Source organism: Gordonia sp. IITR100 (genome assembly GCF_002009645.1).
Lineage (GTDB): Bacteria > Actinomycetota > Actinomycetes > Mycobacteriales > Mycobacteriaceae > Gordonia > Gordonia hongkongensis.
The window spans coordinates 115344-173014 of the sequence record NZ_MVKV01000005.1 but is presented as its reverse complement, the minus strand read 5'-3'; the positions used below and the strand labels follow the sequence as shown (position 1 = coordinate 173014).

Annotated in this window: 47 protein-coding genes, 1 tRNA gene and 2 pseudogenes (2 of these 50 cut by a window edge); 28 read left to right on the top strand and 22 right to left on the bottom strand. The window is 67.6% G+C overall.

Translation table 11 applies throughout. The features are described 5' to 3' along the window. Window positions 1–17: the 3' end of a Mur ligase family protein gene (locus B1818_RS24420; protein ID WP_254859639.1), read on the top strand. It extends 772 nt beyond the left edge of the window; only the last 17 of its 789 coding nucleotides appear in the window; its start codon lies beyond the left edge, outside the window; it ends in the stop codon at window positions 15–17. Next, window positions 7–138 (top strand): hypothetical protein, encoded by a 132-nt coding sequence (locus B1818_RS24670; RefSeq protein WP_265966928.1) that lies wholly within the window; start codon window positions 7–9, stop codon window positions 136–138. Before B1818_RS24420 ends, B1818_RS24670 begins: the two co-directional genes overlap by 11 nt. 8 nt (window positions 139–146) lie before the next feature. Here the strand turns inward: B1818_RS24670 and B1818_RS10695 are convergent, their stop codons facing one another. From B1818_RS10695 to B1818_RS10685, 3 genes and pseudogenes are all read right to left on the bottom strand, one after another. Then, a complete protein-coding gene (locus B1818_RS10695; protein ID WP_254859637.1) occupies window positions 147–1583 on the bottom strand; it encodes a CHAD domain-containing protein in 1437 nt (478 codons plus the stop codon). An 89-nt stretch (window positions 1584–1672) separates the two neighbouring features. Further along, window positions 1673–2569 carry an MBL fold metallo-hydrolase gene (locus B1818_RS10690; RefSeq protein WP_078112759.1) on the bottom strand — a complete coding sequence of 299 codons (897 nt, stop codon included), beginning with the start codon at window positions 2567–2569 and terminating at the stop codon, window positions 1673–1675. Window positions 2570–2600: 31 nt separating this feature from the next. Continuing rightward, window positions 2601–3154: pseudogene (locus B1818_RS10685) on the bottom strand (DUF6328 family protein). Window positions 3155–3289: 135 nt separating this feature from the next. Between B1818_RS10685 and B1818_RS10680 the strand changes: the two are divergent. Further along, entirely contained in the window at window positions 3290–4066 is a 777-nt protein-coding gene (locus B1818_RS10680; protein ID WP_078112705.1) for a DUF427 domain-containing protein, read from the top strand. 31 nt (window positions 4067–4097) lie between these two features. On the opposite strand, the gene B1818_RS10675 is transcribed toward B1818_RS10680, so the two are convergent. Further along, a complete protein-coding gene (locus B1818_RS10675) occupies window positions 4098–5399 on the bottom strand; it encodes a TerD family protein (RefSeq protein ID WP_078112704.1) in 1302 nt (433 codons plus the stop codon). Between the two features lie 151 nt (window positions 5400–5550). Beyond that, the gene (locus tag B1818_RS10670) at window positions 5551–6789 is read right to left on the bottom strand and encodes a cytochrome P450 (protein WP_078112758.1); all 1239 of its coding nucleotides are present in this window, start codon (window positions 6787–6789) and stop codon (window positions 5551–5553) included. Window positions 6790–6925: 136 nt separating this feature from the next. On the opposite strand from B1818_RS10670, the gene B1818_RS10665 reads away from it, so the two are divergent. After that, window positions 6926–8821 carry a glycoside hydrolase family 15 protein gene (locus B1818_RS10665; protein WP_058249791.1) on the top strand — a complete coding sequence of 632 codons (1896 nt, stop codon included), beginning with the start codon at window positions 6926–6928 and terminating at the stop codon, window positions 8819–8821. A 75-nt stretch (window positions 8822–8896) separates the two neighbouring features. Here the strand turns inward: B1818_RS10665 and B1818_RS10660 are convergent, their stop codons facing one another. Together B1818_RS10660 and B1818_RS10655 are read right to left on the bottom strand one after the other, a co-directional pair. Further along, window positions 8897–10297 carry a glucose-6-phosphate dehydrogenase (NADP(+)) gene (locus B1818_RS10660; RefSeq protein ID WP_078112703.1) on the bottom strand — a complete coding sequence of 467 codons (1401 nt, stop codon included), beginning with the start codon at window positions 10295–10297 and terminating at the stop codon, window positions 8897–8899. A gap of 107 nt (window positions 10298–10404) precedes the next feature. Next, window positions 10405–11508, bottom strand: coding sequence for a hypothetical protein (locus B1818_RS10655; protein ID WP_078112702.1), 1104 nt, complete (start codon window positions 11506–11508; stop codon window positions 10405–10407). A 258-nt stretch (window positions 11509–11766) separates the two neighbouring features. Here B1818_RS10655 and clpB point away from each other — a divergent pair, with 258 nt between their 5' ends. Continuing rightward, window positions 11767–14319, top strand: a complete 2553-nt coding sequence (gene clpB, locus B1818_RS10650; RefSeq protein ID WP_078112701.1) for an ATP-dependent chaperone ClpB — start codon at window positions 11767–11769, stop codon at window positions 14317–14319. A 55-nt stretch (window positions 14320–14374) separates the two neighbouring features. Here the strand turns inward: clpB and B1818_RS10645 are convergent, their stop codons facing one another. After that, window positions 14375–14665 carry a helix-turn-helix domain-containing protein gene (locus B1818_RS10645; protein WP_078112700.1) on the bottom strand — a complete coding sequence of 97 codons (291 nt, stop codon included), beginning with the start codon at window positions 14663–14665 and terminating at the stop codon, window positions 14375–14377. Window positions 14666–14799: 134 nt separating this feature from the next. Here B1818_RS10645 and B1818_RS10640 point away from each other — a divergent pair, with 134 nt between their 5' ends. After that, window positions 14800–15801: a zinc-binding alcohol dehydrogenase family protein gene (locus B1818_RS10640; RefSeq protein ID WP_242697043.1), complete on the top strand. Its 1002-nt coding sequence runs from the start codon at window positions 14800–14802 to the stop codon at window positions 15799–15801. A 25-nt stretch (window positions 15802–15826) separates the two neighbouring features. Here the strand turns inward: B1818_RS10640 and B1818_RS10635 are convergent, their stop codons facing one another. From B1818_RS10635 to B1818_RS10615, 5 genes are all read right to left on the bottom strand, one after another. Next, a complete protein-coding gene (locus tag B1818_RS10635; RefSeq protein WP_078112757.1) occupies window positions 15827–17446 on the bottom strand; it encodes an HNH endonuclease signature motif containing protein in 1620 nt (539 codons plus the stop codon). Window positions 17447–17648: 202 nt separating this feature from the next. Continuing rightward, window positions 17649–19442 (bottom strand): selenocysteine-specific translation elongation factor, encoded by a 1794-nt coding sequence (gene selB, locus B1818_RS10630; protein ID WP_078112698.1) that lies wholly within the window; start codon window positions 19440–19442, stop codon window positions 17649–17651. 10 nt (window positions 19443–19452) lie between these two features. Next, window positions 19453–20769 carry an L-seryl-tRNA(Sec) selenium transferase gene (gene selA, locus B1818_RS10625; RefSeq protein WP_078112697.1) on the bottom strand — a complete coding sequence of 439 codons (1317 nt, stop codon included), beginning with the start codon at window positions 20767–20769 and terminating at the stop codon, window positions 19453–19455. Window positions 20770–20867: 98 nt separating this feature from the next. Next, a tRNA-Sec gene (locus B1818_RS10620) sits at window positions 20868–20962 on the bottom strand. Window positions 20963–20995: 33 nt separating this feature from the next. After that, entirely contained in the window at window positions 20996–21286 is a 291-nt protein-coding gene (locus tag B1818_RS10615) for a hypothetical protein (RefSeq protein ID WP_078112696.1), read from the bottom strand. A gap of 65 nt (window positions 21287–21351) precedes the next feature. Between B1818_RS10615 and selD the strand changes: the two genes are divergently transcribed. Next, on the top strand, window positions 21352–22347 hold the full coding sequence (gene selD / locus B1818_RS10610) for a selenide, water dikinase SelD (protein ID WP_078112695.1): 996 nt from the start codon (window positions 21352–21354) through the stop codon (window positions 22345–22347). A gap of 337 nt (window positions 22348–22684) precedes the next feature. Here selD and nrfD read toward each other — a convergent pair whose 3' ends face one another. The 4 genes from nrfD to B1818_RS10585 are packed head-to-tail and all read right to left on the bottom strand — an operon-like array spanning window position 22685 to window position 28947. After that, window positions 22685–23797, bottom strand: a complete 1113-nt coding sequence (gene nrfD / locus B1818_RS10605) for an NrfD/PsrC family molybdoenzyme membrane anchor subunit (protein WP_078112694.1) — start codon at window positions 23795–23797, stop codon at window positions 22685–22687. Then, the gene (locus B1818_RS10600; RefSeq protein WP_078112693.1) at window positions 23794–24843 is read right to left on the bottom strand and encodes a 4Fe-4S dicluster domain-containing protein; all 1050 of its coding nucleotides are present in this window, start codon (window positions 24841–24843) and stop codon (window positions 23794–23796) included. The genes nrfD and B1818_RS10600 overlap by 4 nt, the downstream gene beginning before the upstream one ends. Beyond that, complete coding sequence (gene fdh, locus B1818_RS10595; protein ID WP_254859635.1) at window positions 24844–28173, bottom strand: formate dehydrogenase; 3330 nt, start codon at window positions 28171–28173, stop codon at window positions 24844–24846. Window positions 28174–28197: 24 nt separating this feature from the next. Then, complete coding sequence (locus tag B1818_RS10585; protein ID WP_078112691.1) at window positions 28198–28947, bottom strand: IclR family transcriptional regulator; 750 nt, start codon at window positions 28945–28947, stop codon at window positions 28198–28200. Between the two features lie 163 nt (window positions 28948–29110). Here B1818_RS10585 and B1818_RS10580 point away from each other — a divergent pair, with 163 nt between their 5' ends. The 9 genes and pseudogenes from B1818_RS10580 to B1818_RS10540 all read left to right on the top strand — a co-directional run bounded on the left by B1818_RS10580 (window position 29111) and on the right by B1818_RS10540 (window position 40820). Continuing rightward, the gene (locus B1818_RS10580) at window positions 29111–32875 is read left to right on the top strand and encodes an ABC transporter ATP-binding protein (protein WP_078112690.1); all 3765 of its coding nucleotides are present in this window, start codon (window positions 29111–29113) and stop codon (window positions 32873–32875) included. Between the two features lie 107 nt (window positions 32876–32982). Further along, the gene (locus tag B1818_RS10575) at window positions 32983–34017 is read left to right on the top strand and encodes an NrtA/SsuA/CpmA family ABC transporter substrate-binding protein (protein ID WP_058249809.1); all 1035 of its coding nucleotides are present in this window, start codon (window positions 32983–32985) and stop codon (window positions 34015–34017) included. After that, entirely contained in the window at window positions 34014–34883 is an 870-nt protein-coding gene (locus B1818_RS10570; RefSeq protein WP_078112689.1) for an ABC transporter permease, read from the top strand. Before B1818_RS10575 ends, B1818_RS10570 begins: the two co-directional genes overlap by 4 nt. Then, window positions 34880–35692, top strand: coding sequence for an ABC transporter ATP-binding protein (locus tag B1818_RS10565; protein WP_078112756.1), 813 nt, complete (start codon window positions 34880–34882; stop codon window positions 35690–35692). Before B1818_RS10570 ends, B1818_RS10565 begins: the two co-directional genes overlap by 4 nt. Next, window positions 35692–36786, top strand: coding sequence for an ABC transporter substrate-binding protein (locus B1818_RS10560; RefSeq protein WP_078112688.1), 1095 nt, complete (start codon window positions 35692–35694; stop codon window positions 36784–36786). The genes B1818_RS10565 and B1818_RS10560 overlap by 1 nt, the downstream gene beginning before the upstream one ends. Beyond that, entirely contained in the window at window positions 36786–37877 is a 1092-nt protein-coding gene (locus B1818_RS10555; RefSeq protein ID WP_078112687.1) for an LLM class flavin-dependent oxidoreductase, read from the top strand. Before B1818_RS10560 ends, B1818_RS10555 begins: the two co-directional genes overlap by 1 nt. Window positions 37878–37908: 31 nt before the next feature. Then, a pseudogene (locus B1818_RS10550) lies at window positions 37909–39082 on the top strand (LLM class flavin-dependent oxidoreductase). Window positions 39083–39148: 66 nt separating this feature from the next. Then, window positions 39149–39865: a class II aldolase/adducin family protein gene (locus tag B1818_RS10545; protein ID WP_078112686.1), complete on the top strand. Its 717-nt coding sequence runs from the start codon at window positions 39149–39151 to the stop codon at window positions 39863–39865. A gap of 28 nt (window positions 39866–39893) precedes the next feature. Further along, the gene (locus B1818_RS10540) at window positions 39894–40820 is read left to right on the top strand and encodes an ABC transporter substrate-binding protein (protein WP_078112685.1); all 927 of its coding nucleotides are present in this window, start codon (window positions 39894–39896) and stop codon (window positions 40818–40820) included. A gap of 6 nt (window positions 40821–40826) precedes the next feature. Here B1818_RS10540 and B1818_RS10535 read toward each other — a convergent pair whose 3' ends face one another. Together B1818_RS10535 and B1818_RS10530 are read right to left on the bottom strand one after the other, a co-directional pair. Beyond that, window positions 40827–42374: an MFS transporter gene (locus tag B1818_RS10535; protein ID WP_078112684.1), complete on the bottom strand. Its 1548-nt coding sequence runs from the start codon at window positions 42372–42374 to the stop codon at window positions 40827–40829. Next, window positions 42371–42955 (bottom strand): TetR/AcrR family transcriptional regulator, encoded by a 585-nt coding sequence (locus B1818_RS10530; RefSeq protein ID WP_058249817.1) that lies wholly within the window; start codon window positions 42953–42955, stop codon window positions 42371–42373. Before B1818_RS10530 ends, B1818_RS10535 begins: the two co-directional genes overlap by 4 nt. 108 nt (window positions 42956–43063) lie before the next feature. Between B1818_RS10530 and B1818_RS10525 the strand changes: the two genes are divergently transcribed. Then, complete coding sequence (locus B1818_RS10525; protein WP_078112755.1) at window positions 43064–44161, top strand: GIY-YIG nuclease family protein; 1098 nt, start codon at window positions 43064–43066, stop codon at window positions 44159–44161. A gap of 95 nt (window positions 44162–44256) precedes the next feature. Further along, on the top strand, window positions 44257–45072 hold the full coding sequence (locus tag B1818_RS10520; RefSeq protein ID WP_078112683.1) for an SDR family oxidoreductase: 816 nt from the start codon (window positions 44257–44259) through the stop codon (window positions 45070–45072). 13 nt (window positions 45073–45085) lie between these two features. On the opposite strand, the gene B1818_RS10515 is transcribed toward B1818_RS10520, so the two are convergent. Then, complete coding sequence (locus B1818_RS10515; RefSeq protein ID WP_078112754.1) at window positions 45086–45760, bottom strand: hypothetical protein; 675 nt, start codon at window positions 45758–45760, stop codon at window positions 45086–45088. Window positions 45761–46191: 431 nt separating this feature from the next. Between B1818_RS10515 and B1818_RS10510 the strand changes: the two genes are divergently transcribed. The 5 genes from B1818_RS10510 to B1818_RS23950 all read left to right on the top strand — a co-directional run bounded on the left by B1818_RS10510 (window position 46192) and on the right by B1818_RS23950 (window position 51359). Next, a complete protein-coding gene (locus B1818_RS10510) occupies window positions 46192–46725 on the top strand; it encodes a hypothetical protein (RefSeq protein ID WP_139363014.1) in 534 nt (177 codons plus the stop codon). An 18-nt stretch (window positions 46726–46743) separates the two neighbouring features. Next, window positions 46744–47280 (top strand): hypothetical protein, encoded by a 537-nt coding sequence (locus tag B1818_RS10505; protein ID WP_231742207.1) that lies wholly within the window; start codon window positions 46744–46746, stop codon window positions 47278–47280. A 92-nt stretch (window positions 47281–47372) separates the two neighbouring features. Then, complete coding sequence (locus B1818_RS10500; protein WP_139114175.1) at window positions 47373–49295, top strand: hypothetical protein; 1923 nt, start codon at window positions 47373–47375, stop codon at window positions 49293–49295. A 261-nt stretch (window positions 49296–49556) separates the two neighbouring features. Beyond that, a complete protein-coding gene (locus B1818_RS10495) occupies window positions 49557–50510 on the top strand; it encodes an adenylate/guanylate cyclase domain-containing protein (protein WP_058249821.1) in 954 nt (317 codons plus the stop codon). Between the two features lie 270 nt (window positions 50511–50780). Beyond that, window positions 50781–51359, top strand: a complete 579-nt coding sequence (locus B1818_RS23950) for a hypothetical protein (RefSeq protein ID WP_058249822.1) — start codon at window positions 50781–50783, stop codon at window positions 51357–51359. Between the two features lie 184 nt (window positions 51360–51543). Here the strand turns inward: B1818_RS23950 and B1818_RS10485 are convergent, their stop codons facing one another. Both B1818_RS10485 and sigK read right to left on the bottom strand, forming a co-directional pair. Beyond that, on the bottom strand, window positions 51544–53781 hold the full coding sequence (locus B1818_RS10485; RefSeq protein ID WP_058249823.1) for an NADP-dependent isocitrate dehydrogenase: 2238 nt from the start codon (window positions 53779–53781) through the stop codon (window positions 51544–51546). A gap of 327 nt (window positions 53782–54108) precedes the next feature. Beyond that, window positions 54109–54663 (bottom strand): ECF RNA polymerase sigma factor SigK, encoded by a 555-nt coding sequence (sigK, locus tag B1818_RS10480; RefSeq protein WP_058249824.1) that lies wholly within the window; start codon window positions 54661–54663, stop codon window positions 54109–54111. A 255-nt stretch (window positions 54664–54918) separates the two neighbouring features. On the opposite strand from sigK, the gene B1818_RS10475 reads away from it, so the two are divergent. The 5 genes from B1818_RS10475 to kdpA form a co-directional block, all read left to right on the top strand. After that, complete coding sequence (locus B1818_RS10475; RefSeq protein ID WP_058249825.1) at window positions 54919–55524, top strand: DNA-3-methyladenine glycosylase I; 606 nt, start codon at window positions 54919–54921, stop codon at window positions 55522–55524. 29 nt (window positions 55525–55553) lie between these two features. Next, window positions 55554–56300: an Asp/Glu/hydantoin racemase gene (locus B1818_RS10470; protein WP_058249826.1), complete on the top strand. Its 747-nt coding sequence runs from the start codon at window positions 55554–55556 to the stop codon at window positions 56298–56300. Then, window positions 56297–56692 carry a PPOX class F420-dependent oxidoreductase gene (locus tag B1818_RS10465; protein WP_058249827.1) on the top strand — a complete coding sequence of 132 codons (396 nt, stop codon included), beginning with the start codon at window positions 56297–56299 and terminating at the stop codon, window positions 56690–56692. The genes B1818_RS10470 and B1818_RS10465 overlap by 4 nt, the downstream gene beginning before the upstream one ends. A 241-nt stretch (window positions 56693–56933) precedes the next feature. After that, on the top strand, window positions 56934–57032 hold the full coding sequence (locus B1818_RS10460; RefSeq protein WP_058249828.1) for a potassium-transporting ATPase subunit F: 99 nt from the start codon (window positions 56934–56936) through the stop codon (window positions 57030–57032). Between the two features lie 4 nt (window positions 57033–57036). Then, a protein-coding gene (gene kdpA, locus B1818_RS10455) for a potassium-transporting ATPase subunit KdpA (protein WP_058249829.1) crosses the window boundary here: on the top strand, window positions 57037–57671 show its beginning. 1171 nt of this gene lie beyond the right edge of the window; only the first 635 of its 1806 coding nucleotides appear in the window; the start codon lies at window positions 57037–57039; its stop codon lies off the right edge, out of view.

Genomic DNA, 57671 nt, shown 5'->3' with positions numbered 1-57671 from the left:
ACGTCCATGGCCGGTGACCGCGACGTGGTCGTGATCACCGGCCGGGGCAGCGACACCTTCCGCAGGTACGGGACCGAGACGTCGTTCTTCGACAATCACACCGAGTTACGGCGCGCGGTCCTCGACACGTCGAACTGAACGGGCGATCACTTCTTGCCGGACAGAACGGCGTCGCGGGCCGCGGCGGCCGCATGGAGCTCGCGCTGATACAGGATTCCGTAGGTGAAACCGTTCTCGCCCTTGCGGATTCCCGCGGCAGCGCCCAGTTCCCGCAGGGCGCGGGCGGCAACGGCGGCATCCTGGTGTTCCCCCAGGACGGTCTGGATCTTCTTGTAGCGCTTGGCCTGCGCACGACCGATCGACCCGACGACGGGCGTGGCCAGCTCACCGGCGTAACGGGCCCGCTTGGCCGCCTTGCGCGCCCGATGCAGATCTTCTCCGTGCCCGGAGGCGAGGGCTTGCTCCAACCGCTTGTCCGCCTTGCGCGCCGCGCGGGTGGCGATCTGACGGACCTGCTTCTTCGAGATCTGGTCGTCGACGAGCGGGACTGCCTCGTTCCAGGTCGTGAGGGTCGACAGCAGCCGACGATACCGGTCCGATGTCATCTCGGCGGCGACGTTCTCTCGATGGTGATGCTGCTGAGCGGAGAGTTCCTCCTCGATCCGGGCCGCCACCGGTCCGAGCACCAGCTCGTCGGGCAGTTCGGCGAGGGCAGTGGCGAATCGTGCGCGCAGGACCTCCCGGTCGCGCACCTCGCCGAGAACCCCTGCGAACCACCGCAGTTCGTCGTCGAGTCCCACGAGGTCGCTCGGCTCGAACAGCGGTGCCGCGGTCCGCAGCGTGCTCCGGAGACGGCGGATGGCGACGCGAACGCCGTGCACCGGGTTCTCACCGCGACGCAGCGCGACATCGCCGGCGAAGATGGTCGCGATCTGCTCGTGTACGTAGTCCAGTGCGGCAGCAGCGGCCGGCGACGCCGAGCCGGCTCGGTGCGGTGCCTCGTGACCGATGGCGCGCTCGTACGTCGACGACGCCGACGCCGGACGCGCGCCGGCCCCGACCACCCGTTTGCGTACACCCTTGGGCACCGCATCCGACGACGCGGAGCGCACCGCGACCTCGCGCCAGGACGTGGCGGTGGCGACCGGGCCGGCGGAGGTGGCGGAGACGGTGTCGTCGATCACCTCGTAATCCGTCTCACCGTTCGCGTCGAGATGGCGGTGGCGGGTTCGGTGCGTGTGGACGATCGCCGCGACGCGAAGCGGTTTGCCGCCGCTCAGCCCCCAGAGGGCATCGGCGATCGTCGGCGGAACGGCCGTCGAGGGGGCGTCGATTCGTTCGGTGATGACCTCACCGGGGGAGGGGGTGACGACCCGCCAGCCGGCCGGACGCTCGTCCCCGTCGTCCCCGTCGACGTAGACGACCGTGGTGCCGTGCGCGAGCAGGTCCCGGTCCTCGGTGTCGTAGTACGTGTCGCTGAAATCCGTCGACGTGATCTCGACGTCGCCGGGGTCTCCGAGGTCGGGGATGGCGCTGTCCAGACCGAAATCCCAAGTGTCCGCGCGGGTGGTGTCGGTGTGCACTCCTCGCTCCTCACTCTCGCTGTGTCGCTGACACACCGAGGGTGTCCGAACCGGACATTCGGTAAACGTCGCGGAGCGGAACGATCGCCCTACGAGCGGTGGTAGACGCCGTCCTCGGAACGCGTGACCTGGCCGTGGCGCAGGAGCCGTTCGAGGTGGAGTTCGGCTGTCCGTTTCTCCACCGCGTCGACGAAGGGCAGCTGGACATGCGAGCGATACACCAGCCGCTCGGTGGCGATCCCCTCGACCGTGAGCGGGCGGCGCAGCAACTCCAGGAGGCGCTCCTCGCGTCGATGGATGACGGCCTCGTAGTCGGCGAGACGGGAGCGGAATTCGTCGGCGCCGGTGACCACGCCCTTCTGGTGGAAGGTGCCGTACCAGCGGGCGTCGATGTCGCGCACTCGCGCGATCGACGCGAGGTAGTCGTCGACGCTGCTCCCCAGGTCGCCGTACATGGGCCCGAACGAGGTGAGGTCGATGTCGGCGAGATACAGGAAGCCGGTGGGCTCGACGAGTACACCCGAGTGTCCGGCGGTGTGCCCGGGCAGGTGCACGACCGTCGCGGTGACATCGCCCAGTTCGAAGACGTGCCCGTCATCGACTCCGATGGCGTCGGGAAAGCCGGGTGGCAGGTCGAATGTGTCCCCGATCTGCGCGTCGACGCCGGCCCGCTGCTCGTCGGTCAAGCCGTAGTTGTCGAGCAGGACCTGCAGGGACCGGACACCGCCGACGTCGGAGGTATGCGCGAACTTGTCCGCGACGAAGTGCCGGAGACCGGCGATGTGGTCTTCATGTGCGTGGCTGACCATCACCGCGTCGGGCTGCACCGGGTCGTGGTCGACCTCGAGGGAGGGATCGACCACCAGGGTCGCGGCGGAGCCGCGGACCACGACCGTGTTCCCATAGGGAAACGCACCGCCATGCGCCGACGCGAGCACGGTCACCTCGTCGTAGCGGTTCTCGATGAAACTCGGTGCGAGGGTCACGTCGTCTGCGTACCCCGGCGTGGGAATGCTGTCAACGGCGGGGTTCGTCGACGGAGTCATCCCGCGCGCCGGTCACCGCGCGGAGCCACAGCGGCACGATCAGCCACGCGAGGGAGAACGTCACGAGGGTGACGATGCCCGCGATCGCCGACGGAACCGGTCCGGCGGTCGCCCCGAAGACGACGGTGACCGCACCGGACAGCGCCAGGCCGAGCAGGGTGAGGCCGGCGAAAGCCAGGTAATGCGCGTAGGTGACGATCAGCGCGAGCTGGTGCTGACGGAACAGGGCCCGGTGCAGCGCCACGGGCGCCGCCAGGAGGATCGCGGCGCCCACCGCGCACGACACCGTGATAGGTAGATCACTCGCAACGTGCCGCCGAGCTCTTCGAAACCGTCATGGAAGGGCAGCGTGAGTAGGAATCCGGTGAGGATCTGCACGCCGGTCTGCACGACCCGCAATTCCTGCAGCAGCGAATTCCAGTTGCGATCCAGGCGTTGGGTTTCCGTTTCGTCGCGTTGGGCGCGATTCCACTCGGCGTCGTCGGCGCCGGGTTCGGTGCGGCCGGTGTCCGGCGGACTGGTCACCTGTTCATCGTCGCACCGATTGATCTCGTCGAGCCGTGCGGTGGAGTCTCGAAGCGGTCACTGGTCGTCGTGTGCGTGCCCCGTGGGAACAGTGCGCCCTGGCGCATGACGCGGTATCGGAGGACCATCGGTCACATGGCCACAGCGATGGATGAGTTCACGATGTCCCGGCTGGGATCACTGCGCTGGGCGGACATGCGGCGACGGGTGCGCGCGCTGGTCGACGGAGAAGTCGTCGTCGACTCGACGAGGGCCATCCAGGTCTGGGAGCCCTACCGGGTCGTCGGATGCTATGCGGTGCCCGTCTCCGATGTCGTTGCGCCGCTGAGCGATGCACAGACAGTCGACGCCGCCGACGACCACGGACCGATCCTGACACCGGTCGACCCCTTCGCAGTGCACACTACGCCCGGTACGACCTTCGACCTCGTGGCCGGCGGACGGACGCTGGCCGGCGCCGCGTTCCGTCCGGACGATGCCGATCTCGCCGGCCACGTCCTGCTGGACTGGTCGTCCTTCGACGAGTGGCGCGAGGAGGACCAGAAGGCGATCGGCCACCCGCATGATCCGTTCCAGCGCATCGACTGCCTCGACACCGGCAGACATGTCGTGGTGACGGTGGGAGGTTCGGTCCTGGCGGACAGCCGACGCCCGACCCTGCTGCTCGAAACCCATCTGCCGCCCCGACACTATCTGCCGCGCGAGGACGTCCGGATGGATCTGCTCGTGCCGTCGGACACGGTCACGGTGTGCGCGTACAAGGGCGAGGCGACCTACTGGTCGGCCGTCGTCGGCGACGAGGTCATCCCCGACGTGGCATGGACCTACACCGATCCGCTCACCGACGCCGAGCCCGTCCGGGACCTCATCTGCTTCTACGACGAGCGTGTCGATCTGGCCGTCGAAAGGTGAACAGCCGAAACCGAATCGGACCTCTCGACGGTCAGAGTTCACCGTCGTAGCGGTCCAGCCCGGAACCGCTCGCCTTCTTGCTGCGTCCGGTCGGCGCCTCCTTGGCGCTGCGCACCCACTTCCCGGTGCGGTCGAGAGTGGGCATCCGCTCGGAGAAGAATTTGCTGTAGCGCGTTGTCCCGTCGACCTTCAGCACACCGTCCTGGACGTCGATGTGTGCGACCGTCGCCCAGAACGAGTTCTTGCCGTTGCCGACATGGATGAGGATCTCGTCGCTGTCCCGCCCGGGCAGACCGTCCTTGCCCGGTCTGCCGTATCGGATCGCCACTCTGGGCCTGCCGAACTTGTCGATGGCGCCGGCCCCGTTGTCGACGGATTGGTAGACGTTGACGAGGAGATCGCCGTTCTCCTTCGGCAGGACCGTGACCTGCTCGACGGCGGGCTTGTTGCCTCGCCCTGGACCGCGGCTGTCACCATGGTGCTCGATGAAGGGCCAACTGCGCAGGTCGCCCCGGTGCCCCTTCTCGCCGCTGATGACCACGTACTGATGCGCGACTTCGTCGCGGCAGAAGAAGTACACGTCGAGGTCGCCCTTCCCGTACTTCGTCACCCGACCGTCGGCCGCGTACTCCGCGCCCCGCCCGTCCCATTCGAGGCCCACGGTCAGAACCCAGTCCGACGCTCCCTTGCGCAGGTCGATCGACGCGGTCTTGTCGCGGGAGTCCTTCGTGATGGAGACCTTGACCTTGGTCATGTTGACCGGCGGTGACCCCGAAACCTGTTGGGGCCCAGTGTTTACTGGGGCGGCGCCTGCCGACGAAGCGACGCGCTCGGGCTGTTGCTCCGGCTCGTCGTCGACGGTGATCCCGAAGTCGGTGGCGAATGCCGCCAGCCCCTGGCTGTAGCCCTGCCCGATGGCGTCGAGCTTCCACTGTCCGTTCCGGCGGTAGAACCCCACCAGCTGCAGGACGGTCTCGGTTCCGGGATCCGGTGGCGTGAACGTCCACGTGCCCGAACCAGAGATGGTCACCGTCAGCGAACCGATCTGTTCGAATGTCTTGTGCTGCGCCTCGGTACTCGCCGCGACGACGATCCGCTCGACGTCGGCGGGCACCGACGTCAGGTCGACTGCACACGAAGTCGACCCTCGGAGCCGAACGCCAGAGGAAGCCGGGTTGTTGAAGAAGATCAGGTCGTCGTCGGTGCGGACCCGGTCGCCGGCCGTCAGGAGCACGGCGATGAGGTCGACGTCGTCGGGCGACGCGCTCGCGAACTCGACGAGGTGCGCGGTCGTGCTCAGGGTGGTCTTGGAGCCCTTGGTGAGCTCGTGCACAACTACTCCTCGGGGTAGTGGCCGGACAGCAACGATGGTAAGCGAGGTGCCGCCACCGGGCGCGCCGTCGACCGACGTGGACCGCGGTCTGTCGGCTGTCGGAATGACGCACCGGCACAACGCTTGTCCGGTGCGAAGGCCGGAGCGCAGCTCAGCGCAGTGAATACCGGATCGGCAGGTGTTTGAGACCGCCGACGAACACTGTTGCGGCCAGTTCTGGCGTCCCGCCCAGTTCGATGGAGTCGAGCCGCGGGATCAGTTCGGCGAAGAAGCTCCGCATCTCCATCCGGGCCAGAGCGGCGCCGAGACAGAAGTGGACGCCGTAGCCGAACGACAGATGCTTGTTGGGGAACCGGCCGATGTCGAAGGTGAACGGGTCGTCGAAGACCTCCTCGTCCCGATTGCCCGAAGTGTAGGCGAGATAGACGGATTCGCCCTTGGCGATGGGCACACCTCGCACCGAGGTGTCCTCGGCAGCGGTGCGCATGAACTCCTTGACCGGTGTGGTCCACCGGATCATCTCCTCGACCGCGGTCCCCACGAGTTCGGGCTCGCGTCGAAGTCGTTCGAGTTCACCGGGGTTCTCGATGAGCGCCCGGAGGCCGCCGGAGATGGCGTCCTTGGTGGTGTCGTGCCCGGCGCTGGCCACGATCACGTAGTACGACGCGGTGTCGACGTCGGACAGCGGTTCGCCGTCGACGAGGCCGTTGGCGATGGCGGACGCCAGGTCGTCGGTGGGGTGCGCGCGGCGTGATGCGGTGAGTTCGCTGAAGTACGCGAAGAAGTCGAGCAGCGTCGTCATCCGCTCCTCGAGCGTCGCGCCGCGCCGGTACTCGACGTCGTCGGCGCCGAACAGTTCCTGCGTGAGCTGGTGCATTCGCGGGAAGTCCTCCTCGGGGAGGCCCAGCAGCGACAGGATCACGTACAGCGGGAAGCCGACCGCGATCTCCTCGACGAAGTCGCACTCGGGTCCGATGTCGCGCATCCGGTCGACGTAGCGTTTCGCAAGCTCGTCGACGCGGGTCTGTAGGTCGCGCAGAGCTTTCGGACGGAACCAGTCGGCGCCGATGGCGCGGACCTTGCGGTGGTGCGGGTCGTCCATGTGGATAAGGGTGCGCAGTCCGGCACCGGACTCCAGCTGAGCACGTGCCACATCGTCGGCGGCGGCGGTGGTCAACACCGGACGCGGTTCGCTCAGCCACAGGTTGTTGTCGCGCTCGATGTCCATGATGTCGGCGTGCTTGGTGATCGCGAAGAACGGCCGGTAGGGGCCGTGGTCGACACGCGGTACCGGATTGTGTGCCCTCAGGTGGGCCATCGCGGCGTGCAGTCGCGGCTCGTCGGCGTAGGCCTTGGCGTCGGCGAAGACGTTGGCGGCGTCGTCGGTCATGCTCGTGTCCACGCTGCTTGTCGGCACCGTTGTCCTTCCGTCGAGGGTCGATCGCTGTCGAGTGTCCGGTATCGGCGGGTTTCAGACCGGCGTATTGGGGAACCCGGTCGCCCATCCGAGATGAGGCAGGCACCGAATGGCCGGCATGAGCACCCCTTCCGAGTCAGGCGAGGACGCGGCTGCGACGGCTCGATGCGACGGCGCGACGACGGCCGACGCCACCGGTGACTATCTGCCGATCGCCGACCACGGTGTCATCGGGGACCTGCGTACCGCGGCCGTCGTGGGAGTCGACGGGCGGATCGACTGGTTCTGTTGTCCGCGGTTCGACTCGCCGAGTGTGTTCGGTTCGTTGCTCGACGCCCGCCGCGGCGGTGCCTGGACCGTGGAACCCATCGACGGAGAGGTCACCACGCGGCAGTTCTACCTCCCCGACTCCAACGTGCTCGTCACCCGCTTCCTGAGCGAGGACGGTGTCGCCGAGGTCCAGGACCTCATGCCGATCGCGCGCCCGCACGATCCCGACCATCGCACGCGGATCATCCGTCGGGTCTCCTGCGTGCGCGGCTCCGTGGAGTTCCGCGTGACGGTTGCGCCGCGGTTCGATTACGGGCGCCAGGCGCACACCGTCGTCGTCGAGGACGAACGCCGACTCCGTTTCGAGACCGACGATCTGGTGTTGCATCTCGCGTCGACGGTCGATGTCGACACCGTCGACGACCGGGATGCACAGGCCCACTTCACCGTCGAGACCGGTCAGTGCGTGACCTTCGTCCTCGCCCCCGACCCCATCGGGTCCGACATGCTCGACCACGACAGTTCTCCCGCGGTCGTCGCCGCGACGGTCGCATTCTGGCAGGACTGGGTCTCGCGCTCCTCCTACACGGGCCGGTGGCGGGAGATGGTGCACCGGTCGGCGCTCACGCTCAAACTACTGACGCACGAACCGTCGGGGGCGGTGGTGTCCGCGGTGACCGCCGCGCTTCCCGAAGAGATCGGCGGCGAACGGAACTGGGACTACCGCTACGTGTGGATCCGCGATGCCGCCTTCACGCTCTACGCGCTACTGCGGCTGGGTTTCACCGACGAGGCGGGCGCCTTCATGGACTGGCTGACCTGCCGGTTCGACGATGGCGCCGACGAAGCGGGGGATCTGGGACCGCTGCGGTTGATGTACACCGTCGACGGGGATCCGCCGCCGAAGGAGACCGAACTCGACCACTGGGAGGGTTACCGGCAGACCTCGCCGGTGTTGGTCGGAAACGCCGCCGCCGACCAGCTCCAGCTGGACATCTACGGCGAGCTCATCGACTCGGTGTACCTGTACAACAAGTACGGACCGGGGATCTCCTACGGGTCCTGGACGCATCTGTGCACGGTGGCGGGATGGCTCGTCGACAACTGGGATCGTCCGGACCAGAGCATCTGGGAGGTGCGGAGCAAGCCGCAGGACTACGTCTACTCGCGAGTGATGTCGTGGGTGGCCCTCGAGCGGATGATCCGGATGAGTCGTCAGCGCGGTCTACCGGGCGACGTCGCCGGTTGGATGAAGGCCCGCGACGACATCTTCCTGCAGATCATGGAGCGGGGCTGGAACGACGACGTGGGGGCCTTCGTCCAGACGCTCGACTCCGATCGGCTCGACGCCGCGCTGTTGCTCATCCCCGCCGTGAAGTTGTTGTCGCCCACCGATGATCGGTTCCTCCGCACGCTCGAGCGGATCGAGGAAGAGCTCGTGAGCGACTCCCTGGTGTTCCGGTACGACACCGACGGCGGGCACGACGGCCTCGACGGCGCCGAGGGAACGTTCTCCCTGTGCTCGTTCTGGTACGTCGAAGCACTCACCCGGGTCGGCCGCCTGGCCGACGCCCGGCTGGCGCTGGAGAAGATGTTCACCCACGCCAATCACCTCGGACTCTATGCCGAACAGGTCGGACTCACCGGCGAACAACTGGGCAACATGCCGCAGGCGTTCACTCACCTCGCGCTGATCAGCGCGGCCATCAATCTCGACCGGCGCCTGGGCGATTGAACTGAGCGCTGCGGAATCTGGTTGTGGTTTGTGCCGGAAGCCGGGACAAACCACAACCGGATCTCATGTCCGCGTTCAGATCCAGCCGGACCCGCCGCACAGGTCGTCGGCGGCCGCAGGGCCGGTCGATCCGGCCGCATACGGTTGCGGTGCAGGCGGATTCGCCAGCACCGGTGCGGCCACCTCCCACACGTGGGCGAGACCGTCGGGCCGGGTGAACAGCGACCGATCGCCGCGCAGCACGTCGACGATGAGTCGGGCATAGGGCGACAGGCCGTCGGCCACCTCGTCGAGCTGTTCGGTCATGTGGGCGACGGAGAGGTCGGTGCCCGAACCCGGTTCCTTGACGGTGACCGCCAGATCGATGGCACCGTCGCCGGCCAGATCGAAGGTCAGCACGGTGCCGTCCTTCGGGGTATCGGTCAGCGGACCGTCGGCGGGGGAGCGGAACACGAGGCTGAGTCGTTGGGAGCTGTGGTCGAGCATCTTGCCGGTCCGCAGCAGGAACGGGACGCCGTGCCAGCGGTCGGTGTCGACCCACAGACGCACGGCCGCGAACGTCTCGGTGGTGGAGTCCGCGGGGATGCCGTCGGTGTCGCGGTACCCCTCGTACTGGCCGAAGACCACCTCGGTGGGGTCCAGCGGCCGGAACGCCGCGATGACCGACTCCCGCGCGTCGAGCAGGTCGTCGGCGCCGAGCGACACCGGGGGTTCCATCGCGACTTCGGCCGCCACCTGGAACAGGTGGGTGACGATCATGTCCAGGAATGCGCCGGTGGCGTCGTAGAACTCGGCGCGGTCGGCGATGTCGAGGGTTTCCGGGACGTCGATCTGGACTTCCGCCACGTGCTCGCGGTTCCACACTCCCGAGAACAACCCGTTGGCAAACCGGAGGACGTGCAGGTTCTGGGTGCTCTCCTTTCCCAGGAAGTGGTCGATCCGGTAGATCTGCTTCTCGTCCAGGGATTCGTGAACCGCCTCGTCGAGAGTCCGGAAGCCGTCGGGGGACGTTCCGAACGGCTTCTCGTAGACGACTCGGGATCCCTTCGCAAGATCGTGCGCGGCAATGGCTTTCGTGTAGTGGACGAAGGTGGTCGGTGGGAGGGCCAGATAGTGGACCAGTTGAGCACCGTCGCCGACGGCGTCACGGGCCGCGTCGATCACCTCTGGCAGACGGCCGGGGTCGTCGACGGTGAACCCGCCGCCGGCGAATCGGATGGTCTCGGCGAACGCTTCCCATTCGTCCGATGACACCGACCCGTCCGGACCGAACTCCTCGATGGCGTCCTTCACGTGCTGCCGGAACTCGTCGTCGGTCCGGTCGCCACGGCCGTTGCCGATCAGCTGCCAGCCGTCGGGGAGCAGGTCTCGGCGGTGGAGCTCGTACAGCGACGGCAGGACCATCCGCTTGGCGAGGTCGCCCGTCGACCCGAAGAGGATGAAGATCACCGGCCCGGTGGAGTTGTCTGTGGTCACTCAATCCATATTGCGCGAACAGATGTGCAGAGTGCGGGATGTGTGCTGGATTCCGTTACCGATCCCGCACTGCGGATGTCAGCGGATCCCTGCGCCGCCGGCCACTTCTAGTCCTGCGGAGGTCCGGGCAGGGGGAGCGCAGACACCACGGCAGGGCGTAACGCGACGGGAACGACGTACCTGTCGCCCTCGAGCGTCAGCCAGCCTTCGTCGATGTACAACTCGAGCCGACGATGGATTGCTTCGACGAAGAACTCGCTGAGTCCGAGCTTGGGGACCCAGGCGTCGATCTCGGCGATACTCAGCGGTGAATCGCCGAGTCCGCTGACGACCACGCCGATCACCGACGACGAGAAGTCGATGTCGGGGTTGTATTCCCGAGGAAAGCCGGACCGAACCCATGCGATGAGTCCCACCCGCAGCACGTCGATCCGGGGCTCTTCCCGCCACAGATGGGCGGCTCGCCCGGGACGTGCGCTCGAGGTGTTGGCTTCGACGATATCGAGGGCCTGGGCAAACTCCCACAGGTCATGCAACGACGCGACGTTGCTCATGCTCTTGACGTGAGCGGGGAAGTCGATGTCGAGCCGGCGGGCGAGGTCGCGGGCATCGGCCGGTTTGAGCCACCGACTCTGCGTGGTGGGGCGGTGCGGACCCAGCCAGTCCAACAGCTCGGTGACCCGCCGGAGGGGCCGCGTTTCCAGGAGGGCACCGCGCTCGGTGGCCTCGTCGACTTCCTCGATGGTTGTGGTCTGGAACTCGAGCCCGGCGGCAAGTGCGAACTGCTCGGCGGCGTAGGCCGATACGGATTCGGTGCCGAGCCACATGCCGGTCTCCATCAGGTAACGGCGCATCGTCTCGATCGCGATGGCGAGCGGTTTGGCGTCCTGCCCTTGATTCGAATCGATGTGGTTGAGCATCGACACCATGGCATCGACGTCGTCGGCAGTCCAGGAGAGCGGATCGAAACCGGGGTTCACCTGCTCAATGGCGTCGAGCACGATGAACGCGTACGCCCCGATGTGGGTGACCGCCTCCTCGTCGTCCGGGAAGACTTCGGCGCGGAGCCACGACTCGAATGCTTTGGGAGCTAGGTGTCGCGTTGCTGAACCGAAGAGCGGTACCACGTTTGAGTGGTTGCCGTTGCCGGACTCGTTTTTGCGCTTACGTTGGGCGCGGCGCTTCTTCTTGTCGCGTGAAAGCTGTGACATCAGGCTCAAGAATAGGCGCCCGACTTGTGCGTCGTTCAATACTGCGGATCGGTTTGTCGCGTTCCGGAGAGTCTGTGGCGTCGGGTTCCGAGCCTGGACGGCTGGAGGGCGGCGAATCGCCAGCCCGACATCCTGGAGCAAGTGGGCTATGTCACAAAAACTTCCGCCTTGAGCGGAATGCACTCAACTCTGTTGGCGTTGTAGACCGCGTATGGCTCATACTTGAGCCTGTTGGACTTAAGAGAAAGGTGCACGCGAGTGGACAGCTTCACCCCCACCACCAAGACGCAGCAAGCATTGAGTTCTGCTGTGCAGGCGGCGGCCAGTGCTGGCAACCCCGACGTGCGACCGGCCCACATCCTCGTGGCACTGCTCGATCAGTCCGACGGCATAGCGTCGCCGCTGCTCAAAGCGGTGGGCGTGGACCCGTCGAGCGTTCGTGCGCAGGCCCAGGCTCTGGTCGATCGCATGCCGACGGTGTCCGGCGCCAGCTCGACGCCTCAACTATCCCGCGAATCGATCGCGGCCGTCACCGCAGCTCAGCAGCTGGCCGGTGAACTCGACGACGAGTACGTCTCGACCGAGCACGTCGTCGTCGGCCTGGCGACCGGTGATTCCGACGTCGCCAAACTGCTGCACAACCTCGGTGCGACTCCGCAGGCCCTGCGCGAGGCGTTCGTCGCCGTGCGCGGCAGCGCACGGGTCACCTCCGAGGATCCCGAATCGACCTACCAGGCTCTCGAGAAGTACTCGACCGACCTGACCGCGGCCGCCCGGGAGGGCAAGCTCGACCCGGTCATCGGCCGCGACACCGAGATCCGGCGCGTCGTGCAGGTGCTCAGCCGGCGGACCAAGAACAACCCGGTCCTCATCGGTGAGCCCGGCGTCGGCAAGACCGCCATCGTCGAAGGTCTCGCGCAGCGCATCGTCGCCGGCGACGTGCCGGAGTCGTTGCGCAACAAGACCGTCATCTCCCTCGACATGGGTTCGATGGTCGCCGGTGCGAAGTACCGCGGCGAGTTCGAGGAGCGACTCAAGGCCGTGCTCGACGAGATCAAGGGTTCGGCCGGACAGGTCATCACCTTCATCGACGAGCTGCACACGATCGTCGGAGCCGGTGCGACAGGCGATTCCGCGATGGACGCCGGCAACATGATCAAGCCGATGCTCGCCCGTGGCGAGCTGCGGCTGGTCGGTGCCACCACCCTCGAGGAGTACCGCAAGTACATCGAGAAGGACGCCGCACTCGAGCGACGCTTCCAGCAGGTGTACGTCGGCGAGCCGTCGGTCGAAGACGCCATCGGCATCCTCCGCGGCCTGAAGGACCGGTACGAGGTGCACCACGGCGTGCGCATCACCGACTCCGCATTGGTCGCTGCCGCATCGCTTTCCGATCGCTACATCACCTCGCGGTTCCTGCCCGACAAGGCCATCGACCTCGTCGACGAGGCCGCGTCGCGGTTGCGGATGGAGATCGACTCGCGCCCCGTCGAGATCGACGAGGTCGAGCGGATCGTCCGCCGTCTCGAGGTCGAAGAGGTCGCCTTGCAGAAGGAGACCGACGCGGCGTCGAAGGAGCGGCTCGAGAAGCTGCGCGCCGAACTGGCCGACCAGAAGGAGAAGCTCAACGAGCTCTCCGCCCGGTGGCAGTCGGAGAAGACCGCGATCGACGCGGTCCGAGACCTCAAGGAGGAGCTGGAAAGGCTTCGCGGCGAGGCTGATCGCGCCGAGCGCGACGGTGATCTCGGACGCGCCGCCGAGCTGCGGTACGGCCGTGTCCCCGGACTGGAGAAGGAGCTCGAGGCCGCGATCGAGAAGACCGGCACGGATCCGTCGCAGGACGTGATGCTGCAGGAGGAGGTCGGACCCGACGACGTGGCCCAGGTCGTGTCGGCGTGGACCGGAATCCCGGCCGGACGCATGCTCGAAGGCGAGACCGCCAAGCTGCTGCGCATGGAAGAGGAACTGGGACATCGGGTCATCGGTCAGAAGGATGCGGTGCAGGCGGTGTCCGACGCGGTGCGTCGTGCCCGCGCGGGCGTCGCGGATCCGAACCGGCCGCTCGGCTCGTTCATGTTCCTCGGCCCCACCGGTGTCGGTAAGACCGAGCTCGCCAAGGCGCTCGCCGAGTTCCTGTTCGACGACGAGCGGGCAATGGTCCGCATCGACATGAGCGAGTACGGCGAGAAGCACAGCGTGGCACGGCTCGTCGGTGCTCCGCCCGGCTACGTCGGGTACGAGGCCGGCGGCCAGCTGACCGAGGCGGTGCGGCGTCGTCCGTACACGGTGGTCCTGTTCGACGAGATCGAGAAGGCCCACCCGGACGTGTTCGACGTGCTGCTGCAGGTGCTGGACGAAGGTCGCCTGACCGACGGCCAGGGCCGGACGGTGGACTTCCGCAACACCATCCTGATCCTCACCTCGAACCTCGGTGCGGGTGGCGACAAGGATCACGTCATGATGGCGGTGCGGTCGGCGTTCAAGCCGGAGTTCATCAACCGTCTCGACGACGTGGTGATCTTCGACGCCCTGAGCCCGGAGGAACTGGTGTCGATCGTCGACATCCAGCTCGGCCAGCTCAAGAAGCGCCTCGCACAGCGTCGCCTCGACCTCGAGGTGTCGCTCAAGGCCAAGGAATGGCTGGGCGCTCGCGGATTCGACCCGCTGTACGGTGCCCGCCCGCTGCGCCGCCTGGTGCAGCAAGCCATCGGTGACCAGCTCGCCAAGCAGCTGCTCGCCGGGGACATCCGGGACGGCGACGTGGTGCCGGTCAACGTCAGTGCCGACGGAGAATCGTTGGTACTCGGCTGAGTTCGTGAATGACAAGGGACCCATCCTTCGGGATGGGTCCCTTTGTCTGCGCCGGCTACGGATGTGGGAAGCGGTCGAGGTTGTCCTCTACCCACAGGCGCAATGCGTCCAGCGGCCCGGCGGCGTCCACCCCGAGTTCCGTCAGTTGGTATTCGACGTGCAGCGGGACCGCCGGATAGACGGTACGGGTCAGCATCCCGGCTGTCTCCAACCGACGCAGAGTCGCCGTGAGGACTTTGGGGCTGATCCCGTCCAGCCGCACGCGGAGCTCTCCGAAACGCATCGGTCGATCGCGTAGGGCACCGATGACCAGGGCGCTCCACTTGTCGGCGAGGAGGTCGAGCATCCCTCGGCAGGGACACGACGCAGAGTAGGCGTCTCCGCGAGGGGACGGCAGTGACATGGCGCTGGCCTCGATGCTTTCTATTGGATACTAGGAGCCCTTGCGGGTAACTGGGGTCGCAGGGATACCTTAGCGCCATGGCGAGAAACATGACAGCACTGGTCGCGGTCGCCGCGAACTCCGTCGAGGACCCGAGCGCGTTCGCCGAGACGACGATGCCGGTGCCGGCCCCCCGTCCGCACGATCTCCTCGTCGAGGTCCGCGCGGTCTCGGTCAACCCGGTGGACACCAAAGTGCGTGCGGGATTGCGTGACTCCGATCCGCCGCGTGTTCTGGGATTCGACGCGGCGGGAACCGTCGTCGGGATCGGCGACGAGGTGTCGAGGTTTGCGGTCGGGGACGAGGTCTACTACGCCGGTTCGATCGGTCGGCCGGGAACGAATGCCGAGTTCCATCTGGTCGATGAGCGGATCGTCGGACGCAAACCGTCGTCCCTCGACTTCGGCGCGGCTGCCGCACTGCCGTTGACCACGATCACTGCCTGGGAGTCGTTGTTCGAGAAGCTGCGGGTCGATTCCGCGGACTCGGGAACGATCGTCGTGGTGGCGGGTGCCGGGGGCGTCGGCTCGATGGTCATACAGTTGGCCCGGAGCCTGACTGATCTCACCGTGATCGCAACCGCCTCACGGCCTGAGTCGCAGGAATGGGCGCGAGGGCTCGGGGCCCACCACGTCGTCGACCCGAGACGCCTGCGCGAGGACGTGCGGTCGTGCGCCCCGGGCGGCGTGGATTACATCTTCTCGCCCCACTCGGACGGGAATGTCGAGTCCTATGCCGACATCATGGGTGTACACGGTCAGGTCGTCGCCATTGACGAGCCGGAAGGTCTCGATACCCTCCCGCTGAAGCAGAGGAGCCAGAGTTGGCATTGGGAGTTGATGTTCTCCAAGCCGTTGTTCGCACCGGAAGACGACTCGCAACACCGGATCCTCGGCCGGGTCGCCGAACTCGTCGACGCCGGCAAGATCCGCAGCACTGTCAATCGTGAACTCTTGGGTTTCACGATCGACAATCTCCGTACAGCACACCAGGTCTCCGAATCCGGAGGGGCGATCGGCAAGGTGGTCCTCACACGCTGACCACTGCGGATGAGCAGGCGGACCTTCACCAGGTCGCGAGTAACTCCATGAGGTGTGCTTCGACGAGGGACGGCCGGGGTGTGCGAGGTCCGGGTCGTGGTGGCCGGTAGTCGATGACGTGGCTGGTTTTCAACCATGATCGGCGCGCGTCATGTGGGCGTGGCTCATCGCCGGACGTGGTGCGTCCGTGGATCTCTCGCCGCACCTGTGCCAGGTGGGCGTGCAACCGCCTGGGTATGTCGGGTCGGCGGTTGAGGTGTTCGGGGTTGGGCGGTGCGCCGGGTTCGGCGTTCAACCGCCACAGGCAGCGGCCTTCGTCGGGTCCGGATCGGGCGATGCGGGTGGTGTATTGGCCGGGCTGGTCGCCGACCATGCGGTTGTGACGGGGACAGGCCGGGGCGAGGTCGTCGATGTCGGTGAGACCGCCCTTGGCCCAGTCTCGTTCGGCGTGATGAAGCTCGATGTGGGTCGCGGGTTGATCGCACCCGGGTGCCGAACACACTTCCCCGTCGGGACGGGCGAAGGAGACCAGGCGTTGTTCGCGGGTGGCGAGTCGTTTCCCGCGCCCGAAGTGCAGGGGGACGGTGGTGGCGTCTTTGAAGATCGCGAGCCAGGGTTGCATGTCGGCGGCCATCGCGATCAGGTCCCGGATGGGCAGCAGGGTTCCGGTGGCGGTGGTGGCGAGTCCGGCTTCGCGGATCAGGTCGGAGAGGTCGGCTTTGATGATCAGTTGCACGGGCAGGCCGCGGTGCGACGTGCCGAGTGTTCCGTCGGCGAAACCTGCGGCGAGTGCAGCGTCGAGGGCATCGTGATTGGACTGGGCGAGGGTGCGGCCGTCGCGGTCGGCTGCGGTGGCCAGGGCGTCGGGGTCGGCGGTGCCGGCCGGTCCGCTGGGTGAGGCGGGGTCGTCGGGGTTGTTGAGTCCGGGTTTGCCCCACACGGCGAACATCATGGTGAGTCGGGCGGCGAGTGCGGGTGTCAGGGTGCCCGATATTTTGGCGGTGCCATCGGCGCGTTGCCGACCGATCCACAGGCCGCGGCGTCGTTTCTGGTCGGTGTCGTCTGACAGGGTGCCGTCGGGGTCGAGGTGGGCAAGCAGCCGCGCGCCGAGTTGGGTGATGTCGGCGGGCGTGTGGTCGGCGGCGATCTCGGCCATCTGTCGCTCGGCGGCGACCTTGATGTCGTGGTCGATGGTGCCCGGGATGCGGTCGAGGACGTCGAGGGTGGCCTGCACGTGCGCGGTGCCGACCGCGCCTTGTGCGAAAGCCTCGGCGAGGCAGGGGTATTCGGGTGGGAGGACCTCGCCGCCGAGGCTGGTGCGGTGGGCGGTAGCGTCCATCTGCTTGCGACGCCGCATCGGGTTCGACACTCGTAGCCGGTGTGTCATGAATTGCATGAGGGTCCGGCAGCCGGCCTTGCGGGGCAGATCACGAGCCTCGACCTGATCGATCTGCCGGTCACCGGCAACGGTCAGACGTGCGATGGCGCGTTCGGTGGCAGAGGCGACTTCAATCAGTTCTTCGTCGGTGCACGACGACAAGTCGACGGTCTGTAGTTCGTCGAGGTTCGCGTGTAGTTCGGCGACGAGTTCGGCCGCGCGGGACACGGGCGCGCCGTGGTCGGCGAGTGGTGCGGTGCTGGGCATGACGGTCACCTCCCCCGAGAACCGTTGCTGCGAATGTAGGTTCGAGTGTACACCAATCCAGACGTGTGGCAAGGCCAAACATACTGCTGTGCAATGCTATTCGTTGATGTCGACTTGTCGGTGTCGTGTGGTAGGGGCCTCGGACGGAAGCTCTTCCCGCGATGCACGCGGCGACCTGTCCGACAGGAACACCGCCCGCGGCTCAGCGCACGACCTCGCGGTGCCCGGCGTCGAGCCGGCGGGTCCAACCACGGGCATCCAGGTACTCCAGTAGCGGAATCACCACGCGCCGAGTGGTTTCGAGCGCCTGACGAGCGGCGCTGGTGGTGAACGGCTGATCGAGCGAGGCGAGGGTGCGCATCGCCAGGGCGGGGGCGGTCGGCAACAGCACGACGCCGTCGCGCAAACGGAGAATTCGGCCCGTGCGCTCGGCGGCGGCGAGTTCTCGGGCGCCCAGGCCGAGTGCGGCGAGGTCATCGGCCTCGGGTGCACGGAACGGATGGTCGGCGAGCCGGCGCTCCAGTGCGCGGATCGCGTCCTCGGCATCGCCCAGGGAGGGCACGTGACCCGGGACCGCCAGGTGCCCGTCGGACGACGACAGCTCGGCTTCCGAGATGACCGTCGCCAGCAGCGTCGTGTCCGGGAGCCCGAGCAGTGCGGGTGCGCCGGCCGCAGAGAGCCCGGCCGACAACGGGTCCCGTTGATGTAGTTCGCGGACGGCGGCGTGAAGCCGTTCCGCCCAGGCGGTGAGGGAGGTTTCGGCGACCCACCACTCGCCGATCACCCGTATGCCATGGGGAGCGGGCTCGGCGTCGTCGACCAGGCCGAGTCGCGTCAGATCGGTGACGCGCATCGCGCCACGCCGATGCACTTCTTCGGCGGCCCCGGCGTCGTCGGACATGGCCGCCAGCGAGGCCGCGCGTCGCGTCGCGTCGCCCCGTCGGGTCAGCGCCGGGGGATCGGGGTGCAGCACGACGCCGCCGCCGACGATACGTTGGCCGGGATCGCGCAGGACCAGCCGATCGCCCCGCGACATCGGCACGGCGCGCGCGAGGGTCACACGCGCGTGGTCGCCGTCGAAGGGGCGCAACCGGACCGGTAGCGCCGCTGTGCCGATGTGCGCGACGAGGTGTTCCGGTGCCTCCTCGAAGGACATTCCGCTCACGCGCCGGACATCAGCGACAGCAGAGGTGTGCCAGGCTCCGGGCGTCACGAGTGCGTCGCCACGCGAGACGTCGTCGACGCCGACGCCGCGCAGATTGATCGCGACTCGGCTGACCGGGGCCGCGGTGGTGAGAGTTGCACCCTCGCTCTGCAATCCACGGACATCGAGTCGTCGGCGGTCGTCAACGGTGAGCAGGTCCAGGGTGTCGCCGACCGCGATCGTCCCGGCGGCCAGGGTGCCGGTGACGACGGTGCCGGCGCCGGTGCGGGTGAAGACCCGGTCGATCCAGAACCGGACACGCCCCGAGGTCGACGGCGCTGATGTCCCGGCCAAGACGGCGTCGAGCCGTGTGCGCAGTTCGTCGATTCCGACGCGATCGGGCGCCGACACCACGACCGCCGGCGCATCGGAAAGGCCGGTGCGGCTGAGGCGATCACGCGACAGATCGATCACTTCACGAACGCGGTCGGGCGAGGCCCGGTCGGCTCGGGTGATGACCAGCAGCCCGTACTCGATGCCGAGGGCGGCGACGGCATCACGGTGGTCGTCGGACTGGGCGCTCCATCCCTCGTCCGCGGCGACGACGAACAGGACGACGGGCGCCGGGCCCAGGCCGGCCAGCATGTTCGGGATGAACCGCTCGTGGCCGGGGACGTCGACGAAGGCCACGTCGGCACCGGAAGGCAGTGTGGTCCAGGCGAAACCGAGGTCGATCGTCAGCCCGCGGCGTCGTTCCTCCTCCCATCGGTCCGGCTCGATCCCGGTCAGAGCACGCACCAGTGTGGACTTCCCGTGGTCCACGTGTCCGGCGGTGGCCACCACGTACTTCACGAGCGCGACTTCACGACGCGCCCAGAGCCTGTCGGATCGCGGCGAGTACCCGCACGTCGTCGGCTTCGGGAACGCAGCGCAGGTCCACCAGACACGCGTCGTCGTGAACGCGGGGTAGGACGGCCGGATCCCCGACGCGTAGGCGGGCGGCCGTTGCGACCGGAAGCCGCACCGCCCACCCCGGCAGCGGCACGCCGGGTGCGCCACCGCCACCCACCCGTCCGTCATGGGCGACGATCGGGAATCCGACTGCCGTGCCCAGGGATTCGGTACGCACGCGAAGTCTGTCGGGATCGGCGTGGAGGTACTCCCAGACGGGGGGTCGTGGGCCGCCGACGGTCGCCTCCATCGCGGCCAGTGCCAGCTTGTCCGCGCGAACGGCCCGTGCGAGTGGGTGTTTCGCGAGACGCTGAACGAGCGCTCCATCGCCGAGGAGGAGTCCGGCCTGTGGTCCGCCCAGGAGTTTGTCGCCGCTGGCGATGACGAGGTCGGCGCCGGATTCGAGTGTCGTGGTGGCGTCGGGTTCGTCGGGCAGCAGCGGGTCGGGTTGCAGGAGTCCGCTGCCGATGTCGGCGACGACGGGCACGCCGTGCGCCCGGGCGAGGCCGCGCAGCTCGGAGAGCGATGTCTCGCTGGTGAAGCCCTCGACCCGGAAGTTGCTCGGATGCACCTTGAGAATTGCTCCGACGTCGTCGTCGGTGAGGGCGTCGGCGTAGTCGCGTGCGTGGGTGCGGTTGGTGGTGCCGACCTCGTGTAACCGGGCGCCTGTCGACGCGATCAGCTCGGTGAGCCGGAAGCCTGCGCCGATCTCGATCATCTCGCCACGACTGATGACGACTGCACGCCCGGCCGCCAGGGCGGTCGTCGCCAGTACCAGTGCGGCCGCACCGTTGTTGACCATCAGCGCGTCTTCCGCTGCGGGACAGGCTCGTAGGAGAGCGGCGCGGGTGGCCGCCCCGCGCTTCGACCGGGTGCCGGACTCGAGATCGAGTTCCACGTCGACGTAACCCGACGCCGCGCCGACGGCGTCGAGCGCCGCGGGTGACAGCGGTGCCCGCCCGAGGTTCGTGTGCACGACGACCCCGGTGGCGTTGAGTACGGGGCGGACCGACGACGCATACGACGCGCTGACCGACTCGACGACGATCCGCTCGACGTCATCCGGCGGCGTCTCGCCGCGGCGGGCCGCGTCCTGGGCCTGGCGAATGATGTCGCGAATCGCGGTGTCGCCCAAACGTGCTCGCGCCGCGGACACCGCGGGCAGGGCCAACAGTGCGTCGGTCCGCGGGATCCGGCGGCGCGGATCGGTGACGGGGGGCTTCGACACGGCTCCTCGCTTCGCTCGTCACCGGCTCAGCCGGCGGGGGGTGGGCTCTCGCTTCGCTCGTCACCGGCTCAGCCGGCGGGGGTCACGGTCGACCCCCCTGGCGGAGGCGGACGGGAATCGAACCCGCCAGGCCGAGATACTCGACCTCCTCGGTTTTGAAGACCGGGGAGCCCACCAGGACCCATACGCCTCCACGCGGTCCCAACCTATCCGACGTGCGGCCGGGTCAGTCCTGCCGGTGTGGCCAATTGCCCTCGGTGATGAGTTCCTCGAAGTGGCGGATCAACTTCGGGTTGAGATCGTCGTCGACGGCGCGCTCAAAATCGCCGTCCCACTTCGCGAACCACTCCTCGTCGCGCTTCATTAGGAAGATCGGCCAGCCGTGGGTGATGTCGAGTTCGTCGGCGTAGAGGTCGGTCGACCCGTCCTCTCGCATGTACCAGTAGTCGTGACCGGATTCCCAGAACGCCTGCAGCTCGCCGGCCGTGACGTAGTACTCGCCGTCTGCTTGCCTCATGCGCCCGATGGTAGCGATCGCCGGAGGACCGTATCGGCGATTGCCGGAGGGCTACCCTCGACACGGTGACCGTGCGAAGCGAGACACCCATCCGACTGACCGGCTACGCCCACGGTGGTGGATGCGCGTGCAAGATCCCGCCGGGCGAGCTCGAGCAGGCGGTCGCGGGACTCACCGGCCAGCTCGGAGAGAACATCATCGTCGGGCTCGATGACGGAGACGACGCCGCGGCGGTGCGCATCCGCGACGACCTCGCGGTGCTCTCCACCGCCGACTTCTTCACCCCGGTCGTCGACGATCCGTACGACTGGGGCCGCATCGCCGCGGCCAACGCGCTGTCGGACATCTACGCCATGGGCGGCACCCCCGTCGTCGCGATCAACCTGGTCGGGTGGCCGCGGGAGGTGCTGCCGATGGAGCTGATGACCGAGGTGCTGCGCGGCGGTCTCGACGTCGGGGCGCAGGCCGCCTGTCCGGTGATCGGCGGGCACACCATCGACGATCCGGAACCCAAGTACGGCATGGCGGTGACCGGAGTGGCCGAACCCGGCCGGTTGTTGCGCAACGACGCGGCCGAGCCGGGGTTGCCCATCACCCTGACCAAGCCGATCGGCGTCGGACTGTTGAACAACCGGCACAAGCAGACGGGCGAGGTGTTCGAGGAGGCGATCGCCCTGATGACGACGCTCAATCGCGATGCGTCGATTGCTGCGGTCGCGGCCGGCGTCCGTGCGGCGACCGACGTGACCGGCTTCGGTCTGCTCGGGCATCTGCACAAACTGTGCCGCGCGTCGGGCGTCGGCGCGGTAGTCGACCGCGCTTCGGTGCCGGCCGTGAGCGGCGCGGACGAGGCGCTGCGCGACGGGTTCGTGTCGGGGGGTACCCGCCGCAACCTCGACTGGGTGCAGCCGCACCTCACGGTCGATTCCGGTGTCTCCGACGACGACCTGCTGTTCCTCGCGGACGCACAGACCTCGGGCGGGCTGCTCGTGGTCGGCGAGGTCCCGGGCTACCCGGTGATCGGCGAGACGGTGGCGGGGACGGGTATCCGGGTTCGCTGACTCGGTCGCCAGGACCCTTCGTGACGCGCCCTCCGCAAGCTCCGGGCGCTCCTCAGGGAGCGGGGGGGGGTGGGCCTTTGCCCTCCGCAAGCTCCGGGCGCTCCTCAGGGAGCGGGGGCCTGGCGGCCGTTGTGGACCACGAAAGAACACTCGTGAACGTCCGAAAAACATGCTCCCTGAGGTGCGAGCGAAGCGAGCCACGAAGGGTCACGCAACGTGTCTCACCAGGCCCTTCGTGGCTCGTCGCTTGCGCTCCTCGCACCTCAGGGAGCAGGGGTTATGCGCCCTCTTTCGGGTTAGGGAGCAGCAGGGGGCGGCGCACCTCAGGGGGCAGCGCTCAGGGCGCGGGCGGTCCGGTGGTGATCGAGTCGTCGGTGATTCCGGCGGCACGACGGGCCGCGAGGCGGCGCTTCTGCGGTTCGATCGTGTAGCGGGGGTTCTTGGCCGACTCGATGCCGGCGTCGAAGACGCCGAATCGCGTGCAGGCCGACGCGGCGAGCAGTGCGATTCCCGAGACGACCGCCAGGGGGCGGGAACGCCCGCTGAGCAACGCGCCCACTCCGCCGGCGACGGCGAGTCGCTCGCTCCAGCGCAGCAGGGTGCCGGCCTTGCCGTGGTGGAGCGGTTCGGCGGCGACCGGGTCCATCCGTCGCTCCGTGAGTCGCATCGCCACGAGGTCGCCGACCACGCCCAGCGCCGCGAGCGTCCGTGCCGGCCCGGCCTGACCGACCGGCGTGGTGACCAGCGCCAGCCCGCTCGACGCCAGACTCGCGGAACTGACGAACACGAACGGCAGGTCCCGGTGCATGGCGTTCCAGGTCGGCACGGCGGTATCGGAGAGCAGGACCGCGGTGTACACCGCGAGCGGCGGACCCGCCAGCCCGGCGGCCAACCCGGCGGGGGCCTCGACGGCGCGCAACACCGCACGAAGCGGCCCGAGCGGCAGCCGCGCACCGGTCATTCGGTCGACCTCGGCGACCGCCGCGACACCGAGTGCCCCGCTGAACGCCGACAGGATCCAGGAACCGACGCTCATCGGCGACGTCACCTTGAACGTGCGCAACATGTTGTAGAACCGGTCCGGCCGTCCGAGGTCGGCGACGAGCGCGATCCCGCCCAGACCCACGGCACCCAGACCACCGAGGCGGGCGTTGCGGCGCAACGCGTCCCGCCCGGTGAGCTGGGCCCCGGCGGCCAGGACGCCGGAGCCGCCGGCGACACCGCCGAGAAACAGGTAGGCGGCCACCTTCTCGTCCCAGGGTGGTGGCTTGACGACGGGATGCCCGTAATACGAGGTGAATTCGGCATCGGGCACCATCGACATCTCGCGGTTGCCGTCGCCCTGACCGAAACCTCCACCCGGCCTTCGCTTTCCGCCGCGGCCGAAACCCCGGCCGCGCCGCCGGGCCGGCTCCGGCGGACGGAAGGAGTCGAATTCCGACGAGGTCATCGGCCGCCCCGCAGGAACGAGAGTGCGGCGGCGGCCAGCATTCCGGCCGCCGCGATCCCGGCGCGCTTGTACATGGCCGGCAGGTCCGCGGTGCACACCCGCGGGTCCGGCGGCAGCCCGTAGACCTCGGGCTCGTCGAGCAGCAGGAACACCGATCCGGTGCCGCCGACACCGTCGTTCGGGTTGGCGCCGTAGAGCCGCGCCTCGGTCATGCCCTGCTCGTGCAGCGCGCGGACGCGGGCGTGCGCGTCGTCGACGAGGTCGTCGTGGTCGCCGAACTTGATCGACGTGGTCGGGCAGGTCTTCGCGCAAGCCGGTGTCTCGTCGTCGAGCAACCGGTCGTAGCAGAGCGTGCACTTCTGCGCGACACCGCGTTTGGTCACCTCGGGCTGCTCGCCCTTGCGTTCGCCGGAGCGGGTCGTCGGCGCGGCGGTGCCGTCGGCCCGGCGCTCGACGACGCCGAACGGACATCCGGCCACGCATGTCCCGCAGCCGTTGCAGACGTCGTCCTGGATCACGACGGTGCCGAACTCGGTGCGGAACAGCGCGCCCGTCGGACAGACGTCGAGGCACCCGGCGTGCGTGCAGTGCTTGCAGACGTCCGACGACATCAGCCAGCGGAACTCGGGGGTGTCGGGGACTTCGACTCGGCTCGTCGCTTCGCTCCTCGCCGGCTCAGCCGGCAGGGGAGAGGGCCTGGTCGGCAGAGACGAACGATCTTCAGGCGAGGAGCCGGGCATCGCGGGCATGCCCAGTCCGACGAGCGCACGCCCGGACTCGCGGGCCTCGGCGATGCGGTCGGAGTTCTGCTCGATGAAGGCGACGTGGCGCCAGGTGCTCGCGCCGAGGGCGACGGTGTTGTCGTACGACATCCCGGTGAGGGCGAGGTCGCCGTCGCGCGGGTTGCCGTTCCATTCCTTGCACGCCACCTCGCAGGCCTTGCAGCCGATGCAGATCGAGGTGTCGGTGAAGAACCCCTTGCGCTCCTCGTGGGTGTGCCAGTGCGCGTCGGCGCTGGGATCGGATGGCCCGGACAGCTGTCCCATCTACTCCTCCGCCTTCCCGGTGATGTGCTGATTGTCGGTCTCGACGGTGACCCCGGCCCGCTCCTGGTAGGCACGCACCAGGTCGAGCAGTGCCCGGCCTTGCGGCCGGCGCCCGGCGATGACGTCGCACGAGCCCACCTTGGACTCCTGGATCTGCACGTTCGGATCCAGTGTGACCCCGATCAGATCGTTGGCGGCGTCGCCGCTGACCACGGCGTCGGAACCCACGCCCCAGTGATAGGGGAGACCCACCTGATGCACCTGCCGGCCGTTGATGGTCAGCGGCATCATGCGGTCGGTCACCAGCACCCGCGCCTCGATCGCGGCGCGCGGCGACACGATCGTCGCCCAGCCCTCGTTGGTCAGGCCCCGCTCTTCGGCGAGTTCGGGTGAGATCTCGCAGAACATCTCCGGCTGCAGTTCCGACAGGTACGGCGTCCAGCGGCTCATGCCACCTGCGGTGTGGTGCTCGGTGAGGCGGTACGTCGTGAACACGAACGGGTACACCTCGGAACCGGGGCTCTCGCCGCTGGGTGCGTCGAGATTGTCCGTGCGGGGGAACAGGACTCGCGATGGCGACTGCTGTTGGGGGTACAGCGCGTTGACCACCGGGGATTCCTGCGGTTCGTAGTGCGTCGGCAACGGGCCGTCGACCAGTCCGCGCGGGGCGTAGAGCCAGCCCTTCCCGTCGGCCTGCATGACGAACGGGTCGTCGCCGCACAGGGCTTCGACGCCGCCGACCGACGGGTCGGGACGGGCATCGGGTGCCAGGTCGACCGGGAAGTCGGGCACGTCGGGACCGACCCACCGCCCGGCGTCGGCGTCCCATTCCATGTACCGCTTGCGTTCGCTCCACGGCCGGCCGTCGGGGTCGGCCGACGCGCGGTTGTAGAGGATTCGACGATCCGCCGGCCACACCCAGCCCCACTCGTGCTGGGTGACGCCCCCACCGCCCTGTGGGACCCGGCGTGCGGCCAGGTTCGACGGCCCGTCGGTGTCCGCGCCGGTGTAGACCCCGGTGTAGATCCAGCATCCGCCCGCGGTCGAGCCGTCGCGTCTCATCTGGGTGTAGGACGTGAGGTTCGTGCCGGCGTCTTCGCCGGTCACGTGGTAGCCGTTGATCTCCGACAGCACCGCTTCGGGGTCGGGGTTGCCGTGGTCGTCGAGGGGATAGTCCCAGGTGACGTCGAGCAGTGGGCGGTCACGTTCGTCGGTCGACCCGGCGAGGCGTTCGCGGATGCGCCGCCCGAGTTCGTAGAAGAAGTCCATCTCGCTCTGGCACTGACCCGGTGGCTCGACCGCCTGGTGGCGCCACTGCACCATGCGCTGGGTCTGCGTGAACGAGCCGGCCTTCTCCACATGCGTGGCCGCGGGGAGGAAGAACACCTCGGTGGCGATGTCCTCGGTGCGCAGCTCGCCGGACTCGATCTCCGGGCCCTCCTTCCACCAGGTGGCCGTCTCGATCATGTTGAGGTCGCGGACGACGAGCCATTTGAGGTGCGACATCGCCATCCGCGCCTGGCGCCCGTTGGCCGATCCGACCGCCGGATTCTGGCCGAGGACGAAGTAACCGTCGACCTTGTCGGCGAGCATGTCGACCGTCGTCTGGAAGGTCCCGGCGGGCCCGGTGAGCCGGGGCAGGTAGTCGTAACACCAGTCGTTCTCGGCGGTTGCGGCGTCGCCGAACCACGCCTTGAGAAGACTCACCATGTAGTCCTCGGCGTTGGCCCAGAAACCCTTCTCGGCCTTCGACGTGATCGCGTCGATGTAGTCGGCGAAGGTGTCGTGCTTGCCCGCCGAGGGCATCGGCAGGTAGCCGGGCAGCAGGTTGAACAGCGTCGGGATGTCGGTGGACCCCTGGATGCTCGCGTGTCCGCGGAGGGCCATGATGCCGCCGCCGGGGCGCCCGACGTTGCCGAGCAGGAGTTGCAGGACCGACGCGGCGCGGATGAACTGCGCGCCGAAAGTGTGCTGGGTCCAGCCGGTCGCGTACCCGAAGCACGTGGTGCGCTCGCGGCCGGAGTTGTCGGTGACGGCCCGGGCCAGATACTCGAAGTCGCGCACCGAGATCCCGCACATGTCGCGCACCATCTCGGGTGTGTAGCGCGAGTAGTGACGCTTGACGATCTGGAACACGCTGCGCGGGTGTCCCAGGGTGTCGTCGCGCAGGGTCGCCCCGTGCTCCAGCGGCGGCCCGCCGGAGCCATGCTCGTGCCCCACCGCGCGGTCCTTCACCCGCGGCCCGTCGTCCGGGTGGCCGGGCGACTCGACCTTGCCGTCCTCGCTGTCGCGGCCACCGTCGTCGGAGTGGGCGGACGGTTCCTCGTAAGCCCAACTGGTGGTGTCGTATTCGCCGGTCTCCGGGTCGAAGCCGGAGAACAGGCCGTCCAGATCCTCGGTGTCGCGGAAGTCCGCGGCGATCAGGGTGGCGGCGTTCGTGTACGCGACGACGTACTCGCGAAAGTACTTCTCGTGCGTGATGGCGTAGTTGATCAGCGCACCGAGCAGGACGACGTCAGAGCCGGCCCGGATGGAGATGTGCCGGTCGGCCACCGCAGAGGTACGGGTGAAACGCGGATCGACGTGAATGATCGTCGCGCCCTTGGCCTTCGCCTCCGACACCCACTGGAAACCCACCGGGTGCGCCTCGGCCATGTTGCCGCCCATGAGAACGATGCAATCGGCGTTGGCCATGTCCTGCAGTGATTGCGTGGCGCCGCCGCGTCCGAACGAGGCCCCCAGACCGGGAACCGTGGCGGAGTGTCATATGCGGGCCTGGTTCTCGATCTGGATCGCGCCCGCCGCGGTGAAGAGCTTCTTGATCAGATAGTTCTCTTCGTTGTCGAGGGTGGCACCGCCGAGCGAGGCGACACCGGTGGTCCGCCGGAGCAGCCGGCCCTCGTCGTCGCGGTCCTGCCAGCCACGGCGTCGGGCCTCGAGGAAACGGTCGGCGATCATGTCGATCGCGGTGTCGCGATCCAGGTCCTGCCATTCGGTCGCGTATGGGGCCCGATAGCGGATGGAGGTCTGCCGCATCGGGTTGTTGACCAACTGCTCGCTCGACGCGCCCTTGGGACAGAGGCGCCCGCGGGAGATCGGGGAGTCCGGGTCGCCCTCGATCTGGACCACCCGCTCGTCCTTGACGTACACCTTCTGCCCGCAACCCACCGCGCAGAACGGGCACACGCTCTGGACCACACGGTCCGCGGTGGCGGTGCGCGGTTCGATGCCGCGTGTCTTCGCCGACGTGACCGCCGGTCCGCGTCCGAAGACGTCGCCCGACCGCAACTGGCGGAACACCGGCCATTCGAGGGGGCTGAAGGCTGGCACCCGTCCGAGTCTAGACCTCTTCGCTCACTGCGCCAGGGCGACGCTGATGTCCCGGGCGGTGGACCGGCCCAGGTCGACGAGGAACGGGATGCGTTCGGGACTCATGAGTTCGGTGGCACCCCGGATGCCGAGGGCGAAGCGCACGTCGGCGCCACCGTCGGCGGGGAAGATCGGGAGTCCGATGGTGCGGTGGCCGGCGGCCAGCTCCTCGTCGTTGAAGCCGTAGCCACGTTCCCGGGTGAGGGCCAGTTCTTTCGCGAGCTCGTCGGCGTTTCGGACGGCACGGTCGGTGCCGTCTCCGTAAGGGAGGCGTTCGAGCTCGTCCTGGCCGGTGTGCGAGAACGCCAGCAGCGCCTTGCCGAGCGCGGAGGCGTGCAGCGGCAGCAACACGCCCTGGAGTGCGTGCCCCTCGGCTTCGCGCCAGCGGCTCGTGCCGAGGAGGACGACTTCGTTGCCGTACCGCATCGCGACCGATGCCGACGCGCCCGTGGTCGCGGCAAGGCGTTCCAGATGTGGTTCGGTGAGGTAGATCCGATGCTGGCGATAGGCGATCTGGCCGTACTGTGCCAACGCCCCGCCGAGGCGGTATCGGCTTGCCTCGGCGGTCTTCTCGAGGAACCCGGCGTCCACCAGAGCGGTGAGCAGACGGTGAGTCGTGCTCAGCGCGAGGCCTTGCGCGCGGGCGACATCGGTGACCCCGAGTTCGTCCCCACCGCGGAAGCAGCCGAGGACGGCCAGCGCCCTCGACACGGTCTGCACACCAGAACCGGCCATCTCTCCGTGCCTCCCGACTAGAAATCGGCCTGATTCAGGGCCTGGCCACTTTCCACTATTCGGAAGATACTCCTCGGCAAGGGGGCCGTCGATATCAGGATCAGCGCGGTTCGAGCGGTGCAGTTCGGAAATCAGAGAGTCCCGAGATCGGGCGAGGAGACGTGTGACCGACGAGAATGGGCCGGGCTGGCTGCGACGGCTCTGGCAGTGGGTACGCCCGTACCGCGGCCGGGTGTCGGTGGCGCTCGTGCTGGCGGTGGTGGGCCAGGGGTTGCTGGCACTGGTGCCGCTGGTCCAGCAGATCATCGTCGACGACGTCCTGCTCGATCCGACGCAGTCCCTCGCGTTCTGGATCGCCGTCCTGTGTTCCATCGGTGTGCTGAGCTTCGCCTCTCACGCACTGCGCCGGTACATCGGCAGCCGGTGCGCGGTCGACGTGCAGCACGATCTGCGCGTCGCGGTTCACCGGCACCTGCATGCGCTCGACGCACGGCGTCGGGCGGAACTCGCTGCGGGCGACGTCATCTCGCGTGGGACGTCGGATCTGAACCTGATCCAGATGTTCATCTCGCAGGTGCCGTTGTTCGTCGCCAACCTGACACTGCTCGCGGTCGGTCTGGTCGTCATGTTCGTCCTGTCGCCGCCGCTGTTCGTGGTCGTGGCGGCGAGCGTTCCGGTCCTGTTCTGGGTCACGCGCCGGCTCCGCCGCGAACTCTACCCCGCCTCGTTCGGCGACCAGGTGCTGCTGGGCCAGGTCGCCGCCGCGGTCGACGAGGAGATCGCCGGGGTCGAACTGATCCGCGCGTTCGGCCAGGAAGATGTGCGACGCAACCGTTTCCGCGACCGCGCGACCCGGCTGTTCGCCTCGCGGTTGCGCAGTGCGCGGATCTCGGCTCGCTGGAGCGCGGCGATGGTCGCGATCCCGGTCTTCACCCAGCTCGGCGTGCTGGTCGTCGGCGGGTGGCTGGCCATGAACGAGCACGTCTCGGTGGGTGTCTTCCTCGCCTTCGCCTCGTACGTGCTGCAGTTCGCGCCTCCGGCAAGGCTGCTCGCGGCCATGGTGACGACGATGCAGCTCGCGCGATCGGGGGCGCGCCGGGTGTTCGCGCTGCTGGACACGGTGCCGGCGATGGACCCCACCGGTCCGGATCTCCCGTCGCCGCGCGGGACGATCGAGGTGGCCGACGTCGACCTCGCGCTCGGCGGCCACCCCGTCCTGCAGGGCGTGACCACATCGATCACTCCCGGTAGCCGGGTTGCGATCATCGGTCCGTCCGGGGCGGGCAAGACGACCCTGGGGTCGCTCATCGCCCGACAGTTCGACCCCGACCGGGGATCGGTGCGCATCGGCGGCACCGACCTCCGCGCCGTGTCGCCCCGGTCGGTCCGGTCGGCGGTGATGATGGTGTTCGACGAGAGTCTGCTGTTCTCCGGCACTCTCCGCGAGAACATCGCGATGGGTTCCCCGGTCGACGACGCCGGAATCGTCGCCGCCGCGCGCGCCGCCGCGGCCGACGAGTTCATCGAGAAGCTGCCCGCGGGATACGACACCGTGGTGGGGCCCGGCGGGATCTCGCTGTCGGGCGGACAGCGTCAGCGGATAGCGCTCGCCCGAGCCTTCGCCGCCGACCCGGCCGTGCTGATCCTCGACGACACGACGTCGGCGCTCGACCCGACGACCGAACGGGCCGTTTTGGCGAGCCTGGAGGGGTTGATGGTCGGCCGGACCACGATCCTGATCGCCCGGCGGCCCGCGACGACCGAACTGGCCGATCAGGTCATCGTCCTCGAGGCGGGTCGTGTCACGCACGACGGTCCGCCGTCGGAGGTGCTGGCCGATCCCCGCGTCGTGTCGCTACTGGCCGGCGGTCCCGGGCGCGGGTCGCTAGGAACGATGGAAACCGCTGTCGCGGATGCGATGTCAGGGGACGACCCGATCCCGAGTCCGGACAGCTGGCCCGAGGTCGACGAGGCGGGCGCCGATCCGGTGGTCCGGGCACGATTGGGCCTCGACGCGGACGAGAGTGGCAAACAGGTACAGCAGGTGGACTCGCACCTGCGCGAGGCACTGCTTTCGCTTCCGCCGCTGACCGAACTGCCCGCGCCGGGCGACGACCGGCCGTTGCCGGCGTCGGCGCGCACGAAGGTCTTCGGCCTGACCGGTTCCCTGCGGCCGTTCTGGTGGCCCGTCGCGCTGTGCGTCGTGCTCGTCATCGTCGACGCGGCGACGACCCTGGCCATCCCGGCGCTCTTCCGGCACGGCATCGACAACGGCGTCGGCGTGGACGCGGCGTCCGTGTTCTGGGCGACCTGCGCACTGGTCCTGGTGATCGCGCTGGTGTCCTGGCTGAACTCGTGGGTGCTGGCGCTGCGCGCTGCGCGTGTCTTCGAGCGGGTGCTCTTCGCGTTGCGGCTCAGGCTGTTCGGGCATCTGCAGCGACTACGGATCGACTACTTCGACGGACGGCAGTCGGGCCGCATCGTCACCCGACTCACCAGCGACGTGGACGCGGTCGGTCAGCTGATGACGCAGGGCATGGTCAACGCGATCGTGAATGTGTGCACGTGCGCTGGCATCCTCGTGGTCCTGGCGCTGCTCGACATCCGGCTGGCCGCCGCGGTGCTCGTCACCATCCCGTTGCTCGCGGCGGCGTCGTGGATCTTCGTCCGGGGTTCGAATCGGGCCTACCTGCAGGCGCGTTCGCGTATCGCGACCGTCACTGCGCTCCTCTCCGAACATCTGGGGCGGGTGCGGATCACCCAGGCGCACAACGCCGAGGAGTGGACGACGGGTGCTTTCGACGGGCACTCGCGACGCTACCGAGATGCGCGCCGTCGTTCGATGTTGTACATCTCGGTGTTCTTTCCCTTCCTGAATCTGCTTGCGGTGGTGGCCAAGGCGCTCATCCTGATCGTCGGCGCACAGCTTATGGACGCGGGCTCCCTCGCCACCGGTGTGCTGGTCGCGGCGCTCCTCTACGTCGATCTGTTCTTCACCCCGCTCCAGCAGTTGTCGATCGTGCTCGACCTCTGGATTCAGGCTCGGGTCGGCACCCAGCGGATGCGCGGCTTCCTCGACACCCCCGTCGACACCCCCGTCGACGAGAACGTGCGGCCGGCGACGACCGGTACCGCCGCCGGACCACTCGGCGCGGCAGTCGAATTCGACGGGGTGGTGTTCGGCTACTCGGCAGCGACGCGGACGCGTGGTCGGCCCGCGCTCGACGGGCTCGACCTGGTCATCCCCGACGGTGAGACCGCGGCCGTCGTCGGCACGACCGGGGCGGGCAAGAGCACCGTGATGAAGCTGCTGCTGCGGTTCCACTCGCCCGACCGCGGTGTCGTGCGGGTCGGCGGCGTCGACCTGCGCCACGTGGGCCCGGGGGACCGCGGTCCCCGGATCGCCTACGTGCCACAGGATCCCTATCTGTTCGCCGGCACGGTGGCGTCGAACATCGCGTTCGGCCGGCCCGACGCCGGGCAGGCCGAGATCGAACGGGCGGCGAGGTCGGTCGGCGCTCACGGCAGCATCGCGTCGCTGCCGCTGGGCTATCAGACGCCGGTGGGGCCGGGTCGGGCGACGCTGTCCGCGGGCCAGCAGCAATTGATCTGCCTGGCCCGCGCCGAGCTCGTCGAACCGGATCTGCTGATCCTCGACGAGGCGACCTCGGACATCGATCCGGGAACCGAAACCGAGGTGCTGGCCGCGTTGCAGGCCGTAGCACGCAAGCGCACAACGGTTCTCGTGGCACATCGCCTCACCACCGCCGCTTGGGCGGACCGGGTCGTCGTGATGGCCGACGGTCGGGCCGTCCAGTCCGGACGGCACGCGGATCTGGTGTCGGCGCCCGGGCCCTACCGCGACTTGTGGCAGAGCTACGCGCCGACCGACCCAGCTCTGAGCGGAGTTGTCAAGCTTTCCAACTGATGGAAACGCAGAGGTGTGCGGACTGTCTCCGTCCACCTAACGTCTGCGGTATCCGAATCCTCGTGTTCGTCCGAACACGGCCTCCACCTGTCGAACAGGAGCCCGTCATGCCCGCAACCCCACGATTCCGCCTCGCCGCCGCCGCGGTTGCGGCGGCAGCGCTGTTCACCGTCGCCACCGGGTGCGCGTCGGGTGACTCGGACGGTGGCAGTGCAGGCGGCGAACAGTATGTGCTCAAGGTGACCGACCCAGGCAACGCCGGACCGCTGGCGGTCGGCAAGCGCGACGGGACCTTCGACGAGGCGCTGGCCCCGCTGGGCGCGAAGATCGAATGGGTCAATTCGACACCGGGGTTCTCCTCGAACCTCAAACTGTTCAACACCGGCCAGCTCGATGTGTCCGGTGGTGCCTACAGCCCGGTCGTCGGCGCACTGTCGAAGAACGTCGGCGTCAAGATCATCGCGGTGGCCGACCCGGCCGGCAAGGACCAGAACGGAATCCTCGTCACCAAGGACTCCGGCGTCACCGATGTCGCCGGCCTCGTCGGCAAGCGGGTCGCGGTCAACCCCGCGGGCAAGGGCGAGTACATCACGCTGAAGGCGTTGCAGCAGGCGGGGATTCCGTTCGACAAGGTCGAGCGGGTGCCCCTCCAGCAGGCGGAGGCCGGTTCGGCGTTCTCCACCGGTCAGGTCGATGGGTGGGCATCGTTCAACCAGCCGTATCAGGAGGCAAAGGCCGCCGGGGGTGTCGAGATCGCCACCGAGGAGAGCATCGGCTCGGTCGACAACACCATCGTCGCCTTCCGGACCGAGGTGCTCGAGGAGCGGCCCGACGTCGCCGACGCGTACCTGAAGGCGTTGCAGCAGTTGACCGACAAGCAGCGCGAGAATCCGGCCGACTACGAGAACGTCTTCGAGAAGGCGGGGCCCCGCGCGCTCAGCGGCGACCGGCTCACCCGCGCCCTCGCGCTCGGCGCCGACGCGTCGACCCCGCGTTACCCCACGGCGGAAGACGGTGAGGACCTCGAGTCGGTGTCGGCGCTGTTCGTCGAAGCCGGCGTGATCCAGAAGCCGGTCACCGCCGAGGACATCTTCTTCGATCTGCCCGCACAGTTGCAGAAGTACGAGAGCGGACAGAAATGACCTCGTCGACGATCGCCCAGACCGCATCCGGAGGGACTGCGTCGCAACCGGTCTCACCGATCGGTCTGGAGACCCCACGTACGCGCAGACAGCGCGCCCGTCCGGTGTGGCTCTCGCTGCCGCTGCGGTTCCTGGTTCCGGGCGTCATCGTGGCGGTCTGGTGGATCGGCACCGCCACCGGCGCGATCTCGCCGGCGGTCCTCGCCTCGCCCGGGGCCGTGTTCGACGCGTTCGTCGAGCTCTACCGCACCGGGCAACTCGTCGACTTCGCCCTGGCGTCGCTGGAGCGTGCCGCGCTCGGTGTCGGTCTCGGCGTCGGCGTCGGGCTGATCCTCGGCGTGCTCGCGGGCCTGTACACGCTCGGCGAGGAACTCATCGACTCGACGATGCAGATCAACCGGGCCATCCCGTTCCTCGCGCTGGTGCCCCTGTTCATCGCCTGGTTCGGCATCGACAACACCTTCAAGGTGCTGCTGATCGCCATCGCGACCGTGTCGCCCATGTACGCCTACAGCTACCTCGGGGTCCGCAACGTCGATCGCAAGATGATCGAGGCGGCACAGGGTTTCGGGCTCACCGGGGGACGCCTCATCCTCGGCGTGATCATTCCGGCGGCGCTGCCCGGAATCCTGATGGCACTGCGCATCTGTCTGTCCATCTCGATCACCGGGCTGATCGCCGCCGAGCAGGTCGGCACCCGTGAGGGCATCGGCTACCTGGTGAGTCTGGCGCAGGAGTACAACCGCACCGACTACAAGATCCTGTGTGTCGTGCTGTACGCCGTCCTGGGCCTGATCTTCGACCTCGTCGTCCGCATCCTGGAGAAGTACTCGATGCCGTGGCGGGCGGGGGTGACCGTCCGATGAGCCCCGAAGCCCCGTTGCCCCCACTCCTCGAGCGGCAGCCGACGCAGGTCACCGCACGCGAACGCCGTGCGGGCCGGCCGGTCGCGGTCTCGCTGACCGGGGTGACCAAGACCTTCGGTCCGAAGACGGTCCTGCAGTCGGTCGACCTGACCATCCGGCGAGGCGAGTTCGTGGTGCTGCTCGGTCCATCGGGTACCGGGAAGACGACGCTGCTGCGCCTGCTGACCGGGCTCGAAGAGCCCGACTCCGGTGAGATCCTCGTCCCCGCTGCACGCACGACCGTGTATCAGGAGCCGCGACTGGTGCCCTCCAAGCGGACGCTGGCCAACGTGACGATCGGCCAACGAGGCGGCAAGACCACGAAGGACCGCGGACGGGCGGCATTGGCGGAGGTCAACCTCGCGGACAAGGCAGACGCCTGGCCGGCCACCCTGTCCGGCGGTGAGGCGCAACGGGTCGCACTGGCCCGAGCCCTCGTCCGCGAACCGGAACTGCTGTTGCTCGACGAGCCGTTCGCCGCGCTGGACGCCCTGACGCGACTCCAGATGCAGGATCTGGTCGGCGATCTCGTGGCGCGGCACCAACCCGCGGTGCTGCTCGTGACCCACGACGTCGACGAGGCGGTCCGGCTGGCCGACCGCGTGATCATCCTGTCGGACGGCACCTTCGGCGTCGACAAGGACATCGACCTGCCCCGCCCGCGTGACCGCTCCGACCCCGAATCGCTGCGCTACCGGGCCGAGTTCCTCCGCGAGCTCGGCGTCAGCCGCATACATCCCGACACCACCGAGTTGAGGACGAATCCCTGATGACGACCATCGACAGCGCGACCACCACCCCCGCCCCGACGACCTCCACCGACGCCGACACCGTCTGGTACACCCGATGCCCGGTCCCCACCGCGAGCGGGCTCGCCAACAGCCTGGGCTGGCTCGGTGAGCCGGCATCAGCAGCGGGACTGAACTTCTCGATCCTCCAGGACGCCGGCCCCGAACTCGCCCCGCGCCACTTCGACCACCAGCTGTCGGGACTGATCCGCGAAGGCGGCAACGTGCCGGCGATCGTCGCCCGCGCGTCGGGTTCACCGACCCGCCTGATCGGACTCACCTGGATCGACGAATCGCAGTCGATCCTCGTCGGACCCGACTCCGACATCGACGACGCCGCCGGGCTCCGCGGCAAGCGGATCGGCATCCCGGCGTGGGCGGTCGACCAGGCCCGCAGCTTTCCCCGCGCGATGTCATTGCACGGCTTCGCCTCCGCGCTCGCACTCGGCGGACTCTCGTTCGGCGACGTGAACGTGGTCGAGACGGCCGCCAACTGGGAACCACGCGTCCGCACCGCGGAGGCCGACCGGATGCGGTCGGTGCCGTCCGGATTTCCCGAGCTCCTGGGCGGCGACGTCGACGCCATCTACGTGAAGGGTGCGCGGGCCGCCGAGGCTGCCGCCGAGCACGGCCTGCGCGTCCTCGTCGATCTGGACTCGACGGAGTCGAAGCGGTCGCGGGTCAACAACGGCACGCCGCGGCCGATCACCGTGCACGAGTACCTGCTGCAGGAGCATCCGGAGGTCGTCGTCGGCTTCCTCGCGGCGAGCCTGCGCGCGGCCGACTGGGCTGCCGGGAACCTGACGACCGTGCGCGAAGTGCTGGCGCGCGAGACGTTCTCGGGGCCCGAAGGTGTCGTCGCCGCGTACGGGGACGACTTCCACACGTCCTTGCATCCCTCGCTGTCCGAGGAGCGACTCGAACTGCTGGGGATCCAGAAGCGCTTCCTCTACACCTACGGATTCCTGCCCGCCGACTTCGACATCGAGAGCTGGGTCGATCCCGAGCCCCTGCGCCGTGCGCGCGCCGAGATCGGTGCGGCCAAACCCATTGCCGACATCACCGGGGACGCGTGATGGTCGCTTTCGAATGGGAGGTGCCGACCCGCGGCGACAGTCGGCACGTCGGTTCGGCCCCGCGTCACCGCGGCGGCTGGGCACGATCACCGGGGTCGGCGGTGGCCACCGACCTCCGAACGGACGGCCGCTGGGATCCGTTCGATCCGACCGAGCAGGTCATCACCGCAATCGACACCGCCGGCTACGACACGGTGATCGCGCCGTACGACCCGGCGGGTGAGGAGTCGTGGATCCTCGCCGGTATCGCGTTGCGGCGCACGCGACATGCGCGCGTCGCCGTCGAGTTCCACCCCGGTTTCGGAACGCCGGTCTACGCGGCGAAGGTGTCCGCGACCCTGCAACGGAACTCCGCGGACCGGCTGCAGTGGCAGTTGCGCGTGGAGACCGACGCCGCGGACAACCGAGCGCGCGGCGACCGGCTGACCGATGCCGAGCGCTACCGCCGGGCCGACGAGTTCCTGACTGTGGCGAAAGGCGTGTGGGACGGGGCCGGGTCCCGTCAGGGCGGTTTCGACGGCGGCGAGTTCAATCACGTGGGCGAGTTCTACGAGGTCACCGACGGTGGGCTCGATCGGTCGGTGCACGGTCATCGATTCCCGGCCGTCCGCCTGACCGGGGAGAGCGACGAGGCGCTCGCACTGTCGGCCCGGCACGGCGACATCCACCTGTTCGAGTTGTCCTCGACCGGTGCGGCGCCGGCGATCGCACCGCTCGTCGACCGTGCGTCGGCACTCGGGCGGACGGTGGCGGCCGGCCTGTACCTACCGGTGATCGCCCGGTCGACGAAAGACGAAGCGGTGCAACGCCTGCGTCGTCAATGGCGGGACGCCTACGGCGCCGACGCCGACACCCGGACGGACGATCTCTGGGTCGACGACCTCACCTTCGCCGGGTTCGACCGGATCGGCCACCGGCACCCCATCGGTCTGGTCGGCTCCTATGACGATGTCGCGCAGCGGATCATCGATCTGACCAAGCAGGGTTTCGCGCGTTTCGTCCTGTCGGGCATACCGAACATCGAGGAACTCAACCGCAACACCGAGCACCTGCTCTTCCGGGCCGACGAACGCAACCGCGTCCTCGCCTGACCGACGATCCCTGACAGACGAGCGGAGACCCATGACCATCGACTTCTACTGGCGGATAGGGATGGGTGGCGACCACGCCACCCTGCGCACGCCCCGACGGCTCAACCGGGGAGACTGGCGCGGCGTCCAGCCGGGCAACCTGACGCCGGCGATCCGTGCGGGAGAACGTGACTCGTACACCTACATCGACCACATGGCGGCCGTGGCCAAGGCGTCGGAGAGCGCCGGCTTCGTCGGCGGTCTGCTCCCGTCGTTCCCCGGGACCGACGATCCGTGGGCGGCCGCTGCGGCGCTCGCCCGGGAGACCAGCACCTACCGGTTCATGGTGGCCTTCCAGCCGGGATTCCTGCATCCGCTACAGGCCGCCCGGATGTCGGCCAGCCTGCAGCGGGCGACCGGGGGACGCCTGGTCTACAACATCATCAGCGGGGGCGGAGGCCCCGCCCAGCTGTGGTGGGGCGACAAGGTCGCGCACGACGACCGTTATCGCCGGACCAGTGAGTTCCTCGATGTCCTCAAGGGGGTGTGGGGAACTGAGCCATTCGACTACGACGGCGACTTCTTCTCCACCGAGGGTGCGGTCCTGCCACCGCAACTCGCCGAGACGCCGTTTCCGGAGATCTACTTCTCCGGGTCGTCCGGTGCCGCGGTCAACGCCGCGGGCAATCATGCCGACTACTACCTGTCCTGGCTCGAACCCTTCGCCGACCTGCGCGCCAAGTTCGACGGGGTGCGCGAGCACGCCGCGCGGCTGGGACGGCGTCCGCGGTTCGCGGTCCGCATCGACATCCTCGCCCGGCACACCGCCGAGGCGGCGTGGGCCGAAATCGCCGAGGGCTGGCAGCACGTCGACCGCGCCGCGGCGAACCGCCAGGCGCAGGGCGACTCCGTCGGAGCCGGGCCGGATCAAGGGCTGGGTGCCCGAGAACATCACCGACTACACCGATCTCGAGGTCCAGCCCAATGTGTGGTGCGGCTTCAGCCTCATGCGCGGTGGCCCGGCCTTCGGACTGGTCGGCAGCTACGAGCAGGTCGCCGAACGGCTCGACGAACTGATCAATCTCGGCGTCGACGCCTTCATCCTGGCGGGCAACCCTCATCTCGAGGAGGCCTATCGCGTGGGCGAGGAGGTCCTCCCGCTCCTGGGACGATCCCGTCTCGGCCGCGCCGAGACCGCCGCCGGTTCCGCCCTGGGTGTGGCCTGAGGAATCCCGCGCCACTATCGCACCCATCGCCGAAGGCAGACAACCCATTTCATCGCAAGGAGACACATGACCACCGTAGAAACCGGACTCGACCGCGAGGTCGCCGACTTCGTCGCCGAGGTGACCGAACACGCGCAGAAGGCATTCGACGTCTTCCGGACCACCGGAACGGTCTCGGCGAACGGGACCGCCAACTTCGTCGAGCGTGTGCCCGGTCGCGAGATCGCCGTCGCGCTGAACGACCCCGGCCCCTGGGCCGACGACCTGACCGTGCGCCCCGTGGTGGCGTCCTTCGACGGTGAAATCCTGTCCGGGTCTGGCGCAGCGGGTTTCGTCACCTCGTACGCCCCGGTGTTCCGGGCCCACGAGGACATCACGACCGTCGTGCACATCCACACGCCGTGGCTCGGGGCCTGGGCTCAGACCCACCGGACCCTACCGATCCGGTACGCCGCCTCGCAGCGGCTCACGCTGTCCCGCGAGATCCCGCCGCACATCAACCGCCACCAGCCGGCGTCGGAGTTCATCCTCGAACGCCTGCAGGAGGATCCGCATCTCGCCGCCATCTTCGAGGCCAACGGCGGGTCCAACGTGATCGGACGACGGGGTCTGCTCGACACCGCGAAGTTCATCGTCCTGCTGGAGGAGGGAGCCCAGTTCCAGGCCATCGCCGAAGGACTCGGCGGCTCGGCCGAATTCCACCCCACCAATCTCGAGGTGCAGTGGAAGCGCAGCGGTCTTCTCCCCGAGGCACGCGAACGCGGCCTCATCCCCGAACTCTGACCACCCACCTCACACACCAGGAGATCGCATGACCATCCGAGTCGGCTACTTCCCGCACAACAACTCCCTGTTCGTGCTCCGCCACCGGGGCATCCTCGAACAGCGCATCGACGTCGAGTGGGTCGACCTGCGGAGCCTGCCCGCGTCGCCGGAGCCGGACCCGACCACGGGTCTGCCCACCCTGCACTCGGACTGGCTGTTCACCGAGGGCGGGTACGACTTCATCGGCACGGGTTTCACGCCGCCGATCACCGGCCTGGCGCAGGGCCGTGACCTCGTGTACGTCGGGGTGTCCGGGCCGCGCACAGAGAACGGGCGCCTCGTCGTGAAGGCCGACTCCGACATCGACTCGGTGGCCGCGCTGAAAGGGAAGCGGGTGGGCATCGCTCACGGTTCGTGGCAGACGACCCTGCTGCTGTTCGCACTCGACTCGGTGGGACTGACGTGGCGCGACATCGTGCCCGTCAACACGTCGGTCACCGACGGCGCCGACTTGTTCCGCAGCGGTGAGATCGACGCCTGGGTGGGCGCCTACCCGGGCCTCACCGCCGTCGAACGCGACCTCGAGCTCCGGACCCTCATCGACACCGAGGGACTGTTCAGCCACCCGTCGCTGTGGTTCACGCGACGCGACTTCGCCGAACAGCACCCTGCGGAACTGGCCGCGATCGTCGACGCGCTGCGCGAGTCGGATCAGTGGATCGTCGACCATCCCCGCGAGGCCGCCGAGTACTTCGTCCGTGACGTCGTCGACCGCGGCGGGGACGCCAGCCTCGACGCCTGGGAAGCCGCCATCCGTAACCGGCCCTTCGGGATCGGGCCGGTCACAGACGATTTCCTCGACGAGCAGCAGCGCGCCGCCCACCTCCTGCACGCCAACGGTCTGCTGCCGCGGCCGGTCCGCGTGCGGGACGCAGTCCTCCCGTCCGTCGAGGCGGTGGTCACCGCCCCGTGACGGGCGTCAGTGCTGCGCGGCCGTGACATCCGTGCCGCGCGGCACGAGGGCGAAGACGGCCACGGCGACGGCGACGAGCGTGACCCCGCCGACCAGGCTCGTCTGCTGCATCGCGTCGGTGAACGCGGCTGCCGCCCGCTCTGCGAGCCCGGGCGCGCCGGCGGCTTCGGCGAGACCCATGGCGGCGCCGAGGGATTCGCCGGCCGCGTCGGTCACCTCGGCGGGTACGCCGGGGACGGGCTCGGCCGTCAGCGTGGTCCGGTAGAGGATCGACGCCACGCTGCCGAGGATCGCGACCCCGAGCACATTGCCCAGGTCGTAGGCGGTCTCTTCCAGCGCGGCGGCGTTGCCCGCCTTGGCATCCGGGGTGCCGGCCATGATCATCGCCGATGCGATGGCCAGTGATCCGATGCCGAATCCGACGAACACCTGGGCGGTGGCGACGGTGCCGTAGTCGAGGCCGTCGGAACCGAGGAACATCAACGCCATCCCGACGCCGGCGATGCCGATACCGCCGGCCACGACGGCTCGGGCTCCGATCATCCGGGACAGCGGGGCGGCGATCATCGAGGACACGATCGCCGCTCCCGCCACCGGCAACAGCCGCACACCGGCCGCGATCGGGGAGTGGCCCTCGACCAACTGGAGCCACTGGGCCAGCAGCAAGAGCGCCGCCGCCAGTCCGAACATCGAGCCGAGCGCGGCGAGAACACCCGCACTGAACGGCCGGCTGCGGAACAACGAGACGTCGAGAAGCGGCTCGGTGCGTCGCAGACAGCGTCGGACGAACAGGGTCAGGATGAGGACCGCGCCGATCAGGGCCACCCAGGCGGCCGGTGCGACGAGGCTCTCCTCCTTGGCGAACCGTTTGATGGCCCAGACCAGGGCGACCATGCCGGCGATCGACATCAGCGCACCGACGGCGTCCCACCGGCCCGGTTGCGGGTGCTTCGACTCCGGCAGGATCAGCACGGCGGCGACGATGGCGACCGCCATCAGCGGGACGTTGACGAGGAACGCGGCGCGCCACGAGAAGTACTCGAGCAGAACTCCGCCGACGATCGGGCCGACGGCCGCACCGAGGCCCGACACCGCGGCCCAGAGCCCGAGGGCGGTCGCACGCTCGGCCGGGTCGGTGAAAATGCTGCGCAGCAGGGAGAGCGTGGTCGGCATGATCATCGCGCCGCCGACGCCCAGCAGCACCCGCACCGCGATCACCGCCTCGGGTGACTCGGCCAGCAGGACCAGTGCCGAGGCTCCGCCGAACACCGCGAAGCCGGTGACCAGCATCCGTTTCCGGCCCCACCGGTCGGCCAGTGAACTCATGGAGAGCAGCAGGCCGGCCAGGACGAGCGAGTAGGCGTCGATGATCCACAGCTGCTGATCGGCGGTCGGGCGCAGGTCGCCGGCCAGGTCGGGGAGTGCGACGTTGAGGATCGTGAGGTCGACGGTGATGACCAGCAGGCTGGCTGACAACACGGCGGCCGACGCCCATCGGCGCCGGAAGGACAAGCCGTCTGCGCTGGTGGTCTCGGTGGCGGATCGCTGGGTCATCGTCGGCTCCGGTCGTGCTCGGGGGAGGACAGCCCGGTCAGGGCCGTCAGGGTGGCGGTCAGGTCGTCGAGGGACAGCGGCGTCCCGTAGAGGAGTGCGTGCATGGCCACGCCGTCGGTGTACGCGGCGATCGCGCGAGCGGCCGTCTGCCCGACGTGCGGGACGAGGATCTCGACCAGCCCGTCGGGCCAGCGGACCGCGAGCGGGCGGAGCGCGGGATCGAGGACGGCGGCCGACACGAGCGCGAGGTCGGCGCGTATCAACCGCTCGTCGGACAGATAGTCGTGGAGCGTCTCGGCGAAGACCGCCGCGGCCGGGCCGTGTTCGGCGAGAGTCTCGGCCACCTCGGCCAAGCCGGAGTCGATGTCGTCGGCCAGGCGGGCGAGCGCTGCCTCGCGCAGATCGTCGAGCGTGGCGAAGTACTGCGTCGTCGAACCGAGCGGCACACCGGCACGTTTCGCGACGAGCCGGTGGGTGAGCCCCTCGGAGCCCATCTCGGTGATGAGCGTCGCGGCGGCCTCGACAATGGTGCGCCGCCGTTCCTCGGGGTCTCGTCGGCGGCGGGGCGCTGCCTCCGTCATGATCGTCCTCTCGAGTTAGTGTACGAATGTACATGTACAAACGTACACTAGAGCTTCGCGGGTTTGCGTGTCGAGTGCTGGCATCATGCGACCATGGCGGTGCACAGGATCGATGCGGTCGAGCTGCCCCGGACGGCGCTCGGCGACTTCTTGTCGTCGTCGGCGTTCGCGGAGATGCTCGACCCGGACGACGAGCGCACGTCCTCCCGCAGTGCGGCGGCCCGACGCGCCGAGGTCGCCGATGTGGTGCGCGCCGTCGACCGTTTCGCCGGCCGACGATTCGTCGACCGGGAGCGCGCCGGCGAGGTCGTCTTCGGCGGAATCACCGCCGGGGGGCTCGGGGTCCGTCCTTCGGTGGTCGACGAGGTCCTCGCCCTGCTGCGGCCGGTCGGGGTCCCCGCGCCTGGTGCCCCGAAACCTGTTCCCTACGAGGCGCAAACGGTGCTCGGTAGCTACGTCTATGCACTGGTCGATCCGCGTGACGCCACGGTGTTCCACGTCGACGCCGGCCGCGGGAACCGCGTGTACCGCCACACCGCCGCCGCGCTGGCGGGCGACGCACCCGACCCCGTCGACATCGTCGGCGACGACGATCCGGCCGAGGTCGCGGCCGCCATCTCCGAGCGCATCCGCGACATCGACGCCGACGGGTTCGGCGTCGAACACTGGATTCTGCGGTACGACGTAGATTCCGTCGATTCGGCTGCAGCGCACGCTCTTTCGCTACGACGCACGGTAGTCGACGTCGTCGCTCTGGCCGGATCGGCACTTCCAGAGACGCCGGATGCGCAGGGGCCGTGGCGCATCGAGGAGCTGATCCTGCGACATGCGGCGCCGGTGTCGCCGCCGTTGCCGGATCCATGCGTTCTGGTGAAGGTCGAGGCGTCGGCGCGGAGCGACGCCACCGCCGAGGTGATCTACGAATCCGCCCGCAGCGCTTGGCGTGCGGGGCCGCACCGCACCGTCCCGGACCTGCCGGTCCTGGTCTTCGCCGAGGATCTCGTCCGGGCCGTCCACCGTGTCGACTACTGGGAGTCCTATTGCGACGCCGAGGGAAACCTGGATCCGAAGCGGTGGGTGTACACCGGGAAACCCGACGCCGAACTCGAGGCCCGATATGTGGGTACCAGCCTGCGCGAGGTCCGGCAGGAACGCGGCGGCAAGTGGAATCCGTCCGGCTGGCACCCGTACGGACACGTTCCCTGAGCCTGGTCGTTGGAACAAACTCACCTGTCGTGATCCGACGACGGACGTGCGGTCTGCTCTACTCGCGGCATCGTCCATCGACAGAAAGCTTGGGCATGTCCTCGGATCGACGCAGTTCATTCGACCACCGCACCGCCCTGATCACCGGCGCCTCCGCCGGGATCGGCAAGACGTTCGCGGAACATCTCGCCGCGGAAGGGTACGACCTACTGCTGGTCGCCCGTCGGGCCGAACGGCTCGACGAGTTGTCGAAGCGACTACATCGCGAGCACGGCGTTCGCTGTGAGGTGTTCGCCGGGGATCTGTCCGAACCCGGCACGCCGGCCGCGATCATCGAGCGCGCCGATGAACTCGGGCTGGACATCGACGTGCTGATCAACAACGCCGGGATGTCGCTGAGCACCAAGTTCGCCGAGACGCCGTGGGAGGAGGTCGGAGGGCAGCTGCAATTGATGCTGACCTCGCTGACCGAGCTGTCCCACCGCGTGCTCCCGGGGATGAAGAAGCGCCGGTGGGGGCGGATCGTGAACGTCTCGTCCATCACGGCGCTGCTGCCTCCGGCGGAGGGCCTGCTCTACTCCGCGATCAAGTCGTATGTGCTGCTGATGTCCCAGTCCCTGGACATGGAACTGAAATCGCACGGCATCCACGTGACGGCGCTCTGTCCCGGTTTCACCAGGAGTGAGTTCCACGATGCGATGGGTGCGGAGACCCGCGAGACCGCCGATCGCCTGCCCGGCGTGCTGTGGCAGGAGCCGGAGGACGTCGTGCGCGAGGGGTGGAACGCGGTGATGAAGGGCGACGCGGTGTGCGTGACCGGCATGGTGAACAAGCTGGTCACGACGGCCGTGCGTCCCATTCCGCCGGGTATCCAGTACTTCCTCGGCCGGACGCTCAATCCGTTCAAGTAGGCGCCGGGCGGTTTCACTTCTTGGTGCGCCGACTCCCGCCGTGCCAGTCCTCCTCGACACCCGCCTCGCCGTCGGTCACTCCGAAGGCCCGCAGTTGTGGCTTCTCCCGCAGGCTCCGCTTGAGCTCGGCGAAACCCGGGAAACTCGCCAGGCCGATCACGTGGTCCCACAGGACGACCGCGTCGTCGTCACCTGGTAGACGGCTGATGACGGGCCCGAAGAAGGCAACTCCCTCCGGCGGCTGGAAGTGGATGATCGGCGTACCCACGTCGCGACCCGTCAGCGACAGGGCCTCGTCGGTCTCGGCCTGGATCTCCGCGTCGAACTCGGCGTCGTCGAGGGCGTTCAGGTGGTGCGCGGGTAGCCCGAGCTCATCCAGCACGGGCCCGAGGAACTCCGCGGTACCGCGGAAGTCGGTGGCGTCGACGGTGTAGGAACCGGTGTGCGCGTCGAAGATTCGTGTACCCAGCGCCTCGTAGAGCGGGCCGATGGCGGCCGGTCCGTGTTCGCGGCGGATGCTCGCCGCCGCGCGCAGGAGGCGGAGTCCGGCGGTGTGCCCGGCCTCGTACTCCGGCGGGAACTGCGCGTCGTAATCGACGTGTGCGTTCAGCAGACGTAGCGAGATGAACCGCCATTCCACCGTGTAGTCCCGCTGGGCCTGTACCTTTCGCACCCATTTGCTCGTCATCCAGGCGAACGGACAGACGGGATCGAAGTAGAAGTTGACGTCGGCCACGATTCGACGGTAGACGACGGGACAGTCCTAGGTGTCGGCAGAAGCCGCGAACAACTGGTCGCCTAACCGGTACCGCTCGACTGAGTGACAGGTGAGCCTATGACGGGCTCGTTGGGATGGAGGAGGTGCTGCACAGTAGCGAGTGACGGCTGATCGAGTGGACCGGTGTAGAGCTCGGGTGCCCAGTCATACACGCCCCGTAATCAGCCGGGGTGGGCGAAGCCGAAGCTGAAGAAGAATGGTTCAGGCGGACCACTGCGAGACCAATCTCATTCGTTCACCTCCGGCAGGACCGGAGCCGACGCGGATATCGAGGTCAATCGGAGTCCGGGTCAGGTGGAACGATTGCGGAGTAGTAGCGGTCTGCGAGAGAAGGAGTGACGGTGGAAGGGTTCTTCGTGCTGCTCACGCCACCGGTCGCCCTCGCGCTCATGTTCTGGGCGTGGACCATCTGGCTATCCTTCAGAGCCGCTGGCCGAAACATCCGACGATCTTCGGCCGCAGTTTCTGCGGTGCTGGCGATCTGCGGGGCAATTGCTTTCCTCGCGTTGACCAGTCTCGACGATTACAACGACTACCCCGGTCACACGTGTTCGGTGCGTGATGGGTTTGTACCCGTCGGCTTTCCGCCTGAGCAACTACCACCGCCGCCTCCAGACGTGGTGAGCACATTCCATCCCAGCCTCGACTGGTCTCACCGATTCGAGCTCCTTCCCCTCGGCGTGCGCTGCACCTACTGGATTCGAGACGACCCCCGCATCGCAATGAGCACCCACAGCCCCTGGCCGTACTCGGTGTGCAGCTACGGAGCGCTCATCGTTGCCTTCGTCCAGGCCATCCGAGTCGTCAATCCCGACCTGCTCAGACGCGGTGCGCCGCCGCGGCCAGCGCGTGCAGGTGATGGCGGGCAGATGTAGGCGTGCCACAGTTGATGAGTGCGTACCAAGGTGTTGTTTTTCTGGGTGCTCGGTGGAATCATCACCGCCTTCGCCGCCGCGATCGTGCTCATCGGTGCCGCTGGTTGGCTCACTCTTCGCTCGTCGTGGTTCGAGGACAGCTTGTCCAAGGTGTCGGTCACAGAAGACGCCGACGGGGCTGAACGGATCGCCGAAGCCATGGGTGTTCACCTGAACGACAGTGCCATCGACTACGGGGAAGTGACATCGCAGTTGCAAGGCAAACCGAGTGCTTACCTCGTCGTGAAATCGGACAGTGCGATGCTGCGCGACAGGATCATTCGGCAGTCACGGCTGCGCTGTGCGACCACCGATCCGCCGAATATGGCGTCGATGCGCTCACCGTCGAGGCACGGTCCGCCGCGCTCACCGACTCTGACGGCATGTGGCCGGCCGGCTGGCGACTACAACGACCCGGCGTCAGCGGGGGAGTGGGGCGGTCATCTCACCGTCTGGTTCGACCCCCAGGCGGGTGACCGCAGCACATGGCTCTACATTTCCGCCGCCCCATTCTGATCGAACGGGTGCAGCACGCTTCGCGTAGTTCGTACAGCGCCACTCGAACTAATGACGACCCGCCTGTGAGGGCCGACCGTAATGATGGATGAGTGAATTTCGATGGAATGATCCGTGTGGATGAAGGCGCGCCGCGCGTCGTGCGGATCGAAGACGTGCCGGCTCTTTCCTACCTCGACATCGAAGCGCGACGCGAGTTCTGGGGTCACGTCGGTCTCTTGCCGACTCTCGAGCGGCTTTCGCGAATCTTCGCTGACCTGGACCTGGCCCGCATGACGAACAGTGATGACGACGTTGTGCTCGCTTTCTTGTCCGAGGTCAGCGAACCAGCTGGCGCGCAGACTGCCGACCTGCTGGCTCGCGGCAACGCTGTGCTGCATCCGATGCCGCTGTTCCTGGCGATCAAAGAAGTCATCGAGTGGGCCGATGTGGACGGGGATACCGCGCCCACGAGTGACGAACTCCTGGCGGTCTTTCTGAGCCTGTCGGCTGAAGCCCATGACGCAGCAATGCCCACGGAGGGGGCAGGCCTTGACCAGATGCTCGACGAGATGACGCTGACCCGCCTGACCCAAACAGCACTGCTGCATCCCGAGCCCCTGGAACTCCTGTCGGCGTCGACGGAGGGGATCTGGTATCGAGGCTGGTCAGACAGAACCTCCGACAAGGTCAAGCGTAACCTCGCCGACTCTCCAGCCGCGCAGTGGGCCGAGATCACCGGGGTCGATCTCGACGACCTCCTGTCACTCGGGTGGCTGTTCTACAACCTCTGGAAACACGAAGCACTTACGTGTATCGAGCCTGAGTTCTTCGGTCGCTACGCCGTCGCACCAGAAGCCGTCGACTTCCTGATGAGCCATTGCACGGTGTCAATCGCAGATTTGCGCAACCAGCTGGCGCAGGAACGAGCCCAGAACGCGTCGCTCTGGACTCGCTACAAGCTGCAACAGACCCCGTTTGTGCGTCTCGACGACGGCACACTGCTACCCATCCGATTTCAGTACGTGATCCAACGCATCTTCGGCGACCATCTCTACCTCGAGACCGAACACATGCTGCGCGTGGCCGACTCAAAGAAGGCTGATCACTACGCAGAGGCAATGCGGAACATCTTCGAGGAACGCGTTGGCGAGGTCCTCCAACGGATCTGTGCCTACGACGAATCGGGAGAGACTGTGCTCGTCGAAGAGTCCGAGATGAAGCGAGTCTGGAGAACGAACAAGTCGACACCGCCAAAGATCTGCGATTTCGCGCTCTCTCGTGGGCATGGTTGCATTCTGATCGACGCCAACATGCGTAGCTTGCCCCAACCCTTCGCGGAAGGTGCGGCGACGATCGAATCGCTGCAGCTAGAGATTGAACAACGGTTCACGACAACCAAATTCCGGCAGTTACTCAGCACCGTCGACCTTTTCATGAGCCGAGGCTGGAACAGGTTGCGTACGGCGGTCACCGGTCGCACAAGATTTGTCCCGATCGTGGTTGTTCCCGACGCGGGAATTCCAGGCGACATCGCAGTCGAGAACGCGGTGTATACAAGGGCATTCGTCCTAGTACGCAAGTACAACCAGAACCCGAACGCCACTAAGGTCCATGTCCCGGCAATTCTCACCTGGCGTGACTTGCTCCGACTCGATGGACTTGCAGAGCGCGGCATCGATATTTTTGTCCTACTCAAACGCTGGCGCAATGTTGATCCACAAGGCCGGTACGGCCGCGAGCCGCTCCCGGTGCCGCTGAGTGAGTTTCTCGATCGCCAGCACCTCAACTCTCCTATGAGTCAGCGAGAACACCGGCGAGGATGGGACTTGTTCGAGCATCTGCGTTCGCGCACTGAACAACGCGCGATCGCTGCCATACCGCCGCCCCTTCGCCAGTCAGTGGCAGCAGAACTCGCGCGCCTGCGGCGCGACCAACCGAACTTCGACAACCGACACGAGTTTGTCGAGCGCGACGGCCGTGCCGTCAGAGTCGCCGAAGACCCAACGAACTTGGTAGACGAAGAAGGCCGCTGACAGACAGTCCAGACGGTCGCCTGGCCACTTTTGGGCGGGCGTAGCGTCGGTTATGACAATGGGTAACGCATTCGTCTGTCCCCCATGGTGGTCGTATCACGTGGGGGTTATGACGGGCCCGCCCCAGCGGACCGTGGCGTCCGCGGTGACATCGATGCCGGGATCGTCTCGAACGGCGTCCGAGACGGGGTCGCGGTCTGCGGCGGCCCGAGGGCGCGGCGGTGTCGGTCTCGCGATGAGCGGGGCCACTAGACTCGAGGCGTGACCGGAGCCGACGACTCGACACGTGACCGCGACCGCGACGGTCTCCCGGATCCCGGTCCGACCGACGACGATGCGACATCCGACGCGGACGGCCCGGACGAACCCTCCGCAGCGAACGATAGGACCGGTGGGTCGACCCGTCGTCGGGGCGACCGGCTTCCCGTCCGACGCGACGATCCCGACCGTCCCGGACCCGGGCGCCGGATGGCCGACCTGCTGGCCCGCACCGACTCCAGCGCCGGGGTCGTCAAGGCGGCTCGCGCCGCACGAGATCTGATCCCGCACGACGAGAACCCGATCACCGGGCCGCGTGCATCTGACCGCGTGGCACGCCTCATCAGCGAGTCCCGGCCCGAAAAACCCAGTGCCATACGAGAGCTCGGCCTCGCCTCGATCCAGGTGTGGCAGGCGTTGGTGACCACACGACGTCGTCGATCCGAACGCACCCCAGTCCCCGCCACCATCTTGTTCACCGATCTCGTCGGATTCTCGACGTGGGCCCTGCATGCGGGAGACGACCAGGTCCTCCAACTCCTCCGCGACGTCAACGGCGTCACCGAGAACATCGTGCGCAGCCGCGGCGGACGTATCGTCAAACATCTCGGCGACGGGACGATGGCCGTGTTCATCGACGGTGTCAAAGCGATCGAGGCCGGTCACGAGGTGATCGTCGCCGTGAGTGCCCTGACGGTAGGGGACTACCGGCCACAGCTGCGAGCCGGTCTCCACACCGGCGAACCGCGGGCGGTCGGTGACGATTTCCTCGGTGTCGATGTGAACGTCGCCGCTCGGGTCGCGGCAGCGGCGGGAGCCGGTGAGCTGTTGGCCAGCGGAGCGGCCGTCGAGGCCGCCGGCGCCGATCGGTACGCCACTCGTCGTCGGCGATTCCGCGCCAAGGGGGTACCGCGCGACATCGAGGTGTTCGCCGTCGTGCCCCGCTACTCCGACTGATCGATCCCCGACGTTATGAAGGTCCGACAGTCGAATCCTAAGATCGCGACCAACAGAACTTACGTCAGACAGCGCCGAGAACGGTACTCCCACAGCCTCATTGAAGGGCCGATAATAGACGACTTCATGTGTCCCCTGAGTCGAAGCGAGCGCACCGGAACTGGTAGCACCCGCCTCGATCATCATCCCGTCGACAGTTCACGTCAGCAACCGAGAGACAGATGATTCCCCATCCGAGCGCGCGCAACAAGGCAGGTCGCAGGGTCGGCGGTGACTGGTGCTGTCGTTGGTCTCGTCGCGGTTTTCGGCTGGCGGTATGCGAGTCCGCGCCAACTCGTTCTCAGCGACCCTACGGGCGAGTTCGCTGGTCAGGATCGTGGGTTCTTCATCATCGCCGACTACCTGCTGGCGGTAGCAGGTCCGCGCTGGTTTCCCGAACTTCTGGTGTTTCCTGCTGCCGGATTGCTGATTGGGTCCGTGATAGGCCTGGCTACGGTGCCGGTGACGGCTTCCGGGCAGGGATGGCGACAGACCACGGTCTCGATGGTGGCGGCGCTCGCAACCGGGGCTGTCATCGGACTGTTCGCTGCCCTCTACGCGCGCCGGGTGCAACCCATTGTGCTGATCCAGAATTTCGACGACCCGTCATTCGTCCTGACCGATGCCTGGATCGAGGCCCATCCCATGATGGTGAGTGGTGGCCCGCGCCACTTCGACGTGTCGCCCGAGCTCGTGTACTTCCCGCTGACAGGAGCACTGTGTGCGCTGGTCATCGTGGTGGCTTTCGAAGCGACTCGCTGCGTGATCTCTCGCGGGCGGGCGTCGCGTTCTCCGCACGACGGGCCGTGACACCGCACGACTGGTCAACCCCGGCTGCGGGTTCCAAACCTTGAGGATGTTGTCGATCGCATGCACTACTCCGCAGCCCGGATGTCGTCTGTCGCGACGAATAGTTCGGGCCAGCGTCTGAACCAGTTCGAATGGGTCTGACGAGTCGGCGTGGGTCTCACTCGAGACCCACGCCGGCTTCCAGTCAGCGCTGCGCGGCGGCGAGCGCCTCGTTGAACGTCGTGCTCGGACGCATGACGGCGGCGGTCTTGTCCCAGTCGGGGTAGTAGTAGCCGCCGATGTCGACCTGCTCGCCCTGCACCGCGTTGAGCTCCTCGACGATCTTGTCCTCGTTGGCCGCGAGGGTTTCGGCCAGCGACGAGAAGTGCTTCGCGAGCTCGTCGTCCTCGGTCTGCGCGGCGAGTTCCTGCGCCCAGTAGAGCGCCAGGTAGAACTGGCTGCCGCGGTTGTCGAGTTCGCCGGTCTTGCGCGACGGTCCCTTGTCGTTCTCGAGCAGCTTGCCGGTGGCGGTGTCGAGGGCCTTCGCGAGGAGAACGGCGCGCTTGTCGTCGAACTTCTTGCCCACGTCCTCGAGGCTCACCGCGAGCGCGAGGAACTCGCCGAGCGAGTCCCAGCGGAGGTGGTTCTCCTCGATGAGCTGCTTGACGTGCTTCGGCGCAGAACCGCCCGCGCCGGTCTCGTAGAGTCCGCCGCCGGCCATCAGCGGGACGATCGACAGCATCTTGGCGCTGGTGCCGAGTTCCAGGATCGGGAACAGGTCGGTCAGGTAGTCGCGCAGGATGTTGCCCGTCGCCGAGATGGTGTCCAGGCCGCGGACGACGCGCTCGAGGGTGTACCGCATGGCGCGGACCTGCGACATGATCTGGATGTCGAGGCCCTCGGTGTCGTGATCCGGCAGGTACTTGTGGACCTTCTTGATCAGCTCGTTCTCATGCGGGCGGTACGGGTCGAGCCAGAAGAGCACCGGCATCCCGGAATCGCGGCACCGGTTCACGGCCAGCTTGATCCAGTCCTGGATGGGCGCGTCCTTGACGATGCACAGACGCCAGATGTCGCCCTCTTCGACGGTCTGGGTGAGCAGCACCTCGCCGGTCTCCAGATCGGTGATGTTGGCGGTGCCGCCCGCGGGGACCTCGAAGGTCTTGTCGTGCGAGCCGTACTCCTCGGCCTTCTGCGCCATCAGACCGACGTTGGGCACCGTGCCCATCGTCGTGGGATCGAACTGTCCGTTGGTCTTACAGAAGTTGATCATCTCCTGGTAGATGCGGGAGAAGGTCGACTCCGGGTTGACGGCCTTGGTGTCCTTGAGCCGGCCGTCGGCGCCGTACATCTTGCCGCCCGCGCGGATCATGGCCGGCATCGAGGCGTCGACGATGACGTCGCTGGGGGAGTGGAAGTTGGTGATGCCGCGGGCCGAGTCGACCATCGCCAGCTCGGGGCGATGCTCGTGGCACTTGTGCAGGTCGTCGATGATCTCCTCGCGCTGCGCGCTGGGCAGCGACTCGATCTTGCTGTAGAGATCCGACAGCCCGTTGTTGACGTTGACGCCGAGCTCGTCGAAGAGTTCGCCGTGCTTCTCGAAGGCCTCGCGGTAGAAGACCTTGACCGCGTGCCCGAAGACGATCGGGTGCGAGACCCGCATCATGGTGGCCTTGACGTGCAGCGAGAACATCACGCCGGTCTTGTATGCGTCGTCGATCTGTTCCTCGTAGAACTTGATCAGGGCTTTCTTGCTCATGAACATGCTGTCGATGACGTCACCGTCGGTCAGCGTGACCTCGGGCTTGAGCACGAGGGTCTCGCCGGAGTCGGTGATCAGCTCCATCTTGACCTTGCGGTCGCCGGAGACGGTCATCGACTTCTCACCGTGGTAGAAGTCGCCTTCGCGCATGTGGGCGACGTGGGTGCGCGAAGCCATCGACCACTCACCCATGCTGTGCGGGTGCTTCTTCGCGTACTCCTTGACCGCCTTCGGTGCTCGACGGTCCGAGTTGCCTTCGCGCAGAACGGGGTTCACGGCGCTACCGAGGCACTTGGTGTACCGGTCGCGAATCGCGCGCTCCTCGTCGGTCTTCGGGTTGCCCGGGAAGTCGGGCAGGTCGTAACCCTTGCCCTGGAGCTCCTTGATGGCGGCGAGCAGCTGGGGGACCGACGCGGAGATGTTGGGGAGCTTGATGATGTTGGTGTCGGACTTCTGGGTCAGCTTGCCGAGCTCGCCCAGGTTGTCGGTGACCTTCTGGTCATCGGGCAGGAGGTCGGAGAACTCGGCGAGGATGCGAGCCGCGACGGAGATGTCGCTGGTCTCGACGGCGATCCCGGCCGCTCCGGCGAACGTGCGCACGACCGGCAGAAACGCGTGAGTGGCGAGCATGGGTGCCTCGTCGGTCAGCGTATAGATGATGGTCGGCTGTTCGGCACTCATGCGATGTGTTCTCGATTCTGTCTTGGTCGACGCGTTTGTGTGTTCGGCCTTGTGGGTCCGGTTTTACCGATATCACGACGGGGATGGACTCGCGTGACATCCACCCATGATTTTGCCTGTCCGGGCCGGGCGGCGGGAGACGTGGTCGGTGGATTCGCGTCGAACGCCAGGTGGTAACGGCTGTGACCTGGCCTGCGTCCCAAAATTTGTGTGGTCGACGCCACAGATGGTTCGCCCGGGTGCCGACATGAGTCGACCCCACTCGGTTGGCGGGTGATCGCCGTCGAGCGGGGTCGGTCGGGACGGTGGGGCTTGGCGCGGGTGGTGTCAGGCGACGCGAACCGGCACGGTCTGCCGGAGCCTGATCAGGCCGTCCCGGATGCGGGACTTGACGGTCGGCAGGGCGACGTCGAGATGTTCGGCGACCTCGCGGTAGGTGAGCCCATGGAAGTAGGCGAGCTCGATCGCCTGGCGCTGCAGCGGGGTGAGGGTTTCCAGGCCGGTGTGGATCAGGCGGGCGATCTCGCGTCGCTCCACCGATTCGCTGACCTCGTCGACCTCGCGGCCGGTGTCGGCGATGCCGTAGGCCACTGTCCGGCGGGTCGCCGCCGACTCCGATCGCACGCGATCGACCGCGCGCCGATGTGCGAGCGTGAGAATCCATGACAGTGCGGAGCCGGACGCGGGATCGTAGGCGTCAGCATTGCGCCAGACCGCCAGGAACGTCTCCTGGGTGGCCTCCTCGCTGTAGCCCGGATCGCGGAGGACACGCAGCGTCATGCCGTAGACCCGGTCACACGTCGCGTCGTAGAACTGCGCGAACGCGTCCATGTCGCCGGTGGCCACCCGGGCGAGGAGAGTGCTCAGTTCGGTGTCTTTCATCACGAAGCTCCTTGCCGCAGATGGATTGTCCCGCTCTCGGGGCTCACGTCGGGCGGCACTGCGCCGGGTGGCCGAGTTGCGATGTGTCCAACGCTAGGCCCCGCGCTGCGCAAAGTGATCATCGCGACACACAACGGGACGCTTTCGCAATACTTGGTAACGGGGAGATAACGGCGGCGCTCCTACCCTCCGAACCGCCGATGAGCTGGGATGTCGGCGCCGCGGAGTAGCCTGCTCGCCACGAGAGGAGCGTGGATGCCTGACGACACCACAACGATCGCCGACGGTCGTGCACGTTGCCTGTGGGCGGCGCGCGAACCGGAGACCACCTATCACGACACGGAGTGGGGGTTCCCGATCGCCGGTGACACGGCGCTGTTCGAGCGTGTCTGCCTCGAGGGCTTCCAGTCGGGTCTGAGCTGGCGGACGATCCTGATCAAGCGGGAGAACTTCCGTGCGGCGTTCGCGGGGTTCGACATCGAACGCGTGGCACGCTTCACCGAGGCCGACGTCGCCAGGCTGCTCGCCGACGCCGGCATCATCCGACACCGCGGCAAGATCGAGGCATCGATCAACAATGCTCGCCGGGCCGTCGAATTGATCGACGAGCAGGGGTCGCTGGAGTCCTATTTCTGGAACTATGCCCCCGCCGGGGACCACGTACCCGGTTCGATGACGACCTCGCCCGAGTCGCTCGCTCTGTCCAAGGACCTGAAGAAGCGCGGCTGGCGGTTCGTCGGTCCGACCACGATGTTCGCCCTCATGCAGGCAACGGGAATGGTCAACGACCACGCGTACGGCTGCGTGATCCGCGAGGACGTGGAAGCGGCGCTGCGCAAGGCGAGGCCGCACAAATTGTAGACAATCCGACAATGTGCCATCATCCCTGCATGACGGCCCAAATCGGCATCGGGATGGTGTGCCCGTTCGACATGGCTCTCGATCGTGAGCTGTGGCGGTGGATGCCGGATTCGGTGTCGCTGTACTTCACCCGCACCGGTTTCATCGACGCGCCGGTGGACGTGGAACTGTGCCGCGACCTCAACAACCACGCCGAGATCGCCGCCGCCGTGCGCGCCGTCTCGTCGGTCGGTCCGCGTTCCTTCGGTTACGCCTGCGCGTCGGGCAGCTTCGTCTACGGGATGGCCGGCGCGCTCGAGATCTCGAACTGCATGGTCGCGGCCGGCGCCGACCGGGCGGTGACGACGTCCGAGGCCCTGATCCGCGCCCTCGATGCGCTGAACGTCGGTACGCTCTCGGTCGCCACGCCGTACACCGCGTCCCTCACCGGCCTGCTGTGCGATTTCCTCGCCGAGTCCGGCCGGAGCGTCGTCGCCCAGGCGGGACTCGGGCGGAACTCCGAGATCTGGACCATTCCGTACCACGTGACCGCGGACCTCATACGCGCCGCGGACCACCCCGACGCCGACGCGATCTTCGTGTCCTGCACGAACCTGTGGACCTACGACATCCTCGCCGGGCTCGAAGCCGAACTCGGCAAGCCCGTCCTGTCGGCGAACCAGGTCACCGCCTGGGCGACCCTGTGCGACGCCGGGGTTCTCGGTGAGATCAACGGGCCCGACGGCTCGTCGGAAGGCCATGCGCAGACACTGTTTGCCCGTAGCATTGCCGCATGACCTCGAGCGCGGCGACATTCGGCGAAGCAGGCACCGCCAAGTACGTGAATCTGACGACCTACCGCAAGGACGGCACTGCGGTGACCTCGCCGCTGTGGGCGGCGCTCGACGGCGACCAACTCGTCATGTGGACCGTCGCGGATTCGTGGAAGGTCAAGCGTCTGCGACGCGATCCGCTCATCGTCGTGCAGGCCTGTGACGTCCGGGGCCACAAGACTTTCGGCGCACCGGTCAGCGGTACCGCCGAGGTGCTCGACGCCGCGGACAGCGGTCGCGTCAAGAAGGCCATCACCGACAAGTACGGACTCCTCGGCAAGATCACCATGCTCGGCAGCAAGCTCCGCCGGGGCGATCACGGCAGCGTGGGGATCGTCATCACGCCTACGGCGTAAAGGTCAGAAGCGCGCGGATGTCAACGCGGCGTCAACAATGACGCGAACCGCGTATGGAATGCGTTAAGAGCTCTTTCGCGGCCCGTCGGGCTGCGTGATTCTTCGACGTGGCCACCGAGTGGTGGACGTCGATGTGATCGGAGAGTGACTGCGTGGCGGATCTCGTGTACGTGCTGCTGGCCCTCGCAGGGTTCGCCCTGTGTGTGCTGGCGGTGCGGGCCCTCGATGTGCGGACCAGATCGTGACCGCCGACGGGGTGACCAACGTCGTGCTGCTGGCTTTCGCCGCCGCGACCGTGGTGTTCCTGCTCGTCGCGCTGGTGTTCCCGGAGAGGTTCTGACGCCGTGAACACAACTGTTGCGGGACTGCTGCAGGTGGCCGCGCTGGTCGTCATCCTCGCCGTCGCCTACGTCCCTCTGGGCGATCACATGGCACGCGTCTACACCGGTGAGAAGGACCTTCTCGTCGAGCGCGTCCTCTACCGGATGGCGCGGGTGGACCTCCGCCGCCAGCAGACCTGGGTGGGTTACGCCCTTGCGGTGCTGGCCTTTTCGCTGATCTCGTTCCTCGTCGTCTACCTGTTGCAGCGTCTGCAAGGGGAGTTGCCGTGGTCCGACGGCAAGTCCGGTGTGGCCCCGTCGATGGCGTTCAACACCGCCATCTCTTTCGTCAGCAACACCAACTGGCAGTCCTTCTCGCCCGAAGTCGTGATGAGCAACCTGACACAGATGCTCGGCCTCGCCGTCCAGAACTTCGTGTCCGCGGCGGTGGGACTGGCGGTCGCCATCGCGGTCATCCGCGGGATCGTGAGCCGCCGCGGAACCGGCGAGATCGGGAACTTCTGGGTGGACCTGGTGCGCGGATCGGTCCGAATCCTGTTGCCGCTCAGCCTCGTCCTCGCGACACTGCTGATCACCCAGGGGCTGGTGCAGTCCTGGCACACCGGGTTCGGCTGGACGACCCTCGACGGTGCCGATGC

What these genes read in the sequence shown, in the direction of transcription:
- B1818_RS10665 (WP_058249791.1), top strand. Translation starts at nt 6,926, where the DNA reads ATGGCCGGCATGAGCACCCCTTCCGAGTCAGGCGAGGACGCGGCTGCG.
- B1818_RS10680 (WP_078112705.1), top strand. Translation starts at nt 3,290, where the DNA reads ATGGCCACAGCGATGGATGAGTTCACGATGTCCCGGCTGGGATCACTG.
- B1818_RS10465 (WP_058249827.1), top strand. Translation starts at nt 56,297, where the DNA reads ATGACCTCGAGCGCGGCGACATTCGGCGAAGCAGGCACCGCCAAGTAC.
- B1818_RS10645 (WP_078112700.1), bottom strand. Translation starts at nt 14,665, where the DNA reads ATGCTCGACCTCCTCGCCGACAAGTGGAGCGCCCTGGTCATCGGTGCC.
- B1818_RS10655 (WP_078112702.1), bottom strand. Translation starts at nt 11,508, where the DNA reads ATGTCACAGCTTTCACGCGACAAGAAGAAGCGCCGCGCCCAACGTAAG.
- B1818_RS10615 (WP_078112696.1), bottom strand. Translation starts at nt 21,286, where the DNA reads ATGAGGCAAGCAGACGGCGAGTACTACGTCACGGCCGGCGAGCTGCAG.
- B1818_RS10560 (WP_078112688.1), top strand. Translation starts at nt 35,692, where the DNA reads ATGACGACCATCGACAGCGCGACCACCACCCCCGCCCCGACGACCTCC.
- B1818_RS10565 (WP_078112756.1), top strand. Translation starts at nt 34,880, where the DNA reads ATGAGCCCCGAAGCCCCGTTGCCCCCACTCCTCGAGCGGCAGCCGACG.
- nrfD (WP_078112694.1), bottom strand. Translation starts at nt 23,797, where the DNA reads ATGACCTCGTCGGAATTCGACTCCTTCCGTCCGCCGGAGCCGGCCCGG.
- B1818_RS10540 (WP_078112685.1), top strand. Translation starts at nt 39,894, where the DNA reads ATGACCATCCGAGTCGGCTACTTCCCGCACAACAACTCCCTGTTCGTG.
- B1818_RS10640 (WP_242697043.1), top strand. Translation starts at nt 14,800, where the DNA reads ATGGCGAGAAACATGACAGCACTGGTCGCGGTCGCCGCGAACTCCGTC.
- B1818_RS10475 (WP_058249825.1), top strand. Translation starts at nt 54,919, where the DNA reads ATGCCTGACGACACCACAACGATCGCCGACGGTCGTGCACGTTGCCTG.
- B1818_RS10600 (WP_078112693.1), bottom strand. Translation starts at nt 24,843, where the DNA reads ATGGGACAGCTGTCCGGGCCATCCGATCCCAGCGCCGACGCGCACTGG.
- B1818_RS10535 (WP_078112684.1), bottom strand. Translation starts at nt 42,374, where the DNA reads ATGACCCAGCGATCCGCCACCGAGACCACCAGCGCAGACGGCTTGTCC.
- B1818_RS10585 (WP_078112691.1), bottom strand. Translation starts at nt 28,947, where the DNA reads ATGGCCGGTTCTGGTGTGCAGACCGTGTCGAGGGCGCTGGCCGTCCTC.
- B1818_RS10570 (WP_078112689.1), top strand. Translation starts at nt 34,014, where the DNA reads ATGACCTCGTCGACGATCGCCCAGACCGCATCCGGAGGGACTGCGTCG.
- B1818_RS10555 (WP_078112687.1), top strand. Translation starts at nt 36,786, where the DNA reads ATGGTCGCTTTCGAATGGGAGGTGCCGACCCGCGGCGACAGTCGGCAC.
- B1818_RS10520 (WP_078112683.1), top strand. Translation starts at nt 44,257, where the DNA reads ATGTCCTCGGATCGACGCAGTTCATTCGACCACCGCACCGCCCTGATC.
- B1818_RS10485 (WP_058249823.1), bottom strand. Translation starts at nt 53,781, where the DNA reads ATGAGTGCCGAACAGCCGACCATCATCTATACGCTGACCGACGAGGCA.
- B1818_RS10515 (WP_078112754.1), bottom strand. Translation starts at nt 45,760, where the DNA reads ATGACGAGCAAATGGGTGCGAAAGGTACAGGCCCAGCGGGACTACACG.
- B1818_RS10530 (WP_058249817.1), bottom strand. Translation starts at nt 42,955, where the DNA reads ATGACGGAGGCAGCGCCCCGCCGCCGACGAGACCCCGAGGAACGGCGG.
- sigK (WP_058249824.1), bottom strand. Translation starts at nt 54,663, where the DNA reads ATGAAAGACACCGAACTGAGCACTCTCCTCGCCCGGGTGGCCACCGGC.
- B1818_RS10545 (WP_078112686.1), top strand. Translation starts at nt 39,149, where the DNA reads ATGACCACCGTAGAAACCGGACTCGACCGCGAGGTCGCCGACTTCGTC.
- B1818_RS24670 (WP_265966928.1), top strand. Translation starts at nt 7, where the DNA reads ATGGCCGGTGACCGCGACGTGGTCGTGATCACCGGCCGGGGCAGCGAC.
- B1818_RS10635 (WP_078112757.1), bottom strand. Translation starts at nt 17,446, where the DNA reads ATGCCCAGCACCGCACCACTCGCCGACCACGGCGCGCCCGTGTCCCGC.
- B1818_RS10670 (WP_078112758.1), bottom strand. Translation starts at nt 6,789, where the DNA reads ATGACCGACGACGCCGCCAACGTCTTCGCCGACGCCAAGGCCTACGCC.
- B1818_RS10470 (WP_058249826.1), top strand. Translation starts at nt 55,554, where the DNA reads ATGACGGCCCAAATCGGCATCGGGATGGTGTGCCCGTTCGACATGGCT.
- B1818_RS10575 (WP_058249809.1), top strand. Translation starts at nt 32,983, where the DNA reads ATGCCCGCAACCCCACGATTCCGCCTCGCCGCCGCCGCGGTTGCGGCG.